Here is a 57,671-nt window from a genome sequence, read left to right on the forward strand (position 1 = left end):
GAACGACTAGAGTACTTGAAGGAAGAAATCAAACCTTCACCATTTTTACCCAGTGAATATGAATATTATGAGGATGAGAAGGGAATTCATTGCATTCGCCTCAATGAATTTAAAGCTGAGTTTGAGGAAATACTTTTAGAGGTAATGCTTAATGGTGAAGTCTTTGGTTTAATTCCCCCCAAGGATTTAGCCAAGGGAGAATTTGATACTTTTTCACCTGCGGCTATTGTAATGAGTATCAATAATTTTTGGTTACCAGATTACTGGATTAGTGAAAAAAATAGATTGTCATTTTCGTTACACTCCCAATGATATCTTCATATTTAATCTGCCTATCTCGTTAACAATGGTCTTGATAGTATTAAAATAAGTCTATGGATAGAGGAAGAGGTTGAAAGAATCATCTAGCATTTTTCAGTATCCTAGGATACTAGCTTTTAATATAGTCAACATATTAATATTAGTTTCAGCAATTTTATAAGTATAAAAAATGAGATTTAAAGATTGGGCAAGCAGAGTAATGCTAATTTTTCTAATGTTTGCTGCTTTGATTTTGGCGCTGTTTATCGGAAAAGGTACACAACTAAAAAATCAGACAGCAACATTAAACCCAGATGATACAGTCTGGAATCAATATCCTACTGTACAATTTCAATCGGCGACAGCTTCAGGAGATAAGTCTCAAAGTTTGCCTAAATCCCCAGTGAAAACCAATAAGATTGTTACCAGATATACAACTACTCAAGCTTTTGCTAGATACAGACCTAGTGTTACAGCTGCTGCGGTTGATCCTAGCAATTATGGTGAACGCTATGCTCAAGATGTTAATGGCTTATCGGTGAATAATCAAGCGATTATCGTCATTCATGAAACTAGTAATTCTGTTTCTAGTGCGATTAATTTTTTTCAAACTCCCCATAGTGATGAAAATGTCCAAGCCAGTTATCATGCTATGATTAAGCAAGATGGCACGGTGATTTATTTAGTCCCGCCTTCTAAGCGGGCTTTTGGTGCAGCTAATTCCATCTTTTACGGGGTTAATGGTGCAGAAACTGTGCAAACTAATCCTAATTTGCCACCATCTGTAAATAATTTTGCTTATCATGTTTCTTTGGAAACTCCACCCGATGCTTGGGGAAATAGCAAAATCTCAACCCATAGCGGTTATAGTGAAGCTCAATATAATTCTTTAGCTTGGTTAATTGCTCAAAGTCAAGTTCCCGATGAGCGCATTACTACGCACCGACTTGTAGACCGTTCAGGAAGGAAAGTTGACCCGGTAAGTTTTGATTTTAACAGGTTCTTTAATTCACTTCGTGCTTTTCGGCAGCTAAAACCAATTAATACGGCTAATAGGGTAAAAAAGCCCTAACGACTAGAAGTCGGGCGCCACATGCTTCAAGTCGGCGGAGCCGCCCAACGCAGTGGCTTGGCTACACGAACGAAGTCCGCCTTCGCGGACTAAATACATAAACATAATTAGCTACACGAACCAAGTCTGCGCAAGCGGACTAAATACATAGAAATAATTGTAGGTTTTAAAGCAGTGAAATAGCCTTAACATCGATACTCATTCAAAGTTTTTTTGTTTTTGTAGTTCTTTAACTAAAAGATGTACTTTTGTTGATGGGTTTGTACATCCATCTTCATTGGGATGCTTTTTTGCTAATCGTAAAGCATTAATCAGCGCTTCCTCTAGTTTTGGTTTAAGTTTCGCGTAGAGTTCTACGTCACTTTTGTCATAGCTTTCTCCTGTTTTTAGAATACCTGCCTTTCTCAGTTCCGTTTCTAGCTTTGGGGATAATTCTTTGTAATGAGTAAATGGACTAGTAGTGTAACAATAATGAAGTAAAAACCAAAATTCAAAACATGGTATAGATGTTATGGATTTAAAATTATATTCGGTTGCTGTGTTAAGTGCTTCTTTGTATTTTTCTGGTTTATTATCATCATCAAATATACAAAATACTTCATCATATTGTGGTTCACCTCCTCTTTTACTTTCCTGTAGTTTTGCTTGGAATAATTTATAAGCTGTATTTACAATAACCAGAGGATCACCACCAGCAGCGGAAACTACTTTTATTTTAATTGTTGTCAGTTTAAGTTCGCGTATTAGAGAATTAAAATAGTTGTATTCTGTTTCTTGTCCTTCAACTACAATTAAAAGGTAACTTCTTGATTCTTGATTTCCTGAATGTCGTCTTAAATTATTGGTAGATTTTCCCCGTGGCATATTTTTAGATACTTAACCCATTAATAAAAGGTATAGCACCATATCGACCGAGTAAATATCCTTTTTGTAATGATTCATCTTCGCGGGGTCGAAAACCAAGTAAAGAATATAGTTTAGTCATACTTTTATCTTTTTCAGTAAACCACACTTGATCTTTCCGAAATATTTCCTCATCTAAAAGCGTTGTATCATGTGTTGTAAATATTAATTGAGCATTATTTTTATTAATTTCTGGATCATTAAACATTTTCACTAATTCTATGGAAAGCACCGGATGTAGACTCGTATCTATTTCATCCACTAGTATTACTTCTCCATTCTGCAATGCATATAACCAATATGCTGCAATTTCAAATAAGCGTTTTGTACCAGTAGATTCATCGGCTATATCAAATTCTATTTCTTCTTCGGAATCATTCATTTTATGAATAGTTATAATGTCAAATTCTTCAAGAGTATCAATGGTTTCTTCAGCCATATATTGGAAGTCAGCTTTCTGGCTAATAAATTGGAGTGAAAAAGTATCCATTTTACTTAATTCTTCAGATGTCAATCCAGGGTCAATCTGAATCTTTATATCTGAAATGCCAATATCTGCTTCAGCAATTAACTTAGCAACTTTCTCTTTAAAAGAACTATTTTTATTCAAAAGGCTAAGGGGAAAACCTATGTCGGTATACCTATGTCCAAGAATATTCATTTTATCTCTAAAATATTCAAATATTTCTCGTAGTTGAGGATGGTTATTCTGTGCAGCATGAGACAAAAATAAAGAATTAGAACGCACAAATTTTCTAATAATTTTTTTCTCTCCCTTCAGCCCTCTGCCAAAAGTCCATTCATAACCTTCATCTGCTTGTAGTTCTGGATTGTCTGGAAGATATTTACGAGAAAGCCAGTTTTGTTGGCGTTCATTTGGATAGGCAATTAACCATTCTTCATAAATTCTTTCTTGATTTAAAGAAATTCCATACTCATAGCGCATACCTTTGTGAATAAAAATTACTTCAAATATACTAGGTTGTTTAGCAGATTCACTGTTTAGTATAAATGGTTCAATAGGTAATGGATGACCAAGTTGCATTCTAGTAGCTGAGTTGATTACAAGATATCTTAGGGTATCTATAGCCCGGAGTAAATTGCTTTTACCGGAAGCGTTAGGACCATAAATTACAGCACTTTTAACTAAGCGCAAATCATCATTATTCGGCGTAGGAAAAGTGTTACTATCTAGTATGGTTTCATCATCAGATGCCACCATACTCAATGTTTGCTTTTCTTGTATTGAACGATAATTTTCTACGCTGAATTCGATAAGCATGACTTTAATTTTAATTATTTATTTGCATATAACCCATGAATTGTTATAATAATAAAAATTATACAACTTGATGGGTTAAGTAGCTAGTTTAGCAAGTTAGCCTAATACTTAAACTGTACTTATGGGCTGATTTAAGCATACAGGTATGATCAATAAATAGCTCTAAAAACTATAGCAGTTCTTGTTTAGATGCAATACGGGTTAGGGGCACAGCATTGCTCATGTGTGTCAACTTAAGCTCAAATCCTTACAATAACTCGTTCCCATACTCTGTATGGGAATGCTATCACAGAGGCTCTGCCTCTGCTGTCATTGAAGGCAGAGCCTTCTAAAATTCATTCCCATACTCTGTATGGGAACGAGAAGGAGAAGGGTGAAACCTACTTTTTACAAGGCTTTTACGTTAAGTTGACACCAATGAGCATTGCTGTGCCCCTAGGAATAGATGGAAATTCAGGAAATGCTTTTTGGCTATTGGCTAAAGCTGTAAATTTGCTGTGTCTCTAGGCGATCGCATATTGAAGAAGGTACAGTCTTAGGGGCGAATATCTCTCGGTCTAGCTGCACTTGCAAGTTACTCAGGGGATCGCTACCGGGAGAGATGAGAAACTCTACCTTCTGGATGTATGGCAACGTTACCAGATCATCTAGAATTTGGAATATTGCTTGCAGGTAAGGGTGTCCAGTCTGCTGAAACCAATCAGAGTCAGCAACTTTGGCTTGGTCAAAACCTAGATGCACAGTTAATGATGGTTTGTCAAAAAGTGCGATCGCTAATGGACGCGCTTCTTCCTGTAACAATAAATCATTAACTTTCGCTAAATGCCGCAGCTTCTCTAAACGTTCATAGCGTTGTGTCACTAATTGCGGGTCATCTTGCCAATGAATCGCCACTGTCACCAGATAAGTTTGTAACAGCATGTGGCCGAGCTTTTGAGCTTTCGTCGCTAGGTAATAGGAATTGTAGTCAGTGGCCTCAATCAACAGCGGCACACGATCAACCACTTCCAACCCATAGCCCTTAACACCGGCAATTTTTCGGGGGTTATTCGTAATTAGGCGGATTTTTTTAATCCCCAAATCCATCAGCATTTGCGCCCCCATCCCATAGTCTCGCAGGTCAGCGGGAAAACCTAAACGCTCATTCGCCTCTACTGTATCTAGCCCCATATCCTGTAATGAGTAGGCTTTTAGCTTATTAATCAAGCCAATTCCTCGCCCTTCTTGCCGCAGATAAACCACGACACCTTGACCAGCAGATTCAATCATTTTCAATGCTGCTTGTAGCTGCATCCGACAGTCACAGCGCAAAGAACCCAAAGCATCACCAGTTAAGCATTCTGAGTGCATCCGCACCATTACCGCCTCATCTTGGAAGGTTGCAGGGTCGCCCTTAACAACGGCTACGTGTTCGTGATTATCCAAGGTGTGGCGATAACCGTAAATGCGGAAATGACCAAATTGGGTGGGTAGTTCGGTAACAGTTTCGCGAATCACTAGGCGATCATGTTGTAGACGGTAACTAATTAAATCCGCAATGCTAATAATTTTCAGTTTATGAGTTTTGGCATATTCGATTAACTGGTTTAACCGCGCCATTGAACCATCGGCGTTTTGAATTTCACAAATTACCCCAGCTGGGTATAGCCCAGCGAGTCGGGATAAGTCAACAGCCGCTTCCGTATGCCCTGCCCGTTTAAGTACACCACCCTCTTTCGCTCGAATGGGAAAAATGTGACCAGGACGACGTAAATCTTCAGGTTTTGCCCCTGGGTTGAGAGCTATTTGGATAGTGCGGGCGCGGTCTTCTGCGGAAATGCCAGTACTTACACCCAAATGCGGACCAGCGTCAATACTGACAGTAAAAGCTGTTTGATTAGTATCAGTTATATTACTCACCATCAATGGTAAGTTCAAGTCATCCAGGCGATCGCCAGTCATCGCCAGACAAATTAGTCCTCTAGCTTCCACCGCCATGAAATTGATCATGTCAGGGGTAGCAAATTGGGCGGCGCAAATCAAGTCGCCTTCATTTTCTCTATTTTCGTCATCTACCACTACGATGACGCGACCAGATTTCAGATCTGCCAAGGCGGCATCAATCGAATCAAATTTAAAGTTTAGGGTAGTCTTAGGCTCTGACACAGACGATTTCCAGCTACCTAGGTAAATTTTTTTAACAAATTCTTATTCTAAATTGTAGCTCGTTTATTCAGCAGAGAAGTAGATTCCTTAACATGGATGCAAAGTGACTGAGGATTTAGGATTGACAATTGAGGAATGGATGATTTTTTGGCTCATCTAAAAACCCCAATCTAAAATTAGACTGGGGAGGAGCTTTCCCCATACTCAATACCCAGTACCCAATCCCCTTTTATGTGCGCTTGGCGTCTAGTCGCTGATATGTTGATATCTGAGAACCAAATTAACCATTTATCGGATAAGGATTTCATATTATGGGCAATTTTAGACGTATACCCGTTGGAATTGTCGGCGCGTCAGGCTATGGCGGAGTGCAACTAGTCCGACTCCTAATGGATCATCCAGAACTTGAACTGGTTTATTTAGGTGGTGAGAGTAGTGCGGGAAAGTCCTTTGGGGATCTTTACCCCCATTTGGGGCATATAGTTAACCTACCAATTGAGGCAGTAGAACCAGAAATAATTGCTCATCGGTGTGAAGTAGTGTTTCTCTCTCTACCAAATGGTTTGGCTTGCCAAATCGCCCCCCAACTGCTGGAAAAAGGATGTCTAGTACTGGATCTGAGTGCTGACTATCGGTTCAGTGATTTGGCAACTTATACAACTTGGTATGGTAAAGACAGAGGCGATCGCACAACTGCGGCCACAGCAGTTTATGGATTACCAGAACTTTATCGCGATCGCATCGCTGACGCCCAACTCATTGGCTGTCCTGGTTGCTATCCCACCGCCAGTCTGCTAGCACTTTCGCCACTTTTGAAGCAAGGCTTAATTGTGCCAGAAACAGCCATAATCGATGCCAAGTCTGGCACATCTGGCGGTGGACGACAAGCTAAAGTTAACTTATTGCTAGCCGAAGCAGATAACTCACTAGGGGCTTATGGTGTAGCCCGTCACCGCCATACCCCAGAAATCGAGCAGATTTGCAGTGAATTAGCCGGACACGAAGTCACCATCCAATTTACACCCCACCTCATCCCCATGGTGCGCGGGATTTTAGCAACCGTATACGCCACACTGCGAGATCCTGGTCTAGTGCGAGATGACTTAATCACCATTTTCTCCGCCTTTTACCGCAACTGTCCTTGGGTGAGAATCTGTAATAGCGGTGTTTACCCCCAAACCAAATGGGCAAACGGCAGCAATATGACCTATATCGGTGTAGAAGTTGACCCGCGCACTGGCCGCGTAATTGTCATGTCAGCCATTGACAACTTAATTAAAGGCCAGGCGGGTCAAGCAATTCAGTGTCTAAACATCATGATGGGCTGGGATGAAACCCTTGGATTACCCAAGTTAGGTTTTTATCCCTAATTGGGGTAATAGGTAATAGGTAATGGGTAATGGGTAATAGGTGATGGGTAATAGCTTTTTCATACCAATTACCAATTACCAATTACCAATTACCCATTACCCATTACCAATTACCTACTTCGGCCCCAAACCGACAGTACCAGCATAAACGGCGCGATCGCCTAATTCATCCTCAATCCGCAGCAAGCGATTGTATTTTGCTACCCGTTCACTGCGACACAGAGAACCAGTTTTGATTTGACCGGCACGGGTAGCCACAGCTAAATCAGCAATAGTCGTATCTTCAGTTTCCCCAGAACGATGGCTAATCACCGACCGGAAACCATTGCGATTCGCCAAGTCAATCGTTTCTAAAGTTTCCGTCAGGGAACCAATTTGATTCAGCTTAATCAAAATAGAGTTACCCGCTTTTTGCTCAATCCCTTTTTGTAAACGGGTGGCGTTGGTGACAAACAAATCATCCCCAACCAACTGCACCCGTGAACCTAACTTTTGGGTCAGCAATTGCCAACTTTGCCAATCTTCCTCATGCAAACCATCCTCAATGGACACAATTGGATATTCGTCAACCAATTGACCTAAATAATCAACAAATTCACCAGGAGTATGGGGTTTACCATCATAGACATACTGCCCATTCTTGTAAAACTCACTAGCAGCCACATCCAAGGCCAAAGCCACTTGTTCACCTGGCTTATATCCAGCCTTCTTAATCGCAGCCACCAACAATTCCAACGCCACCTGATTAGATTCTAGGTTAGGAGCAAAACCGCCTTCATCCCCTACACCAGTTAGTAAACCCTTCTCATCCAAAACTTGGCTGAGGGTAGCAAATACTTCCGCACCCCAGCGCAAAGCTTCCTTGAAGGAAGGAGCACCAATAGGCACAATCATAAACTCTTGAAAATCAACGTTGTTGGACGCGTGGGCCCCACCGTTAATTACATTCATCAAGGGTACCGGCAACAAATTTGCCAAAGGCCCGCCCAAATAGCGATATAGGGGAATATCTAAAGATTGGGCGCCGGCTTTGGCTGCTGCTAGGGAAACTGCCAAAATCGCATTCGCGCCCAAATTGGATTTGTTAGCCGAACCATCCACAGCAATCATTGTCCGGTCTAGCAGTTCTTGGTTGAGAACATCCAAATTTAACAATTTTGGTGCAAGTGCTTCTTTGATATTTTGCACCGCCTTGAGTACCCCTTTACCCCCATAACGGCTTTTGTCGCCATCCCGCAATTCGTGGGCTTCAAAAGTGCCAGTAGATGCACCGCTAGGAACCTGGGCTAGTCCCACAACCCCATTTACCAAATGCACTTCGGCTTCAACAGTTGGTCTACCCCGCGAGTCCAAGATTTCGCGGGCGACAATTGCCTCAATGGCGGTATCTAGAAATTTAGTCATCGGTGCTCTATCCTTTATTTGAGTGTGTTTTTGCAGTAGAACGCATACAGTTCAGTAGTCTAACCCAATGGCTAGCTTATGCTGTTAAGTGACTTTATCGCCTGAGATTAAAGAAGATTTCCAGAGATTGAGTTAACTGATGGGAGATCGTCGATTTTGGCTTCACCTTGCTGCCACTTCTTGACTATTCCCACTATCTACACTCTCATCAGCTAGAATGATTGCCAATACTGAGTTTTCTTATTTTTAACTGGGAAAATCGATCATCTAAATAAATTGAATATCTAAATTAACGTCAAATTTAATGTAGGACTAAAGCTGCGTGTCACACTCAATATAAGATTGTAGGGTGGGTCAGATGCCGAAAATCTGTTGATTGTTACTGAGTTATCGAATCTGAGGCACCCTACAAAGCCATGCCAGTTGCGTAAGTCCTGTAATAATGAGTAATTCAGCAATTGTGGATTTTAAAGTAAAAAAATTCACAAAAAATACTTATATTTTTGCGTAAGATTCGTAATAAGCTGTGTATGTATTTGGGCATGACATGACGAATGTCGTCCGTATTATCCTGGATACTTGCTGCCATGAGCGCGAGATCGAGGGTTTGAGTTGTGAATTTTATATTGCTAATTACCCATGAAACCTACACTTACAGCGATGATCGCATTTTTTAGCGTCATTGCTATGCTGGCAGGTAAAGTTAATGCTATGCCCCCTGCTAGCTCCCTACAGATAACAGCAAGCAAGACGACAAACATCAGTCAGGCTACGGAAAAACTGGATTTAGAACTGCTAGCTAAAACGATTAGCGGCTTTTTGCAGAGCGATCGCTATCTGACTCAATCTGAATCCTTGATGATCGCCAGTACAAAGGGCATTTATTTCGAGGTTAAGATCCAAACTAAAACTCTCGCCCAATCAGGTAAAAAGTTTCGCTCCGAGATTACCTTTACCCAACCAGGCGAAAAAGCAAAACTTTACATGGCCATTGGCGATGGTAAACAAGTTTGGATTTACAGACCCGAATTGCAACAGTACGCCATAACTTCCTATGCAGCTTTCGATGAATTATTTTTCATTGGTCTCTCCTCCTTAGCTTTTCTAGAAGTTCCTGAAAATACTAGAAAATTAATTGCTCAAAGCGATTCATCAAGGGAAATTGTTCAAGAATTTGGTTTGACTAACGATTCAGGACTAAAAGAAGAAAAACGCACAGTTGATGGCGAGGAGTTCTCTGTCTACAATTACACTGATGCCAGAGATGGATTTAGCTTCAGTGGCTTTGTCCAACCAGCAACTGCAACTCTTAAGCAGTTACAAATGGGCGGTAATAGCGATGGGTTGGATATTAAAATTACCGAAAAAATTCTTCAGAGAACTGCAAATCCAACTATCGACGCCCAGACTTTCACATTTTCTCCCCCACCAGGTGCAAAAAAAGTAAGGTCTCTTTCGATTAGCCCCTTTTGAAACTAATAGTGAGACCCAACAAATGCTTGAATATGTTGGGTTTTGTTCCTCAAACGCCACTTGCTTTAAGTCGGGAAACCCGCCCTATGGTTGATTTCACTCGGCACTTGTACAGGTTTATGGTTATATGGGCAAGATAAATAACGCAAGGCTAGAAATCCACTCAAAGGCATTTTAGAGATTTCTAATTAAAAAACTTTTCAATTGTAGGGTGTGTTGTTGCGTAGCGCAACGCACCGTCATTCTCTGGAGAGGAAGAGTGATTTTCAAGTAAATTAATTTATGAAGCGTTAATAACTAAAGAGTGGAAGTACAACCAAGGGAAATACAAAACTACATTTTAACAGCTAAAGAATATTGGAGAGATTTTGAAAGAACTGAAAAGACCAACAAGTAGAAGTTACCATGATTATCTAATTTCATCGCTTAAAGATCCGGAACACGCTACTGCTTATCTAGAAAGTTTTTTAGAATTGGATGAAGAAGGACGTGAACCTGAACTACTGCGTTCAGCGTTGAAAGATATTATTGACGCACGTTTGTTGTTAAATAATCTCTCAGAAGCAGCGAAACAACACTATGAATGGCTGGATAAATTGTTATCACAAAATGCTGTAAATGAAATTTACACTCTAATTGAGTTTTTGGATGCGCTGGGATATCGCATTGCTTTAGTACCAAAAGATTAACAGTATGTGCATTAACACATTAGAAAATTAACTAATAAAAATTCCGGTGCTATTTTTCCCAAAACTTATTAGTTAACAAAGCATCTACATCGATAGGAAATGGGAAAATATCAGAAAAATAGACATCTGGATAACTATCTCTGACATTTTCTAATGCCATTTCATAGCTTTTAGAGAGAATTTCTAAAACGAAGCTTTTCAAACTTGGTGAATCTTCTAACTCAATTTGTAACCGCTGCCGAAAATTTCTAATTTCAATTTCCCAACCTCGATAACAGTCGGACATTGGTACATAACATCGCTTTAACAAATGTTCCAATAAACGCACCAAAAAACTCCGCACTGCCTTACGCTGACTTTTGCCCAAAGATTCTACCTCTTCAATCAAATTCTCCCAATCTAAATTCTCATTGTCTCGTGCTTTTAACTTACTGACGGTATCCGCAACCCACAGAGAAAAATCTTCTTCGTAGAGAGTTGTTACTGATGTTTGACTCATGAGGTTTATCTCCTAATTTATTTTAATTCTATCTAAACCACCCCAAAACCCGCCCCCTGGGAAACTTTACACCTGACAAAATCCTTGTCTGAAGCGGTTTCTGTAGAAATTGCCGATAAAATAGAAGTAAGAATTAAACACTGGGTGATTATGCGATTACTACACACCATGCTGCGGGTAGGCAACCTGCAAGAGTCCTTGAAATTTTACTGTGAACTCCTGGGGATGAAATTGCTCCGACAAAAAGATTATCCAGGGGGAGAATTTACCCTGGCTTTTGTCGGCTATGGAGAAGAAAGCGAGCAGGCAGTGATCGAACTAACCTACAATTGGGGGGTGTCCAAGTACGAATTGGGTAATGCTTACGGTCATATTGCCCTTGGGGTCGATGATATTTACGCCACCTGTGAGGAAATTAAAAATCGTGGCGGTAAAGTTGTCCGAGAACCAGGGCCAATGAAACACGGTTCGACGGTAATTGCTTTTGTCGAAGATCCAGATGGGTATAAAATTGAACTGATTCAACTGGGGAGTCACAGTTCTGCTGTCAAACAGGAATCTCCAGAGCAGCTGGTAAGTCAGTAATTTTCAGGAAAAATCTCAGCGAGTAGATGAAGTGTAAAGCCCTAATGACATCATTGGGCAAAACACCCTCAAAACCGAGTTTTCATTTTTAATATAGCTAAGGACTGGAAATACCACCAATTACCAATCCAAAATTGCCACCGGAGATATCAGCAGAAGTATGAAGTATGAAGGATGAAGGATGAAATTTTTTCGCCTACCCTATTGATAGGGGTTTTATACCCTGGGGAAGCTACTAGCATTCATGATTTCTTCTTCTGCCTTCAGCTTTCCTCCTTGCTGAATCTCAAATTTCTAAACTAAAATCTAAAATCCTGAAGATGCAGCCTACAGATCCCAATAAATTTACTGATACAGCCTGGGAAGCGATTGTCAAATCCCAGGATATAGTCCGTGCTTATAAACAACAGCAACTAGATGTTGAACATTTAATCATTGCCCTGTTAGAAGAACCCAGCAGTTCAGCAACAGGTATTCTCAGCCGGGCTGAAGTTGATCCGCTGCGCTTCCAACAGCAACTAGAGGCTTATACCCAACGTCAGCCAAAAGTCGCCAAAAGCGATCAGCTCTACCTCGGTACTAGTTTAGATACATTGCTCGACCGGGCCGAGGCAATTCGAGCCAGAATGAAAGATTCTGACATTTCCGAGGGACATATACTCCTAGCTTTTGCCGAAGATGAACGCATTGGTAGGCGAATTCTCAAAGGTTTTAACGTGGACATGGCCAAGCTAGAGGCGGCTATCAAAACTGTTCGCACTAGCCCAAAGGTGATGGAGCAAAATCCAGAGTCGCGCTTTGCAGCTTTAGAAAAGTTTGGCAGGGACTTGACAGAACAGGCAAAATCTGGAAAATTAGACCCTGTGATTGGGCGAGATGATGAAATTCGCCGGGTAATTCAGGTATTGTCTCGCCGCAGCAAGAATAACCCAGTGTTGATTGGTGAGCCGGGGGTGGGGAAAACTGCGATCGCTGAAGCTTTAGCACAGAGAATGGTCAATGGTGATGTTCCCGAATCTCTGAAAAACCGCCAATTAATCTCTTTAGATATCAGTAGCTTAATTGCTGGGGCTAAATACCGCGGTGAATTTGAAGACCGTCTAAAAAATGTCCTCCGGGAAGTTACGGAATCAAACGGGCAAATTGTCCTGTTTATTGACGAACTGCACACCGTTGTCGGCACTGGTTCCAATCAACAAGGGGCAATGGATGCCGGGAATTTGCTCAAACCGATGTTGGCCAGGGGCGAACTGCGTTGTATTGGCGCAACTACCTTAGATGAATACCGCAAATACATTGAGAAAGACGCCGCCCTCGAACGCCGCTTTCAACAAGTATATGTAGATCAGCCCAGCGTAGAAAACACGATTTCCATTCTTCGGGGCTTGAAAGAACGCTATGAAGTACATCACAACGTTAAAATTTCTGATTTGGCTCTGGTAGCCGCCGCCACTCTATCAGCCCGGTACATTTCTGACCGCTTTTTGCCAGATAAAGCCATTGATTTGGTGGATGAGGCAGCGGCAAAGTTGAAAATGGAGATTACCTCCAAACCAGCAGAATTGGAAACTATAGACCGTCGGCTGATGCAGCTGGAAATGGAAAAGCTGTCTTTATCTGGTGAAGAAAAGGCGATCGCTCAAACTAGAGAGCGTTTGGAGCGCATTGAGGAAGAAATCGCCACTTTGACTGTCAAACAGCATAAATTTAACGACCAATGGCAAGGGGAAAAGCAGCTATTGGAAGCTATCAGTGTTTTGAAAAAAGAAGAAGATGCCCTGCGGGTGCAAATTGAGCAGGCAGAGCGGGACTATGATTTAAATAAAGCTGCTCAACTTAAGTATGGCAAATTGGAAGGAGTGCAGCGCGATCGCGAAATTAAAGAAACGCAACTCTTAGAAATTCAAAGCCAAGGTTCTACCCTACTGCGAGAACAAGTCACCGAAGCCGATATTGCCGAAATTGTCGCTAAATGGACAGGCATCCCCGTCAATCGCCTGTTGGAATCGGAACGGAAAAAGTTACTGCAACTAGAGAGCCATTTGCATCAACGAGTTATTGGGCAAGAAGAAGCTGTAGCCGCAGTCTCAGCTGCCATTCGTCGCGCCCGTGCGGGGATGAAAGATCCCGGTCGTCCCATTGGTTCATTTTTGTTCATGGGCCCCACAGGTGTGGGTAAAACTGAACTCGCCCGCGCTTTAGCTCAGTTTCTGTTTGATTCTGATGATGCTTTGGTGCGGTTGGATATGTCTGAGTATATGGAAAAACACTCGGTTTCTCGCCTCGTGGGAGCGCCTCCGGGATACATTGGTTACGAAGAAGGGGGACAACTTTCTGAGGCAGTCCGCCGTCATCCCTATTCAGTGGTGCTGTTTGATGAGGTAGAAAAGGCCCACCCCGATGTGTTTAATATTTTGTTGCAGGTATTGGATGATGGGAGAATTACTGATTCTCAAGGGCGAGCCGTCGATTTTCGCAATACTGTAATTGTCATGACCAGCAATATCGGCAGCGAATACATTCTCGATGTGGCTGGGGATGATTCTAAGTATGAAATGATGCAAAAACGGGTTACAGATGCTTTGCGATCGCATTTTCGCCCCGAATTTCTTAACCGCGTTGATGACATTATCATCTTCCACGCCCTCAACCGTTCGGAAATGCGCCATATCATCCGGATTCAACTCAAGCGGGTAGAAAATCTGCTCAAAGAGCAAAAAATCTCCTTTGATATCTCCCCAGCAGCTTGTGATCACCTTGTAGAAGCAGGCTATGACCCAGTTTACGGCGCACGTCCCCTCAAACGAGCCATTCAGCGAGAAATAGAAAATGCGATCGCCACCAAGTTATTAGAAAATACTTTTATCTCTGGCGACACGATTTTTATTGACAAAGGCGAAATCGGTCTGACTTTCAGCAAAAAACCGCCTGTGAAGATATTAACCCCGAAAACCGCTGTCCAGTTGTTGGAGTCCTCATCTGAACTATAAAACTTCATCCCCCTATAATTTTCCTACTTAATTGACAATACAGCGCCTAAAATATCAAGAGCGGATTAACTGCCCCAGAGGCATTAATTTAGGACTTACGGATTGGCAAAAAATGGTAAATATGAACATCAGTTTTATTCATTGAAAGTCCTATAAATTGTGCGTTCCCTAACGCACACTACGGCGAAAGTGGCGTAAAGAGACGCATCCAAAAAGCCAGAAAAGAGGGTAAACTTTTATGATGCATAAGTCCTCTTATTATGAAAATAATCCAAGCTCTTGCTCGTTATTTCCCAGATAAATGTGGTGGCATTCAAGTAAACTTAAATGAATTACTGCCACAAATGCAATCCCTTGACATGGAAATCCAGATTGCAGCAGCTAGTAACGGTTCCCCAAAAGAAGACAGCTATGAGTACAACGGCGTAAAAGTTTATCGCTATCCTGTCTTTCCTGAACCCAAAACTCAACCCAACCACGGGCAATTTCCTCATGGTAAATTTGATGTTTTTGCTAATTGGCTATCCAACCAAAAAGCAGACATATATCATCAACACCACTGGGAAGTTTATTGTGGGTTGCCCCATTTGCGTTTAGCTAAAAAACTAGGTATGGCAACGGTGGTGACAGTACATTATGCTATACCTATTTGCCAGCGAATTACTTTGATGTTCAATGGAAAACAGGTTTGTGATGGCAAAATTGATGTAGTGCGTTGTTCCCAGTGTGCCGATACTTTGCTCAAAAAGCTACCTGCTGCAATGGTCAAAACCCTGAACCATCTGCCCATGCCTATCCTCAGCCGCCTACCTTTGCCCACAAGTGCCTATCTTCCAGCCTCAGTAGATGATGGTAACCTAGGACGATTTGTGCGTCCTTTCGTTGTACCTGGATATGTTACTGCCCGTCAACAAAGTCTGTTAGAAATGGCAAAATTTGCTGACCGCATTGTGACAGTGTGTGATTGGCTTTATCAAGCTCTACTCATCAACGGCATCCCTGAAGAAAAACTCATTCTCTCCCGACATGGAATTGCTTACGCTACGCAAGAGAAATCACCACAGATAAAGCAGCAATCTGGCCCTTTAAAAGTGGTTTTTTTAGGACGTTGGGATATATATAAAGGTATTGATATCTTAGTACAGGCAGTTAAAGATTTACCTCCAGAAATCCCCATTGAGTTGACCATTCATGCCATAGCCCAAGACGAACGATATCGCCAACAAATCTTAAAATTGATTGGTAACGATTCTCGGATTCGTGTAGACAAACAACTCACCAGAGAAGAACTGCCCAAGGCAATGGCCGACTATGATATCCTGGCTATACCTTCCCAATGCCTGGAAACCGGTCCTTTAGTTGTACTGGAAGCCCATGCCCTATCGGTACCCGTCATCGGTTCCAATTTGGGGGGTATTGCTGAACTCGTCAGACATGGCATTGATGGTTGGCTAGTAACCGCTAATGATACCAAGGCTTGGACTGAAGCCCTTCGGCGCTTGGCAACAGATGCAAATTTACTCAATCAACTGCGCCAAGGTATTAAACCCGTTCGCACTGTGAGTAGGCAAGCTAGAGAGTTAGCAGCCATATATTATAACAACCTCCACTAGTCTCAACCCCAATTATTCCTAATATGTAGTGAAATCCGCATAAAATTAAGAGGCATTCCTGACCTAATAACAACTGAGAATCGCGGAAAATTGATCTTCAGAATTAATTATCTCTGCAAATAAAACAGACAGATAACCATGCTAGAACAGGGCACTATCAGTATTCATACTGAAAATATTTTCCCAATTATCAAGAAGTCCCTTTACTCCGACCATCAAATCTTCTTGCGGGAACTGGTATCCAACGCTGTAGATGCCATCCAAAAGCTGAAAATGGTATCCCGCGCTGGGGAATATAATGGAGACATCGGCGACCCAGAAATTCAAATTGCTATCGACAAAAACAGCAAGACTCTCTCCATCACCGATAACGGTATCGGAATGACAGCAGAGGAAGTCAAAAAATACATTAATCAGGTTGCTTTCTCTAGTGCCGAAGAATTTATTCACAAATACGAAGGCAAATCAGACCAACCGATAATCGGTCACTTTGGTCTTGGCTTCTACTCTTCCTTCATGGTGGCCCAAAAGGTAGAAGTTGATACCCTCTCCTACCAAGAAGGGGCCCAGGCAGTTCACTGGTCTTGTGATGGTTCCCCAGCCTTCACCCTAGAAGCGTCATCCCGGACGACTCGCGGCACAACCATTACTCTCACTCTCCAAGGAGAAGAAGAGGAATTTTTAGAATCAGCACGAATTAAGAATCTTGTCAAGACCTACTGTGACTTCATGCCAGTGCCCATCAAACTGGATGGTGAAGTATTAAATAGGCAAAAAGCACCTTGGCGCGAATCTCCTAGTAATCTAAGTGAAGAAGAGTATTTAGAGTTTTACCGCTACCTGTACCCTTTTCAAGAAGAACCGCTGTTATGGGTGCATTTGAATACTGACTATCCCTTTATCATCAACGGGATTTTGTATTTTCCCAAAATGCGCCCAGATGTCGATGTGACGAAAGGGCAGATTAAGCTATTTTGCAATCAAGTCTTTGTCAGCGACAACTGCGAAGAAATTATCCCGCAATTTCTTATGCCCATGCGGGGCGTGATTGATAGCACCGATATTCCCTTGAACGTGTCCCGTAGTGCCTTGCAAGGCGATCGCACAGTACGGAGAATCGGCGACTACATAGCCAAGAAAGTAGGCGATCGCCTCAAAGAACTATACCGCGACAACCGCCAACAATACATCAGCGCTTGGAAAGACCTCAGCACCTTTGTAAAATTTGGCGTTCTCAACGACGAGAAATTCAAAAAACAAATCGAAGACATCATCATCTTCCGCACCACAGCTAAAGTTGTCGAAAAAGCCCCTGCTGAAACACCAGTAGTTGAGGTACAGACCGCAGAAGGTGACCTTTGGCAAGATATCACCCCACCCACAGAAAACCCAGCACTCAGCACACCCTATACCACCCTCAAAGAATATCTAGAACGCAACAAAGAACGCCACGAAAACCGGGTTTTTTACAGCACCGACGAAGCAACCCAAGCCACCTACGTAGAACTTCATAAAAACCAAGGCTTAGAAGTCCTCTTTCTAGACTCCTTCATCGACACCCACTTTATTAACTTCCTCGAACGGGAATATCAGGATGTCAAATTCACGCGGGTAGATTCCGACTTAGATAATACCTTGCTAGAACAAGACAAAGCCGGAGAAATTGTTGACCCCAAAACCAACAAAACCCGCAGCGAGTCCATCAAAGAGTTATTTGAGAAAGCCCTCAACAAACCCAAGTTAAACATCCGCACCGAAGCGCTGAAATCCGACAGCCCCCAAGGGACACCACCGGCGATGGTACTTCTGCCAGAAATTCTTCGCCGTCTGCGAGAAATGAACGCCATGATGCAGCAGCAGCAGTCCTTAGATTTCCCAGAAGACCACATTTTGCTAGTGAATACCGCTCACCCACTAATTCAAAATCTCGCCCACATCAGCCAAGGCAGTATCATTCAAGGTGATGGTCAATCGCCTACAGATCAGTTAGTGAAAATGATCTGCCAACACGTCTACGATTTGGCGCTGATGTCTCAAAAAGGGTTTGACGCTGAAGGGATGAAATCCTTTGTTGAGCGCTCAAATGAGGTACTCACCAAGCTAACAGAACAAGCCAGCAAGTAAGAATCATCAGTTTGTAGTGGGCACTTCAGTGCCCAAAAAGCACTAAAGTGCTGACTACAAGCCTAGAATAGAAAGACTGTGTTGAAATAGAAGTTTGGAGATATTTACTATGTCCCGTCGCTGTGAACTAACTGGTAAAAAGGCAAATAACGCCTTTGCAATTTCTCACTCCCATCGCCGCACCAAGCGCCTTCAGCAAGTAAATCTGCAAAGCAAGCGCGTTTGGTGGGCTGAGGGTAACCGCTGGGTAAGACTTAAGCTGTCTACTAAAGCAATCAAAACCCTAGAAGTCAAAGGGTTGCAAGCAATGGCAAAAGAAGCTGGCATTAACCTGAACCATTACTAAACTTCCTTAACAAGGCATCGGCTCTCTATCCTAATTCCTAGGTATAGCGGTTTGCAGTTGGGTGAAGTACAGTTTTGACCTCTCTCCTGCAAATTTAGAGACGTTGCATGCAACGTCTCTACACTCATTTTTTCCTTTTTCCTCTCCTCTAGAACTTACGCATTGACAAAAACCGATAAATATGTTCATCGTTTTTATTCATTAAAAGTCCTATAGATTGTGCCTTAGGGAACGCACACTACGGGGAAAGTTGCGTAGGGAGGAGGGACAGGCAAAGGGAAAGCAGAACCAGGGTGAGGTTTTGGTATAGTCCAAAATCATTTTCATATAAAATCAGCAACGCCGCTATATTGACCTAGGTTTAAGAATATTGCCCCAGCGACCTCCCCCAATGGGGGAGGTTTTAACATACTTGTATATTATTTTGTGCCCAAATGATATGTTTCCTTTTGTATCTGGGTACTATAAGTGTACTCTGTCAACAACGTCTTCATGAAGTTGCCTTCAGATACAGCCCGTTTACGTAAAGTTACTGTAAAATTATGCTATCATCCTTTGTTATCCTAAATTCAGCCATTCTGAAAAGTTCAGTATTTTCCAGATGAACTTGCACAATTGGTAAATGATATAACTTGAATAAATTGCCCTTTTTTGTAGCAACTTTATCTTTAAAGTTGGTAAATCAGCATGCAGTAGTTACATCATTATTAATAACCTCAATTTTTGCCTGGTAAATCAATTGGCAGGCACAATTATTGATATCAAAACAATCCAAAATCCGCACCAAATCACTTGACAGGGAAGCAGCTATGTCTAGAATACGTCAGCTAGTCAAGGCATTCACAAAATTATTCAAACAAATTAGTAAGCAGTCTTTATCTGCAATTAAAAAGCAAATTATTTGGCTACTGCGGACTTTATTTGCCCCTAACAGAAGACGCGGTTCAGGGAATGCTGGTTTTGTGTTGCCAACAGTGGCAATGGTATCACTTGTAGTCGTCTTGCTCACCGCTGCCATTTTATTTCGGTCTTTTGAACGCTCCAAAAATGCCACTAATGTCCGGGTAAATGAGACTGCACTCAACGCTGCAACCCCGGCGATTGATCGGGCTAGAGCTAAATTAAATAAGCTATTTCAAGACGGACGGCTACCGCGAGCCACGCCAACGGATATCGCTTTAACAAACACTCTGGTAAACAACATCGACGAATATACATTTGGCGATGAAACTAAACTAACGGTGATTCAAGGTGCAAATTCATTGCAGACAGCGTGGCGATACCCAGTAGATACCGACAACAACGGCAAATTTGATAGCTACACTCTTTATGGAATTTACTATAAAAATCCCCCTACAAGTAATAATCAATACGAGCGGGCTAGAAATCCCCTAGAGGCACGGACTCCACCGATGACTTATGGTGATGTGAGCGGAGATTGTGGAGATACTTTAGGCACCAGCGCTACCTTGGTAGGTAGCAATGACTGGTTCAAGATAGGCAATAAATTGAAGAAAGCCTTCTTTGTTTATACAGCAACCGTTCCTATTACCGATATTAGTACAAAGACAGTTGATTATGAACTTTACAAAGGTAGTAAAAGCTTCTCTGCTTTAGAGTACCAACAAGACCGCGTACAACTTCCCCTGGTTAATAATGCTGTTATTTATGAAGATGACATAGACCTTACCCCAGGTACCCCCTTCAGATTGAATGGGCGGATTTTTACCAATAGTAATTTCCTGACCGGTACCGGGTCAGGCAATACAATTAGGCTATATCAGGTTAGCAGTAAAGAATCCTGTTTCTACGAAGCTGATAACGCCAAAATTGTAGTTGGTGGAAATTTAGCTGCTGGTGGTGTTGTAGATAAAAATGATTCAAACACTGCCACCCAAGTGGATTTATTTAACAAAGGACAAGCCACAGATCCTGGTACGTCTTCTTTGGCAAAATCGACTATTCCATCTTCAAACCAAGCGAATTTAATAGCCTACAACAGCCTCGCCTACGTACAGCGCCTCAATCGCTTAGTTGAAGCCCAGATGGCTTTTGCCGTTAGTGCCGATCCGTCGGAGGTTAAAACCGGTATTCAACAGCAAAAGGATAAAGTTGGTTTAGCAAGCTACACCCCAGAGGAAGAAGCAGAATTCCGCCGACAACAGCTAGAGCTTTACTTTAAAAAGCGCACCCGTCGCGTGCCTTACAAAGAAGTTGCTTTTGGCGGCGATGCTCTAGGTTCCTACACTTCAACTAGTCCACTTCAAGGCAGTGGCGATACCCTACGTCCAATAGATTCTTGGGTCTATCCCACCAACCCCACAGATGGTGAAACAGGTACTGGTTACACTACGTTAGCACTAAATATAAGTGGTGACAAACTTATACCTAGTGCAACTGAACCAATTAAACTGCAAAAAACCTATAGCGGACGCGAGCAATTATTGGGTGATAGGGTTTTGGTTGGTAACAACTTGCCTCAACTCTGGTGGGACACTAACAAAAACAAGTTTGTTGGCCCAAATACACAAGATACACAAGATATTACTGCTATTAAATGGGATAGCGGAGAGGCACCTCGCACTCGCCGCTCTCGTGTGGAGATACTGGCTGATTTAGGATCTACGGATAGAGATAAAGACTGGGAACTGGCAGCTGCTAAAGTCCCAACAAGCCTACAAGACCCTGTCGGTGGCTTACGGGTGGTGACTGGTGCAGGAATTTATTTGCCTCGAGATTACACCACTACAGGTTCTGGTACTGACCCTACCTTTGCCACAGTTACTGATCCTCCTGTTCTTACTAATCCAGGATTAAGAATTTGGTCTGATATGATGCCTGTGGCTTCTAACGAAGCGGCAACTAATGCAATTAACGTTGCTACAGCTATTACACTACCAAACAACAATACGCCTTATCTGCGGATGCGGGCGACAGCAGTTTATCACTACAAGTCTGCCAGCTACAGCGCCACGACTCCGAGACCAATTGCTTGTGTCAGTAGCTACTATGACCCGACTAATCAAGCTAAAGCTAGGAACAGAACTGGTCTAGTTGATGTCTCCGCTGTTTCCCCATTTTCTCTTCCAGGGGATGGTACAAATGCTGGGAATTCCAACAACGGCATAGTCTATGCACCGCCTGATAAGACTGAGAGTAATTACCAGGATTTACTAAATTATCAAGCCGAATTAAGATATCCAAATGGACGTTTGGTAAATAAACCACTCCAAGACGCTTTAGCAAAACTAGCCGCAAATCGCACTATCTCAGAGCAGTCTGCCATTGATGCTGAAATTTGCGCCCTACAAATTTTAGATGCCAGTATTGCAGTCGCTGGTACTCCTCCCATTCCCCACGGTGCAATTAGGGAAACTGCCTTTTTGGATGGAAGGCAGGTTAAGGCAATTCACAAAGATGTATCAACATCAACACCGGGTGTAGAAACTTTCACTAATGCTAGTGGTATAAACGGGAACCTTACTGGAACGGTCGCCAATGTGCCAGCGCCTCCAGATTACGATCTCTTAAAACAAGATAGACAACCTTTAGAAATTCGTGCCACCGAAATAAATATTGGCCTACTCCGCACAACGACTATTGGTGGAGGAACTCCAGCGCAAGAATATTTATTGCCAAATAGCGGCATTATCTATGCCACTCGCAATGATGCGCTGCTAGATTTGAGTGCGAGTGGAACTCAAAGTCAAATTTTGACAGAAAGTCCTGTGGACTTAAAGCTTGACCCAACTCGCCGTCCTAACGCCATTATGCTCGTCAACGGTGAAAAAATCGGGCGTGGCACAACTAATAATTATCGAGACGTAGAGAAAGGGCTGATTTTAGCTACCAATTTGCCTGTGTATGTTAAAGGTGACTTTAATAAACACACCCAAGAAGAGTTCACAGGAGCAGGAGGCACGCTGGATGATAATTGGGTCAATTTCTATACTCGCACAAAAGCACAGCGCAATGTTAATTTTGCCTGCCGTCCCGGAGACACAAGGCTGCAAAATTGCACAATCGGCGACGACTGGCGACCTGCCTCTGTGTTGGCAGATTCTATCACTTTGCTCTCTAATAACTTTAGGTTGGGCTTCCGCAATGAAGGAGACTATGACCTAAACAATAACCTGGGGGATGGTACTTCCATTGACGGGTTTAAAAATAATGGCTTTTTTGCTAATGCCTACGTCACCAATGCTGGTTGGTATGACACCAGTACTAATTTTCCTAAGGATCTAGAGCCTACTATTACAATTCAATTACAGACTTTTCAAGGTAGTTCCTACCTCAACAACTTTGTTACACCAATTCAGCGACGGATAAATGCCCCAGAGTATTTAATGGAAGTTTGTCTGAAAATACCTGTATCTGCGTGTAATCAAACAACAGATTGGCAAGTTAAGCCATCCGCATCTGCAAACTCATGGAATATTACTGGTGGCATTGTAGATAAAGTCCCATCAACAGACTTAGAGTCGGGTACAACGGCTACTCCTGCGGCTACAGCATATCAAATCTATCCCCGTCGGGTTGCTTTTGAGCGCAACAACGGCGCATTGGTTTTGTCTGGTGGTCAACCTGTTTTCTTGGGCATCAAGGCTGGAAAAGTAGCTAAATTCCCCTTTAGTACTTTTAACAGTAGTAGTAAACCTGACTCAAAAGTCAACGCCCTATGGTTCAAAACAACTACCGCAAATGATGCTAATACCCCTCCAAAGCTTGCCGAACCCTTAACTGGCACCACAAATAATCCGCGTTTAGTGCCAGTTTGGCAAAATCAAATCCCAATTGGTACTAATGAAAGTACGGTTACTAATATAGGTCCTGGCGCCTCAAATGTACACAACAACTGGCTGCAAATAGCGACCGAAACTACTTTCAACTTAGCAGCCGCAGCTGGAGATAACCCCGCTGTTGCAGATGTGGGACCCTCTCGTAGCGAATCTAATGGTGGTCTACAAAACTTTGTGGGCTTTATGGAGAACTGGAACCCAACTGGAGCAACAACCGCTGCTATTAAAGCCAGGATTAGCGGTTCCTTCATTCAGGTTAAACGAAGTGCCTATGCCACTGCACCATTTAACTCATCATTGTCAGCCAGTTTTTACCCGATTGTAGGTAACGCTAACAAAACTCCTTTCTATCTAGCTCCAACACGTCAGTGGGGTTATGATGTGGCGCTGCTGTCTCAGTCGCCTGATTTGTTTGCTCAGAAGTTGGTGACCATACCAGATGATCTGCCAGATGAGTACTTGCGAGAAGTTGGTCGAGATGACAAATGGGTAACAACTTTGTTGTGTGCTAGGACAACTGAAGCTGGTACTCCTTATGCGATTGACCAAGATCAACGTCCTGGCTGCTCATAAACTATCAGAATTTGGTGATAAGCAATGATTCAGCGCAAACAACAACAAAGCCCCTCTAGTGATGATTCTGGTTTTACGATTATTGAGTCTCTGGTAGCAATACTTGTGGTTGGGATTCTACTAACAGCGATCGCACCAGTAATTTTCTTGTCAACAGCAACCCGTGTTCAGTCTCGACGGGTGGAACTAGCAACTCAAGCCGCAAAAACATACATTGAGGGCATTCGGACTGGATTAATTACGACACCAAGCACAGTTACTGTATTAGATGTAGCAACCCAGGATTCTCCCAGAAGTGTTGCAAATAACCCAGGCGACTATTTAATTAACCTGACAAATATGCCTGTCCCTACATCAGCAACTGGTTTGTACTGCTTTAAGAAGGATGGCACTATTAGTGATTCAAATTGTACAGACAATCTGTTTTACATTCAGGCTCGTCGAATTAGCGTCACGACTGCTGCTGAGACAGATACAAATAAGTTGTTACTGGCAGGTTACCGTCTGGGAATTCGGGTTTACAGGTCAGATGTAAATTTTGCTCAAGCAACTGCTAGTACGAGTAGTAATAAAAAAACACAAACAGCAGTCACTGGTGGATTAGGCGATCGCCAAGCGCCACTTATAGAAATGACAACAGACATTACCAGTACTAATCGTTTCACTCCCACTACATTTACGGCTTTATGTCAACGTCTTGGTGTGGCAACCAATAAAAACTGTGATTAAAAGATGGGGAAAATTCAAGTTATTCACTAGCTGTGTATCTATAAAAGGAAGACCACCGTATGATGAGGACGTTAAAATTTCTACTTAGGAGCCATCTGATACGCTCTGGGGTCGTTCAGCAAGTTGGTGGTTTTACCCTAATTGAATTGTTGGTAGGCATGGTTATGGCAGTCCTTGTAATCACGCCGTTGCTGGGATTCATGATCGACATTATGAAAACAGACCAACAGGAGCAAGCCAAGGCAAATTCTGAACAAGAAATCCAAGCTGCACTAGATTACATTTCTCGTGATTTACAGCAAGCAATTTATATTTATGATAGTGCCGGAATCGATGCTATCAAAACTGAACTGCCTAACCCGACAGCTACAGATAGGGTTCCTGTACTTGTGTTTTGGAAACGAGAATTAGTTAACCAGGCAATTACAAATGCAGACAACACCTTAGATGATAGTTTTGTCTACTCATTGGTTGCTTACTATTTAATTCAAGATACCAACCCCAACCCCACTTGGTCTAAAGCTGCTCGGATTGCCAGATGGCAAATTAAAGACGGTGTGCTAGCTACTACTGGGGGTGTACCTTGTACTGGATATCCTGACAAGAAGTATGTTAATTCGGCTAATTGTCCTAGCTCAGGTTTTGCCCTATTTAACCTCGATGGAGTAGGGGCAATAGATGAGAAAATGAAAGCTTGGAAAAAAGCCTCGGAAATCTATACTACCGATGCCGCAGTACTTGTTGACTTTATTGATCAAACCAAAAATGACGCTACCCCAGCTGCACCCGCGGCAACATGCCCCTCTAGCCCTGCTACATGGTCACAAATATCACCGCCAGCCAGTTTTGCTGCTCTTAATCCTAATACTAGTAAAATGACCAGCTTTTATGGCTGTATCAATAAAACAGCTGATGTTACTGATGTTACTGCTATCAGGGTATTTTTACGAGGTAATGCACTTGCTCGTATTGAAAACGACGAATCTAAAATAAATTACGTTGATAGTAAAAAAACCTATTTTCCAAATGCAAGTATACAAGTCCAAAGTCGTGGATATTTGTATACCAAGTAATTGACGATAACCACCGGATTCATCAATAGCAGCTAGTTATGGAAAATTTAAGTTTGAAAATATTGTGCCTAATCGGCAGGAATAAAAAAAGTAACCAGCGATATCTAGGGACTGGATACACTGAACAGGATGCTGGCTTTAGCCTAATAGAAATGCTGGTGGTGATAGTGATGATCGGCATTCTCGGTGCGATCGCCGTTCCTAGCTGGCTGGGCTTTGTGAACCGACAGCGGATGAATAAGGCTAATGATGCCGTTTTAGCTGCTATACAGGATGCACGGCAAACAGCTAAGAACAAAAAAATTAGCTACAGTGTTAGTTTCCGGAAAAGTAGCGTTACCCAACCTATTGAGTTTGCTATTTATCGTACTAAGAAAGATGATGGTACTAATTTGACAGATGCTGAAATCAGCATCTGGAAACCATTAGGGGCAGATTTGGGAGTTGATTCAACCCAATTACTTGTGGGTACAAATCTGACTGGTGAAAACATTGCTACCAATGCTTCTGTATCCTCTTTAAGTACACCCCCAGCAAAAATTACCTTCGACTACATGGGCACTCTGCCGAGTGCTAACTTTGGTACAGCAGTAGCACCATCCACAGAACCACCAGGTTTAAAAATTGTGTTAGCTCCCCCTGGAGGTTCTCTATCTTCGTCTACCAGCCTAAAGCGATGCGTCATTGTGAAAACTCTCTTAGGCTCAACACTCACAGCAAAAGACGAAAAGTGCAATTAAATAATTTAACAGCAATTCAATAAAAATCCGTAAATGTACGCTGTATCAAACTGCATATAGATAGCAAAATTAAAATATCCAGTGCAATTTCAAACTTTTATATATTCGTTTATGGGACTTACGCATTGACAAAAAATGGTAAATATGATCATAGATTTTATTCATTGAAAGTCCTATAAATTGTGCGTTCCCTAACGCACACTACGTGTAAAATGCGTAAAGAGACCCATCGAAAAAGCCTGAAAAGAGGGCACACTTGTACAGTGCGTAAGTCCTAGTTTAGTTGCTAGTAAAAATTAGCAACAGACTACGGTGTTATGGATTTTGCCTATTGTTTGAGTATGTGAAAAAACTGCCCTGATATAAATCTTACTTTAAAGCAATGAACTATTTGCTTGAATTTACTGTAGCCATACCAACTTACAACGGTGAGCATCGTTTACCTGAACTACTAGAACAACTGCGAAATCAACTTTACACAGAAAATTTTTCTTGGGAAATTATTGTTGTTGATAATAACAGCACAGATAACACAGCCGAAGTTGTTCAAAGCTATCAAAAAGATTGGCAATGTGCTTATCCCTTAAAGTACTACTTTGAAGGAAAACAGGGAGCAGGTTATGCCCGAAAAAGGGCAGTTGCAGAAGCTAAAGGCAGATTGATAGGTTTTTTAGATGATGACAATTACCCAGTATCAAACTGGGTAGCCGCAGCTTATAGTTTTGCTCAAAAGCATCCACAGGCAGGAGCTTATGGTAGCCAAATTCACCCAGACTGGGAAGTAAAACCACCAGAAAATTTTCAGAATATTGCTCCTTTTTTGGCAATTACAGAGCGAGGCAATTTACCGCTGCTGTATGAAGCCAAGAAAAAATTATTACCCCCTTCTGCTGGACTGGTTGTTCGCCGACAAGCCTGGTTAGAAAGTGTGCCAAATCAGTCTATTTTAACTGGTAGAGTCACTGGCAATATGCTTACTAGCGAAGACTTAGAAATGTTGTCTTATATCCAAAAAACAGGGTGGGAGATTTGGTATAACCCGGATATGGAAATTTATCACAAAATCCCAAGTATCCGGTTGCAAAAAAAATATTTAATCCCATTTTTTCGAGGTATTGGACTTAGCCGCCATGTCACTAGAATGGTGAATATAAAACCTTGCTATAGACCAGTTGCTTTTTTAGCCTATATGTTCAATGATTTGCGTAAAATTATCTTTCACTTACTCAAATATAGAACCAATTTACAAAGTAATTTAGTTGCAGCTTGCGAGATGCAACTGTACGTTAGTAGTCTTGTTAGCCCGTTTTACCTTTGGAAAAAAGGATATTTAAAAGTAAATAATCAAGATATTACATGAGTGAATTAGTAATTGAAACTTTAGATATCACCGTAGCTATTCCTACGTATAATGGGGAAAATCGTCTACCTCTACTTCTAGATAAGCTTTTCATACAGACGGGAGTAGAACATCTTAACTGGGAAATTGTCATTATAGATAATAATAGTTCTGACAATACATCGGAGGTTATTGGGAATTACCAAAAAACGAGGGAGCTTAATTGTCCATTGAGATACTTTTTGGAAACTGAACAGGGAGCAGCTTTTGCAAGATTGCGGGCAGTACGGGAAGCTAGAGGTCAGCTGATCGCATTTTTGGATGATGATAACTTACCTGATTCTGATTGGTTAGCAGCAGCCTATACCTTTGGGACTGAGCATCCACAAGCAGGTGCGTGGAGTGGTCAAATTCATGGTGAATTTGAAGTAAAACCACCAGATAAATTTGAAAGAATACAAGCTTTTTTAGCCATCAGAGAACATGGATCTGCTCCATATTTATTTGATCCGGATAATTTAAATCTTCCTCCAGGTGCAGCGCTAGTTGTCCGTAAACAAGCATGGTCTGAGAATGTTCCACAACGACCTGCCCTAAGTGGAAAATTACCCGGAATTCTGGTGCAGGGTGATGACTACGAACCATTGCTTTATATCCATCATGCAGGCTGGCAAATTTGGTATAATCCTGCTATGCATACTTATCATCAAATACCACATTGGCGATTAGAAAAAGATTACTTACTAAGTCTGGCTCGTGGTTGTGGTCTGTGTATTTGCCAGCTACGTTTTATCAATGCTAAAAACTGGCAAAAACCAATAATATTTGTGAGGACTATTTTGGGCAACTTACGCCGATTGTTACAGCATCTAATTAGGTATAGAGGTAATTTGAAAAATAATTTAATTGCACTTTTTGAAATGGAATTTTACTTAGGTAGTATGATGAGTCCTTTTTATTTATTAAAATCTTACTACCGCAGGGCTTTAATAAAGAGTAAATCCGTGTAAATCTTGATTAAAATGATTGAAATATCCCCAAATATAACTGTAATTATACCTGCGTATAATAGTGAAAAAACCATTAAGAGAACAATTGAATCTGTTTTAAATCAAACTGTTTCTAATTTTGAATTAATTGTAATTAATGATGGTTCACAAGACTCAACATTAGATATTATTTCACAACTTAACGATACCAGAATCAAGGTATTCTCTTTCGATAATGCTGGTGGTAATGTTAGTCGTAACCGTGGGCTAAACCTTGCAGTTGGAGAATTTGTGAGTTTTTTAGATGCAGATGACATCTGGAAGGCTGATAAGCTTGCAAGCCAGTTGATAGCTTTGCAGGAAAATCCCCAAGCGGCAGTTGCTTATAGCTGGACTGATTATATTGATGAAAACGATGAAATCGTCCTTTCAGGAACACACATTGCTGTAAATGGAGATGTTTATGAAAACTTGCTAGTGACTAATTTTTTAGAAAATGGCTCTAACCCCTTGATTCGGAGAGAAGCTTTAATTGCATTAGGTGGCTTTGATGAATCGCTGAGTGCTGCTCAGGATTGGGATATGTGGCTGCGATTAGCCTGTAAGTTTGAGTTTGTTTGTGTACCATCTGTCCAAATCTTATACCGAATAAGTTCTAATTCAGTTTCTTCTAATCTTGTCAGGCAGGAAAAAGCCTGCTTAAAAGTGCTTGAAAGAGCCTATCAGCAAAAACCATTAGCAGTTAAGAATAATTGGCATCTCAGCCTGGCAAATTTATATAAATATCTGACATGTAAAGCTCTGCAAAAACCATTTAATCGAAGAAAAGGTCTAACAGCCGCTAGATTTTTGGCAAATTATGTCATGAACGACTCTTCAAGGCTCCAGCGAACAAGTTTCAACTTAAAGCTATTATTAAAAATTCTCATAATCCTGGTTATACCTAGCTTGCTATACAGCATTAATAACCAGTATAAAGACAGAAGCCAAGAAAATGGAACATTCCTAAATATCTGGGTAGCTGATAACCAATTAGAAAATAAAAATGGATACCCAGGTGCATTTACTGTCTCTAGCTAACGGGAAAAATATTTTAAATCGTAACTCTAGCGGTGGCTTTACTCTGCTAGAGATGTTAGTAGTTATTTTAGCAATTGGTGTATTAGCCGCTTTGGCGATACCTAGCTGGTTGGCTTTTGTGGATACTCGCCGCCTCAACGCTGCCCAAAGCGAAGTTTACCTGGCGATGCGTCAAGCCCAAAGCCAAGCCGCTAAGGACAAATTGACTTGGCAGGCCAGTTTTCGCGAACAAAATAGCATCCTTCAATGGGCGGTTCATCCTGCTACAATCAACCCATCAGATGCTAAATGGAATAACTTAGATTCCAATGTGCGCTTTGATGATGAAACAACTTTACAAGTGTCTAATAGCGTTAAACGCATCCAATTTGATTACAAAGGTAATGTTAGACAACTGCCCTTAGGAAGAATCACACTATCCAGCAAATATGGTGGAAAAAGTAAGCGCTGCGTTTATGTTTCTACGATTTTAGGCGCAATGCGAACAGCAAAAGAGCGTGGTCAAGCCAACCAAAAGGGTGATTATTGTTATTAAGCTATTTTTCAGCTAAACAAGGCATTGTGTGCAGAAATCACTGACCAGCCCAAAACAACACCTGATTATTTTTACCCGCTACCCAGAACCAGGGAAGACAAAAACCAGACTAATACCTGCTTTGGGTTCTGTTGGTGCGGCCAATCTTCAACGGCAGATGAGTGAACATACAATATTTCAGGTTAAAGAGTTGCAAAAAGCAACTGCTTTATCTGTAGAAGTGAGGTTTGTGGGTGGTGATTCCCAACTGATGCAAGATTGGCTGGGGCTTGGTTTAATTTACCAGTCCCAAGGTGGAGGTGATTTAGGACAGCGCATGGTGCGATCGCTCTTAGATGCCTTTCAAAGTAGTGCAGAACAAGTAGTGATCATTGGTAGCGATTGTCCTGGGTTGAGTTGGCAAATCTTAGCAACAGCCTTTGAGCAATTACACGTTTTTGACCTTGTGCTTGGCCCAGCCATTGATGGTGGTTATTACTTGATTGGTTTACGAAAACCCATTTCGGAGTTATTCGCTAACATCGAGTGGGGAACCGCTCAAGTATTCCAAACAACTGTGGACATTGCCCTGAAGCTGAATTTATCACTGATGTACTTGCCTCCTCTAGCCGATGTTGACCGACCGGAGGATCTACCAATTTGGGATCAAATGCTGGAGAGGGAGATGGAAAAATGAAACAGCCCCAGTCTGGGCGCCTATCTTTAAAATACAACGATTTTATGGAAAATTCCCTAGCATAGCAGTATAATTACAGTATAATTTTATGTCAGTGAATTGTGATAGTGACTAATAAAGCTACCATTCAAAATAGACGAAAAGCTCATGTCATCAGCTTTTTGAATTTTGCGCCTCTTGTAGAGGAGCTACGCTAACGCGTAGCCTGCCGTAGGCTCTATGAGAGAATTTTTAATTCCGCAAAGCGGTACTAGTCTTAAATGTGCTTTGGGTTTCTACATAACAGTTACGGTTATGGGAACAATATTCAAGTAACTTTAAATATGGCAATCACTCCGATTCACGAGAAGTTAAAAAACTATGGTTAACCGTTCTGCTTCTTTGAACACTGCCCTCATACTCAAGGTAATTGGGATAGTTTGCGTTTTGTCTTTTTTCATTGATTTTTTGATTCTGTTGTTAGACTTTAGCCCAAGCAATAAGCAATCACTAATCGTCTTGGCTACATCCCTAGTTGACCGGGGAATTGTGCCCTTAGTAGGGTTAGGGTTGCTGTTTGCTGCATATTGGATGGATAGTGCTGATAGTGCCGGCATAGGCGATCGCTCACGAGGTGGTATCGATTTAAGATTACCAGCGCTGATCATATCAATTCTCTTAGGATTGATGTTCTTGCTGATTTTTCCCATACACCTCAATAATGTGAATCAATTTAAGAATCAAACAGTCAATCAAATCGCCCAAGATGCGGATCTAGCAGAAAACCAACTTAATAACCAGGTATCCAAATTAGAAGCACAACTGAACAATGATCAAGCCAAAGCTCAGTTAGAAAAGCTGCGAACCCAAGCCAAAGGTCAGTTTACTGAATTGCTCAAAGATGAGCAGAAATATAAGCAAGCACTTGAGAACCCCCAAGTGCCGGCAGAGCAGAAAGAATTACTCAAAAGGTTTAAAGCCAATCCCCAAGACCTTGACAAATTTATCGCCCAGCAAACAGATCCTCAGGGAGTGGCAAATCAAAGACGTAACCAAGTTCGCCAGCGCAAAGAAGAGGCTCAAAAACAAGCTCAAGACAGCGCGTGGAAGTCTGGACTGCGGATTGGAGTTAGTACTTTGCTGTTGTCTATCGGTTACAGCATTATTGGCTGGACAGGATTAAGAGGTATGGGTGCTTTACAAGGTGGTAAACGGAAGGCCCCAGCACGCTAATCGACCATTCGTCAGGCAGTAGGAAAAATTCGACAATTGTTGAAGGATTATAGTGCCCCTGCCTGATGGTTAATCACCATAAAAAGCCAAATAAGTAGAGCAACGTAAATAATTAAAGGTTTGTAAGCGGCTCTTAGCCCTCAGTACGAGCTAATTTCAACATTTGTTACTTTACTTAATATAGTTTGATTTCTTTTTGCATACTTACTTAATACCCGGCAATGTTTTCAATTTACATACTGACGTATAACGAAGAGCTAGATATTGCTGCTTGTATCGAGTCGGCGATGCTATCGGATGACATTATTGTTGTGGACTCGTGCAGTAGCGATCGCACCGTGGAAATTGCCAGTCGCTATCCCATCCGCACCATCCAACACCCTTTTGAAAGCCACGGACGCCAACGCACCTGGATGCTAGAGTCTATCCCCCCCAAACACGAATGGGTTTATATTCTAGAAGCAGATGAGCGGCTCACATCAGAACTCTTTGCTGAATGCCTCACAGCCATTGATCATCCAGACTACATCGGCTATTACGTCGCTGAACGGGTGATGTTCATGAATCATTGGATTCGCCATAGCACCCAGTATCCCCGTTACCAAATGCGCCTCTTCCGCCACGGTAAAGTTTGGTTTACAGACTACGGTCATACAGAACGGGAAGTTTGTGACGGTGCAACCAGCTTTTTAAAAGAAACCTACCCCCATTACACTTGTAGCAAAGGCTTGAACCGCTGGATTGAGAAGCACAACCGCTATTCTACAGATGAAGCTCAAGAAACATTGCAACAATTAGAACATGGAAACGTTGAATGGCGAGATTTGTTTTTTGGCAAGTCGGAAGTTGAAAGACGCCGAGCCTTAAAAGATTTGTCTTTGCGTTTACCCGCCAGACCCCTGCTACGTTTTATCTATATGTATTTTCTCTTGGGTGGATGCCTAGACGGACGCGCCGGTATGGCTTGGTGTACATTGCAGGCTTTTTATGAATACCTAATTTTGCTCAAGGTCTGGGAACTAAAGCATTTAGGGGAGGAGCCTAAACAGCGGTCTGATGGGGCTTGAGTCAAGGAGCGAATCTGAAGCAGCGTCTCTTCACGTAGATGATTATTCCTACTTACAGTTTAACTCTATCATTTTTGGCGGTGGTTAAAACCACGCGGGGCGTGTTTCCTCCATCCATCTATTGCCAAGTGGCTTCCACAGTACCCGGTATGATTTTGTGATCTGGCGCGATAGGATTTAGTCATACCGAAGAGACTGGCAATAATCCTTTACAACTCAGACAAGAAAAAAGTAACACCCTTTAAGACTAACCATCTGCCATCATGGTTGGTAGTTGGTATAAGTCTATATGTACGCTGATAGGATCTTTCTCTGGATTTCCGGCAACAAGTACTTGTTTTCACAGCAGTAAGTAAGTAGGCGAAAAGAAATCAAACTATGTTAAGCAAAGTAAAAACTATTGAAATTTGCTCGTAGTGAGGGCTGAAGCCCTCACTACCAACCTTGAATTATTTACGCCAACCTACTTATTTTGACAGTTATTGGCGGCATCTGGTCTGGTGAAAGTAATGTCTTCTGAACTTGACTTTCTCTGGGGCTATGAATACCAATAACAAAAGTTCTACTAGCCTAAAAAAGGAGAATCGGGACTTGGCAATCGATCGCCTCAAACAGGACTTTAAAAACGACCTGATTGCTGGTTTGTTGGTCGTGATACCGCTAGCAACCACCATCTGGCTAACGATCACCATTGCGACTTGGGTAATCAACTTTCTCACCCAAATACCCAAACAACTGAATCCCTTTCATGGGCTGCACCCTATATTAGTAAATATACTGAATCTTGTAGTTGGGCTAGCTGTACCACTACTGAGTATTCTCTTGATTGGCTTGATGGCTAGGAATATAGCAGGGCGGTGGTTACTAGATTTTGGTGAACGGGTATTGCAGGCGATTCCCTTAGCTGGTCAGGTATACAAAACCCTCAAGCAGCTTTTAGAAACAATACTCAAAGATTCCAATGGCAAGTTCCGCCGTGTAATTTTAGTAGAGTATCCCCGTTCGGGAATTTGGGCGATCGCCTTTGTCACTGGTGCAATTAGCAGTGAGATCCAAGCCGCCCTGCCACGTCCGATGCTGAGTGTTTTTATCCCCACCACCCCGAACCCTACCACCGGATGGTACGCAGTCGTGCCTGAAGAAGAAGTAGTCAACCTCTCAATTTCCATTGAAGATGCCTTTAAAATAGTTGTGTCTGGTGGGATAGTCGCCCCCAATACTGCCCTCCCCGCCTTGGGTTTCCCCAAAGAAATAACACCCCTAGAAGCAAAGCAGCCGGTGATCCCGGTCGAAGAACCTTAATATCAACCAGGCATTGTCACAAGCCAATAAGTAATGTTGTTGTTTGACTGTGCCAAAATTGATAGGCTTATAAGTTTTTCCCGCCCGCTTAATCATTAATCGCACAATCACCCCCATTGTTATGCAACGTCGTAAACCCCAGCAAATAGCTCGTGAATTGGCGCTTTTAAGCCTTAGCCAGCTGCCAGTCAGCGTCAAGAAATTGGAAAAATTGCAAGATGAGCAACTAGTATCCAAGTTGGTGTTAGGAGCAGTCAGGACTCTCACCACAGAAGTGCAAGATACCCTCAACAATGCTGCCGGCGAACTGCAACGCAGTAACGATCGCCTTTTAAGCAGCCAAACTAGAGCCTCAGACCTCAATACCGCCAGAACAATGCTCCAAGAGGCGATCGCCCATACCCAAATAGCAATCAATCAACTGGGTACGGCCGTTGACTTCCCAGAATTGATTCAGCTAGCTAATCAAGACAAAGAAGTCCGCAATTATGCCAAAGAAATTGTGATCACCGTTAGCGAAAATCGCCATATTATCGATCAACTCATCTCGGATGCCTTAATAGATTGGCAAGTAACTCGCCTCGCCCAAATCGACCGGGATATTCTGCAAATTTCTGTGGCAGAAATGAAGTTTATGGGAGTTCCAGACAGCATCGCCATCAACGAAGCTGTGGAATTAGCCAAACGCTACAGTGGAGATGAAGGTCATCGGTTTATTAATGGTGTTCTGCGCCGAGTCACCGAACAGAGAAAAACCGCATAGCAAGTCATTCCTGACTAGGTAGGCGTTATGAGTGCTAAGTTTTGAGCAAACGCTGTACTAGCTTTCATCCCTGCTCTGTTGACGAAGCCTGCCGTTAGGCATAGAGACATGGTTTTCTCATTTTTCTGATAACAACTAACTACAGCAATGGTTTTTAATTGGTTCCGCCGTCAATATAACGATTCCTCCGACACCCCTTCGGAAAAACCACAAGGGGAAATTCCTCCAGTACCAGAACCCCAACCAGAACCAGCACCTGAAACGGCACCTGAAACGGCCGACTTGTTGGCATTTGCTAAAGCCGCTTACAAAAATATCCAGCAAAAACAACAATCCCAGACATTAGAAATTCCGCCTGTTTCCACAGATGAGCCAGGTTCAGAAATTTCATCTGTCACGGATGTTACTGCGGAGGAAACTCTAGATACGGGAGTAGCTCAAGTAACTGAATCAAATGCCATTGTTGAGAAAAATGTAGACACTGTTACAGAGGCCATTACAGAGGAGCCAGCCCACTTGGCCGCAGTTGCTGAAAATCCAGATGTCTCTAGTCCAGAGGCACAACCAGCACCAACCGTAGCCAAATCGTTCTTAGAACGAGCAGCAGCAGAAAGGCAAGCCAAGCAAGAACGACTCATAGCCAACGCCATTGAAGTTTCAGAACCAGAGACAGTACAAACTGACAGATTAACCACCGCCATACCAGAGACAGGAGAGGAAATTCCGGGACTGGTATTTGATGATGGGTTTGTCTGGTCAGCAGAGGTTTTGGCAGCCCAAGGTAGACTTCCCCAAGACGTGTCTATTGAAGAAATTACCTGGCTGAAAAAGCTCAGGCAAGGCTTAGATAAAACCCGTCGTAGTATCCTTAACCAACTAAAAGCAATTGTTGGTCAAGGCCCCTTGAACCAAGCCGCCGTGACGGAAATTGAGTCCGTACTCCTACAAGCTGATGTGGGTGTAGAGGCAACAGATTTTATTATCAATGCACTACAGAAAAAACTACTCCAAGAAGTTACCCCACCAGAGGAAGCGATCGCCTACCTGAAACAAATCCTCCGGGATATGTTAGATGCGCCAAGCATTACAGCCGACAAATCCACCTTTACCCCAGAAAAAGGAACCCTGAATATTTGGTTAATCACTGGGGTGAATGGTGCTGGTAAAACTACCACCATCGGGAAAATCGCCCACCTGGCTCAAAAATCTGGGTATAAATGCTTGATTGGTGCTGCCGACACCTTCCGCGCCGCTGCCGTGGAACAGGTGAAAGTTTGGGGCAATAGAAGCGGTGTGGAAGTAATCGCTAATCCAGGTAAAAATACTGATCCGGCAGCAGTGGTGTTTGATGCGATCGCCGCCGCCCAGGCGCGGGAAACAGAATTACTACTGGTAGATACCGCTGGACGCCTGCAAAATAAGAAAAATTTAATGGACGAACTCAGTAAAATCCGGAAAATTATTGACAAAAAAGCTCCAAATGCTCATGTAGAATCACTCCTAGTTCTAGATTCTACCTTAGGGCAAAATGGACTACGGCAAGCTGAGGTCTTTTCCCAAGCAGCCCAACTTAGTGGAGTTGTACTAACCAAGCTAGATGGTACCGCCAAAGGAGGCGTTGCCCTTGCCGTTGTGCAGCAACTGGGTTTACCCATCCGCTTTATTGGTGCTGGTGAAGGAATTGAAGACCTGCGCCCCTTTTCTAGCTATGAGTTTGTCGAGGCGCTATTGAGTGGCTAGGTTAAAAATTTTGCGTTAAGATTTCTTCTTTGCAAACTAATAAATTTAGGACTTACAACCTAGAATAATCACTTAGAATCCGCAAAAAATAAATACTGGAAAAAGCGTAAGTGCTGAAGTCAGGAAGCCAGGTCTAAAGACACCCTTGCTTGTATGAGCAATCAATCAAGCCGTCCTGACCAGACCACCCTGAGCTCAGTCGAACGCGAACAGCGTCCCGTAGAGAAGGGTAACCGTTATTTGAGTCACGACACCCTAGAATGGGTAGCCCCTTCGGGGTATCTCCTGGGTCGACGCTACGCGAACAGTAGTCGCTCATGGGGAGCCACTGCGTTGGACGGGTTCCCCGGCTTAAAGCACGTGGCGTGGAAACCCTTGGAAAAAACCTCTCCAAAATTGGCGGTTCCAACGCTAGTTGACGGCTTATATAATCTCGTTTTCACACAAAATCTTAGGTGATGCCGCCAAAAAGCACCGATTTGACCCATCTAACGAGTAGATTTTGGATAATTTTATATAACTTTTAAGTTAAATATTTTGGGTTATACTTTTGCTAACTTGTATTTACCTAATTTAAAGAGTGATTTTTTCAGCCAGCTAAATGGCATCTTTAGCAATTCAAAAATTTGTCAAAAGAGAAATCCTCAATAGAAAACTCTATTTTTGGTAAATATTCAGGGAATTTATGGTATACAACTTAAAGGTTTGCCAACTTATTTGCATATTTTAGTTCCTAGGCATCAGAATGAGTATTTTTATCCTCTAACCCCAAAAACTTCCCACGCACCCCTAAAAATCCTGGGAATCTAATTCCAAATAGGTATCATAAAACCATGAAAAATTATTGTGCTACCGCAGAAATGTTCTGTCTCAAGATATATGAATTGCTAATTAAGTTATGAAAAAATAAAAGGCTTTGTGGCGTCTCATCGAAATTACTGGCTTTTGTAGGCGGATTTTTAACTAAGAAATACATTACTTAAAATTCCTAATATTTGACAAGAAATGTAATCAGCAAATGCAATACTGCTAAAAGTTAAGCCTTACGTCTTTATACTCTTGCTAAAATCACAAATTTTGTCCCAATATGGTTTAGCAATCCCAGAGATAAAGGGGTTATAAACAATCTCAAATCTGCTGTTCTTAAAGTGTAATAATATCTCTACCTGTGTCCCAATTGCCCTCTCAACCCACTGAAAGTAATACTAGTGCCGCGACAGATGTCACACCAGTCGTGGCGCTAAAAGAACTCGTAGCAAGGTTGCACCGGGAACAAAATAAAATTCAAGATTTACTCAGTTCTTTAGGGTTTGCTCTCAGAAGCTTCAATAATTTGAATCAATTTTTGGAGCTGATTCCCCTGATGGCAACAAGAGTCACAGATGCCGATGGTAGTGCTTTATTTCTCTACAAACCTAATGGTCAAGTTAGGTTAGAGCAACTACACTGGCAAGATAGTCGCCAGCGAAAGAATATCCGCAAAGCTCTAGAAACAGCTAGCAGTCAAATCACACTTGTGCCAAACTCTGTCCCTCTAGCAACTTCTACAGGAATTTTGGATGATCAGATGCATCGCTGTTTGGGGCCAGATGTGCAAGTATTTGGTACGGCAATTTTAGTGAAACATACAGAACGTGGTTGGCTGTATGTATTGAGCCGCGATCCGGAATATAGTTGGACAGAAACCAGACAAAAGTTAGTCAGGTTAGTGGCAGATCAAACGGCAGTAGCGATTGAAAACGATGAACTGGCTGTAGAACTGAGGAAAAAAGAACGCCTAGACCAAGAACTAGAAATTGGCGCAGAAATTCAACGCCGGCTTTTACCACGTCAATGTCCGATGATTCCTGGTGTAGTTCTTGCCGCACGTTGTAAACCTGCCAATCGTGTTGGTGGTGATTACTACGACTTTATTCCCACCAATCACAATCAAACTCAGCCGAACATTAATGGCAGCAAAGAAAGTATCCCCTGGGGTTTGGTAATAGGGGATGTAATGGGTAAAGGTGTCCCCGCAGGGTTGATTATGACCATGATGCGCGGAATGCTAAGAGGAGAAGTACTACATGGTAATTCCCCAGCCAAGATTCTGCAAAATTTGAATCGAGTGATGTATGCGGATTTGGAAAATTCCCACCGCTTTATCACGCTGTTTTATTCAGAATATGATCCCCAAAATCGAGTTTTGTCTTATAGCAATGCGGCACATAATCCCCCCTTGTGGTGGCACGCAGCTACAAAAAACGTCACCCGTTTGGATACTTTGGGAATGCTGATTGGTTTGGATGCCAATAGCCAATATGAAGATGCCCAAGCACAGTTAGAGCCTGGGGATACAATTATTTACTATACAGATGGTTTGACTGATGCTGCCGCGGCAAGTGGCGATCGCTTCGATGAAGAAAATTTTATCACTTCTTTTAACGCTGCCTGCCGCTATTGCAACGGGCCACAGGAGATTGTCGATTACCTCTTTGACCAAGTTCAGCAATTTATCGGCCCCGATAGGCAAAATACCGATGATATGACCTTGGTTGTCTTGCAAATTCTCTAGCAATTATCAGTTGTCAGTTCTCAGTAGAAAAAACCAACAACTGCGTACCTGTTGATGGGAGAATGAAAATGTAACATGAAGCTTGCCCTGTGTTGCTTCCAGCCCAAAGGAATTTTGATAAATGTGGAAAAGAATTGCGTTAATCTTGCTATTGGTGTTTAGCTTCAGCCTGAGTAATTCTGATGTAGCAGCTGCGGCAGGACTCAAAAGCTTTGTAGATAGTACTGATGGCTATCAGTTTTTATATCCTAATGGCTGGTTGCAAGTTAAAGTTGCCAACGGCCCCGATGTGGTGTTCCACGATTTGATTGAGGTATCGGAAAATGTCTCAGTGGTGATTAGTCCTGCTCCCGAAGGCAAAACTTTGGCAGAACTGGGGACACCCACAGAAGTAGGATACAGGTTGGGAAAAGCGGCTCTTGCTCCTCCTGACTCTGGTCGTACAGCCGAATTAGTCAATGCTGGACAGAAAGAAGTTGACGGTAAAATATACTACCTATTAGAGTATGCGGTGAAACTCCCTAATCAGCAACAAAGACACAACATCGCCAGTGTTGCTGTTAGCCGTGGTAAAGTTTTTACCTTTAACGCCTCCGTTCCTGAAAAACGTTGGCAAAAACTTCAACGAATGATTGATGAGGTTGTTACTTCTTTCACGGTGTATTAATTAGAAATGGGGCATGGGGATAATTATTAATGTCCAATGCCCAACTTTAATTTATGAAAATTCCGCAATTTGTACTTGCCTCTGCTTCTGTTGCGCGACGCCGTTTGCTGCAAACCGTTGGTATTGAACCAATAGTTTGCCCTAGCGATTTTGATGAGTCGCAAATCCAACTGAGTGATCCTGCACTATTGGTGCAAACTTTGGCCCAATGCAAAGCGGAAACTGTAGTCTCGCAGTTTACATCAGCTTTGATTATGGGTTGTGATTCGGTTTTGGCAATCAATGGTGAGATTTATGGCAAACCAGCGGATGCAGTTGAGGCGATCGCACGTTGGCAATTGATGCAAGGTAACTTTGGCGACCTTTATACAGGTCATATCTTAATTGACACTACACAAAGTAAGGCAGTTGTCAAGTATCAAGTGACAAGGGTTTATTTTGGGAAGATGAGCGATCGCGCCATTTCTGCCTATGTCGCTACAGGTGAACCACTCAACTGCGCTGGAGCCTTTGCTATTGAAGGTTTTGGCAGTTTTTTCGTGGAAAGAATCGAGGGTTGTCACACCAATGTGATTGGACTGAGTTTACCTTTATTGCGGCAGATGTTGGCAGAATTAGGATATGAAGCCACAGATTTTTGGCAACATTAGTTATCCGAATACTGCGAGCGCTCTCCCTATTTTGAATTTTGAAGTGTTTATTATTGCTTCCCCATGATCGGGAATCCAGACTAGCCACTCGTTTTCAGAAACCTGACACAATAACAATGCTTCATCAAAACTAAAGGGATTGGGAAGTTCCCACAGGTGTATCCAAGCCGAGGTTGGGAATTTTTGGGAATCAGACTTGCTTAAACAGTTCAGATTTTGCCTTCTTGATTGCACAGCAAAATCAGGTTTATGAGAATCTAGTTTCATACCTGGGTGTTAGCCTTAGCTAATTGGCTAATCTAAAATTATTTCTGTAACCTAGGATACAAAATAAATAATATACTTGAAAAGTCAACGTTTCATAACGTTACATTGGCGTCAGTGTTTGCTTAATATTGCGGGACAGAGCAGAAGTGGCGCGGCTAGTTGTAGACTGACAACTAGATTTTATTGGCCCACGAGAATATGTCTTCTACTTCTACCCCTTCCCTGCGTGAGCAACAACATCCCCTAATTCGTCAACTAGCTGATTGTATTGAGGCAGTTTGGCACAAGCACTTAGATTTATCACCCTACCATTTGCCTGCTGAGTTGGGATATGTAGAAGGTAGACTAGAGGGGGAAAAATTGACAATTGAAAACCGCTGCTATCAAACACCACAGTTCCGGAAAATGCACTTGGAACTAGCAAAAGTGGGAAATATGCTGGATATTTTGCACTGCGTCATGTTTCCCCATCCAGAATATGACATCCCCATGTTTGGTTGCGATTTAGTTGGGGGTAGGGGTCAAATTAGTGCAGCGATCGCCGATCTTTCTCCTGTAAACTTAAACCGTAGCCTACCATCCGCTTACACTACAGCACTTACTGAGCTACCAGCACCGAACTTTTCCCAACCCCGTGAATTACCTGAATGGGGAAATATCTTCTCTGATTTTTGCATCTTCGTGCGCCCCAGTTCCCCAGAAGAAGAAACTCAGTTTCTGTTGCGCGTACAGGAATTTTTAGATATTCATTGCCAAAATGCGATCGCATCTACACCCGTTGCACCAGATAAAATGGCGCAAATCCTCGCTGGACAAAAAAACTACTGCACCAAACAGCAGCAAAACGACAAAACCCGTCGCGTACTAGAAAAAGCCTTTGGCCCAGCTTGGGCAGAAAATTACATGACCACAGTTTTGTTTGATTTGCCGGATTAATCATCTCCCCCTCTCCTCATTGTCCCATCTGTAGGCTCTGTTACGTTTTCCCCCAACTGATGAATGTAGAATTCATTTAACCAGAGTTTGATGGAGTCAGAAAACAGCAGCAGGGAGAACAGCGAATCAGTTCTTTAGAGCAGATATCTAAAGATACTTTGTTGTAGTGATTTCCACATATTCAATGGGATGGGGAATGAATAAAGTGTCCTGCTTCTCCCCCCCATAATTAGAAATCAGGTGCTTCCGCAATTCGATATTTTGGTGATGTTAGGAATGCTCTATTTGACAGATATTTTTCAGTTGGTCGAAAACTTGACTTAAGGAAACTTCACTTTTGTTGCCAGATTGAATCCATCAACGGCAGCAGTTTGTTTTTCATGTTGTTTTGTAGATTTTATTCGTCTTGACTCTTCTTCATTCAAGATGGACGCCAGTAGCGGGAGCAACTCTCATCATCTCACCTAGCGAAAAGTGATCATTGCCTAATCTTACTTCCATAACTCAGAGGGAGAAGAGGCTGTTGGCATCATCTTTCCAAAACCTAGCAGCAGTCATCTATGGTTGCAGAACATCTTGGCGATTGTCTGTTAACTAAAATCTACCTAAATTTATACCAGGTTGCCTTGCCAAGCGCACCCTAGGCCAACAGAAATAGTATCTGGGTGATGGAGTTGGTGAATTCAAAATTTTGAATTCTCTTAATTTCTGTTGCACGCCAATTTCACTCATACTCAAAAGCTATTTAAGAGCCAGCTAGTTTCCTCGCGCGATTGTTGTAGAAATTTGTCGCGTTCAGCGTTCATTGGGTAGTTGATTTTCAGCGATACCAGCTTTTAGCCACTGTTGTTTTTCCTCAGCAACTAACTGTTTACTTAAGAACCTTTTTGACTAATTCAACTGGGGCTAATTAGCATTTTTACGTCCATTAGCACAATTTAGATAAACGAGCAATATACCATGTCAAGGGTGACTGAGAAGCCAAAGTCAACGGAACAGCCACTTGAGCAACCTAAGGTTTGGTGGGGCATTGCTGTAGCTTTGCCAGTTGCGATCGCCGCCGGATTTCTAGCTACAGCCAAAATTGAGCAGCTGAAAAAACTAACTTCCTCTCTACCAATGGCACCAGTTGCCAACAGCGTTAGTGCTGTGGGGCGTTTGGAACCGCGAGGAGAAGTTGTTAAACTTTCTGCTCCAACTGCCGGATCAGCCGCAGGCTCACGCATTCAACAACTCCTAGTCAGAGAAGGGCAGCGAGTCAGAGAAGGTCAAGTGGTGGCGATTTTAGACAACCGCGATACCCAAATAGCCGCAGTAGAAGAAGCAAAAGCCAAACTGCAAGAATCTCGTGCTAATTTAGCCCAAGTCAGAGCTGGTTCACCAAGAGACATTCAAGCTCAAAGAGCAGTTGTTGATCGCCTAGGAGCCGAGTTAGCTGGAGAAAGTAGGGTTCAGCAAGCAACAATCGCTAGAATCGCCGCCGAGTTAAGTGGGGAAAAAATTGCCCTACAAGCAACAGTTAATCGCCTAGAAGCCGAACTCAGAGGGCAAAGAGATAGTTTAAGAGCAACGGTTGCACGAATACGAGCTGAACGGCGCAACGCCCAAGTCGATGCCGGACGCTATGATTATCTATACAAAGAAGGTGCTATTTCCCAGCAAGAACGAGATAGAAGGCGTTTGAGTGCGGATACTTCTAATCAGCAAGTAGCCGAAAGCCAAGCTAACCTGAGACAGGCATTGGCAACTCTGCAACAGCAAATTGGTGAAGCCAGAGCTAACCAAGTAAAAACTTTAGCAACTTTGCAACAGCAGCTAATTGAAGCCAAAGTTAACCGCGATAAAACCATCGCAACTTTGGGCAGGCAAATCGACCAAGAACAAGCCAAATTGAAAAGACTCCTAGAAGTTAGTCCCACTGATGTGCTGGTAGCCCAAGCTCAAGTTACCAATGCGATCGCACTTGTGAGAAGAGCGCAAGCAGAACTCAATTTGAGCTACATCAAAGCACCAATTGCTGGGGAGATATTAAAAATTCACACCAAGTCAGGAGAAATAATGAGTTCAAACGGCATTGCCGAGATTGGACAAACCGATCAGATGTTTGTCGTTGCCGAAGTTGCCGAAGACAGTATTGGTAAAGTGCGTATCGGTCAAAACGCTACTATCACCAGCGATAACGGGGCATTTAGCGGAGAATTAAAAGGAACAATCACAGAAATTGGCAGAAAAATCGGCAAAAAAGATGTGCTGAATACAGATCCAGCAGCAGATGTAGACGCCAGAGTAGTAGAAGTGAAAATTGCTCTACCTCCAGAATATAGCCAGCGAGTTTCCGGTTTAACCAACGCTAAAGTTATTGTCGAAATTAAATTCAATCAAGTTAAGAATGAGCAGTAATTATCTTATCTCCCCTGCCATATTATTACTCAGGGTAATACACCCATTCATCAACCAAGTAATTATCCCGAAAATATATTAGGGATAATTTATGAACTAACTGCTGGGAACACTGGAAAATGAATCAAAAAATACCTCTGTCATGGCTGCAACTGACTAGGGAAAAAACTCGCCTAGCTGTAGCTTTAGCAGGCATTAGCTTCGCTGATATTTTGATGTTTATGCAACTTGGCTTCCGGGATGCTTTATATTATAGTAACGTGCGAATGCATAGCAGCTTACAGGGTGATATTGTTTTAATTAACAGTCAATCTAACGCTGTACTTTCGATGAAAACTTTTTCTGAAAAGCGGCTATATAAAGCTTTAGATTTACAGACAGTGCAATCAGTACATCCTATATATTTGGACTATACAAGCTGGAAAAATCCCGTTACAGGTCGCCCTCGAAGCATCCTCATTTTTGGCATGAACCCACAAGTTAACGTGTTTAACCTGCCTGGTATTCAGGAAAATTTAGATAAACTTAAACTACCTGATGTGGTCTTGTTTGACCGTTCTTCCCGGTTAGAATACGGGCCAATCGCTGCTGATTTTCAGCAAGGTAAAACTGTAACAGCAGAAGTAAGAAGGAGGCAAATTAAAGTTGGAGGACTATTTACTTTAGGTGCATCTTTTGGGGCAGATGGCAATTTAATTGTCAGCGATATTAACTTTTTACGCATATTTAATAACCGTCAGCGTGGTTTAATTGATATTGGGCTAATTAGATTAAAGCCAGGACTAGATTCAACAATAGCTGCTCAACAATTACGAGATTATCTGCCCAAAGATATCAATGTTTTAACCAAGCAAGAATTTATCGATTTTGAACGGAATTATTGGGCAAGTAGTACAGCTATTGGGTTTATTTTCACATTAGGAACAATTATGGGTTTCATAGTAGGAACTGTGATTGTTTATCAAATATTGTATACTGAGGTAACAGATCACTTATCTGAATATGCCACTCTCAAAGCAATAGGCTATACACAAAACTATTTATTAACCGTTATTCTTCAAGAAGCTTTAATGTTAGCAGTTTTAGGGTATATGCCAGGATTTGCTTTTACTTTATTTATGTACAAAGCCGCTAGAGATGCTACACTTTTACCCGTTTTTATGAGCCTTAACCGTGCTGTAATGGTGTTAATAATGACTATGCTAATGTGCTTTATTTCTGGTGTGATTGCCGTCAGGAAATTGCGTTCTGCTGATCCAGCAGATATTTTTTAATTTAAAGTTTATCAATAAAGTTTTGGCAAGGCAAATAATTATCAATCAAATATGAATTAGCTAAAACTTTTATAATTCATATTTAAGAAATTTTAATTCCTAACTCTTTGCTTGTGTCCACTAGATTTTTGTCTAGGAACTGCTTACTTCTAGCTATGTAATTTATGATGAAAAAAGAACCTGTAATCGCTATTCAAAATCTCAACCACTACTATGGTAGAGGTGCCCTAAGAAAACAGATATTATTTGACATCACCCTAGAAATTTATGCCGGAGAAATTGTAATTATGACTGGGCCATCAGGGTCAGGTAAAACTACATTACTCAGCTTAATTGGTGGTTTGCGGTCTGTACAAGAGGGAAGTCTGAAATTTTTAGGTCAAGAACTATCAGGCGCTAGTCAAAGCAAATTAGTGGAGAGTCGGCGCAATATTGGTTATATTTTCCAAGCTCACAATTTGCTGGGGTTCTTAACTGCTAGGCAAAATGTGCAAATGGCCGTGGAATTAAATAAGCAGATTTCTCAAACTGAAGCTGTTACTAAGTCAGAAGCGATGCTTGGGGCAGTTGGTTTAGAGGCACGAATGAACTACTACCCAGACAATCTTTCTGGTGGACAAAAACAAAGAATCGCGATCGCACGTGCTTTGGTGAATTGTCCCCCACTGGTGCTAGCAGACGAACCAACAGCGGCTTTAGACAAGCAATCAGGACGCGATGTTGTAGAAATCATGCAGCGTCTTGCCAAAGAACAGGGAACTGCTATCTTGTTGGTAACTCACGACAACCGGATCTTAGATATAGCCGATCGCATCGTAGAAATGGAAGATGGACTTTTAACTCGTAATGCCCAAAATACTCGGCAATAATCTCATAACTCATAATGCATAACTCATAACTATGATCTAAGAGCACCCTGAAATTGAGATTATTTTTTAGTAACTCCTGGTTGTTTCATTGGAGGCTGTAACGGATTAGTAGATTGGCGGCTAGTGCGAAAAGTTACATTCACGCCCTCATTCGATTGTTCTAGCACCAGCAATGGCGTAGGTTTAGCCTTTTGATCCCAATGCATATAGGCAATCCGACCTTGAATTGTCGGTTGCCAGTTATCTTCATCTTCCATTGGGCTAAGGTAAGTTTCTATACAGTCAATAATTTGGCTAATAGTGGCAGAAGTTGCCTGGGTCGGTAACTTCATTAACCGGATTTGAATCCGAAACAACACTCGCTTGACAATGTTCGGCGTAGTACCAGCTTCATACTCTACATCAAACATTTCATCTATATGCCTGCCAGTATTACTGGCAATCCCCACCGATCCTTGTTGGGCTTGATTGGGACGCAGGGCTTGAGTAATTTTATCTTTGACCTTGATTTTAACTTGATTAACGATCGCAAAATGAAACACCTCCTCTGACATCCGCATCCGCAAATAATCCAAGTTAAAATCCCGCGAGTTAACTAAATCGGGATTAGTTTCCATTGTGCGAATAGTTCCTAGAGCTAGCTTAAACTTTTTCTCTAGTTCTCGCGTGCGGAATTCTTCAAACTTGAGTTTTTTCTCCAGCCGATTGATCACGATTTTGCCATACACAAGTAGAGCAATTAGCCCGAAAATTATTCCTCCAGAGGTGATCAGCAACAATGGTGGTGTTTGCAGATCGCTGGCTAGTACTTCCTGGGAGACTTTTTTAGTCTTGAATCCTGAAGATTGAGCAAGATATACCGAACTAAGCATGGTTGGCAAACTGAAAAATTTGATTCCTAATTCTTAGCTTGCCCAAATATTGGATATCATCTTGCTGTATTGTTAGTATTTTTTACAGCTTTTTCTAAATTTCATATATGAACAGACACCAACAACTGTCTGAGGTGGCATCTACTTACTTCAGTAATATTCGCCTCGTAGCTACAGATATGGATGGCACTTTGACTAGCGGAGGAAAATTTACTCAAGCACTACTGCAAGCTTTAGAAGATTTGGCAGCAGACGGTATTCAGGTACTAATTGTTACCGGACGTTCAGCAGGGTGGGTGAGTGGATTAAGTAGCTTGATGCCGGTTGCAGGTGCAGTTGCCGAAAACGGCGGTTTATTCTATCCATCTGCAAACCTGAAACCCTTAGCCTTAACTCCCATTCCCGACTTAGCTCACCATCGCCACCATTTAGCTACAACTTTTAAGCAATTACAAAGTAAATTTCCCCAAATCCAAGAATCTGCTGACAATCGCTTTCGGATCACTGACTGGACTTTTGATGTAGACTCTTTAACGCCAAATGAACTAAAAACCCTAGGTAATCTCTGTCAGCAAATGGGTTGGGGATTTACCTACAGCAATGTCCAATGTCATATAAAACCCCAAGGACAAGATAAAGCCGTGGGATTGTTGCAAGTATTGCGCGAATACTTCCCCGAATACTCATCATCACAAGTTGTCACCGTTGGCGATAGTCCCAATGATGAAAGTTTATTTGATCGGCGTTATTTTCCTATATCTGTAGGTGTGGCCAATGTGGTCGAATATGCAAATCAGTTGCAACATCAGCCTGCTTATGTAACTACGGCTGCTGAAGGAGAAGGATTTTGTGAACTATCTAGTTATATTTTGCAAAGCCGCTCAAAACAAAGTAGTTAGCCGGAGCCAAACTATTGGTCTAAAGTGACGTACTCCACACACTCTCCTTAGAAAGCGAGACGCTGTTCGCGTTCGGGTGAGTGTAAGCTCTCTCAGCGACTCTTCTTTGAAGACATTTACTGAGCTTTAAGACCGTGCGCCACACGGTTCTTTGGTTGATCCAAACAATTAGCTTTTATTTTAATAGGCTGCTTTTCAGCATTTAATTCGATTACACCTATCAATCAAATTGTATCACAAGGAGAGAAGAATAAGATTTGTTCGTTTGGGACCTGCAAAACCTCCCTCGCCTGCGGCATTGGTCGGAGAACTGTCGTCAACTCACTCGTATTCATCTCATCACCTCCCTATCGGGTAGGTGAGAGGCTTCTACTTTTTAAGCTAAAACAGTTGAATAGGTGAAGAGAATAAGGCGATGGCGCAAAGCGTCCAAAATTCGTGGCAATCAATATTTAGACATGGAGAAAGGGATTGCTTAGACTAAATAAGTATAAAAAATATTTTTCTTGTTTAAGTAATCTCCATTTTTATCCGTGACTAGAACAAATATATTAGTTTATCCTTATCAAAGGCTTTTTGTACTTTTTAAGTAATATTCAGGTTATCTTATGTAAAATATATAGTTTTTACTGGATATTATTTATCCTAATATCGGCGGGAAATATAGTTAAACTCATAGCTAAACTGCACTTTCGTTCACTAAGGCTTCCCTTAAAGTACTGAATAGTTTTCCAACCAGACTTTTTTATTCAATATATGGGAATGCTATCTTCAATATCAGGAATCAATAAGTTTAAAGAATACCAATTTTATATTTTCTTTGTTATTTTGTATTTAACGGGACAGTTCTTCAACGTCTGGTGAGTTTAAATAACAATTAGTTAAACCATTTCTTCACCAAATTCCATGTAGATTTCTCTCTTTGTGCTTGTGGTACTTCTATTGACAAGCACAGCACAACTTGCTGAGATAGATTGCATTGTAATACGCCAACTTGGCAAATAGTTCATCAATCTAAGGACAACCTGATTTACAACTATGCTCAAAACCAATCATCAGCCGATCATTCTCCCTACTTTTATTAACCCGATGGGAGAAAATAATCTATCGCACAGTCACAACCGAATTAGTCAACCTAAATTTGATTTACTACAACCATTACGTCAATGGCTAGATGAAATCGAGATTCAAAACCGTAAATTAGCGCACTTCATCGCCAAAATGATACCCGCCCAATGTCCCTTCGAGCGTGATATCATGGTATTTGGTCGCACAATAGCGCACATTCCTCCCATGTGCAAACTAAATCCGCTTTACGATCAATTTATCGGCTTGCGTTTTCGTGCTTTGTGCTATTTAGTAGATGAGTGTGGAGAAGATATCCAGTCCTACTGCTAAACACCACCAGAGAAAGCACCAAATGGAAATTAAAATTGAGCATCAACCCAGTCAAATATATCTCAACCAGTTGGGTGTACCAAAATGGGAAATTTGGCAAAAGCAAGTTTCAAAATTCCCCTGGACTTATGAATCTCAAGAAACTTGCTACTTTCTGACCGGTGATGTAACTGTTACGCCTGATGGTGGACAGCCAGTGCAAATGGGTGAAGGAGATTTAGTCACTTTTCCTGCTGGTATGTCTTGTACATGGGAAATTACCCGCGATGTAAAAAAGCATTATTACTTTGATTAATCAAGAGTTATTCCCTTTGTCGTCTTAGACTCCTTTATAATCCAGAAAAGTAACATCTCAAAACTCAATTTAGATTTCTATTGTCGGGAGATTCGCAACGAGTATTATAGGCAAAAGTGGCAGAATCAGTAAATTGCTTATATCCATATCTTTCAAAACTCGTTGCGACTCCATCACCTAAACAATATTCATAAAAATAAATAGTCTCATTTCCGCTAAATTTGGCAGTAAGTTCTTGCCAAATTGGGGGGTGATATCCAAAAATATATTTATAGAATTTGGCAGCCGATTGTTGATCATAATTATAATTTCCTGAATATTTATCAAAATCACTATTGAAATTTAGGTTAATAGATTTCGCCTGATTATTCACAAAAGTGATAGAAAAATTACTTTTAGGAAACAGGGGAAATAATCGCCGGAAGCTTTTCGGCGCATAGGTATAGATAACTTTTCCCTCACTGGTTTGTTTTTTAAGATAACGCCCAAAATAGCGCTCGATTGTTTGCGGTGTTTGATTTAAAACATACCTTCCCGCCAAAGCCGGAGGAGCGAAAGTACTGTTGATGAATAAAAATCCTAAACTTAACCCGGTAAACGCTTGGTAGAGATGAGGGGATTTCATAGTGCTAGCCTCCACTTGAAAGTAAGGGAGTTGATAATCAGATTAATGGGAGTTAATTAGAAAAGATGCTGTCAAGCAGAAAAATGTTTCCTCCTACCGCAATTTTGACGAGGATTTTGAGACAAAATGTTACTACATTTAAGTACATGGCAGGAAGTCGAAACTTATCTACAGCAATCTAAGGGGATTATTTTCCCGATTGGTTCCACAGAGCAACATGGCCCAACAGGATTAATTGGCACTGATGCCATTTGTGCAGAAGCCATATCACGTGGAGTAGGTGAAGCAACTCAAGCAATGGTTGCGCCAACCATCAACATCGGCATGGCATTACATCATACCGCGTTTCCCGGCACAATCAGCCTGCGTCCCAGCACCTTAATTCAGGTAGTGCGAGACTATATAACTTGTTTAGCCAAAGCTGGTTTTACCAAATTCTACTTTATCAACGGACACGGTGGTAACATCGCCACCCTCAAAGCCGCTTTCTCCGAAACTTACGCCCACTTAGAAGACTTGCAGATTGTCAACGCCCAAAAGGTGCAATGTCAAGTAGCTAACTGGTATATGTGCGGTTCCGTATACCAGCTAGCTAAAGAATTATATGGCAACCAAGAAGGCTCTCATGCTACCCCTAGTGAAGTAGCTCTCACCCAGTATGTTTATCCAGAAGCAATTAAGCAAGCACCCCTCTCACCAGAGGTTGCATCAGGACACAAAATTTATAGTGCAGCTGATTTTCGCTCACGCTATCCAGATGGACGCATGGGTTCAAATCCTGCCCTAGCAACCCCAGAACACGGTAAGCAGCTTTATGACTTAGCAGTCAAAGAACTGAGCAACAGCTATTTAGAATTTTTGAGCGCAGAATAAAACCTCACCCAAAAGCGGAAAATACCAGATTTCCCAAAAAAACTTTGCGTACCTCCGCGCTTCCCTCAGCGTCCCTCTGCGGTAAAAAAAATCTCATCAAAAACTAGGAGCGCACATAAGTACGCTCCTCCAAACTGATTAATTCCGAGCAATACCTTCTTCACGGGCTGCGCGTTGCACAGCAGCAGCAACAGCGGTGACGACACGCTGATCAAAAACTGAAGGAATAATATGTTCCCGATTCAAATCTGAGGGATTAACTAAAGAAGCGATCGCACTTGCTGCTTCCAGATACATTGTGGTGGTAATAGTCTGTGCCCGACAATCTAAAGCACCGCGAAATATCCCCGGAAAAGCGAGGACGTTATTAATTTGATTCGGGTAGTCACTGCGACCAGTAGCCATAACAGCTACTATTGGGCTGACTAATTCAGGCTGAATTTCCGGAATTGGATTAGCCATTGCAAACACAATGGAATCTTTCGCCATTGATTTCACCATTTCTGTTGTTAAAACTCCCGGTGCGCTGACGCCGATAAACACATCCGCCCCTTGTATTGCACCCGCTAAAGTACCTTGGGCTTTGACTGCAAATTCCTGCTTTTCTGCTGTCAAATCAGTGCGACTGGTAGAGATAATCCCTTTTGAGTCGCAGAGCAAGATGGTTTCTGCCCCAGCTTTGCGGAGTAAACGAGCGATCGCTACCCCAGCCGCCCCAGCACCGTTAATCACAATGCGGATGCTTGCCATTGACTTATTGACCAGCTTCAGGGCATTAAACAAAGCGGCTAAGGTGACTATTGCTGTACCGTGTTGGTCATCGTGAAAAACGGGGATATCTAATTCTTGTCGCAGTCTTTGTTCAATCTCAAAGCAGCGAGGTGCAGCGATATCTTCTAAGTTTACACCACCAAAAACCGGGGCGAGATTTTTGACTGTCTGGACAATCTCATCCGTGTTTTGGGTAGCAAGGCAGATGGGAAAAGCGTCAAGCCCTGCAAATTCCTTGAACAGCATCGCTTTACCTTCCATGACTGGTAGGGCAGCAGCTGGGCCAAGATTTCCCAATCCTAAAACAGCACTACCATCAGTCACAATGGCAACTGTGTTTTGTTTGATGGTTAAGTTGTAAACTTCCTCAGGGTTTTGGGCGATCGCATTACAAATCCGACCGACTCCTGGGGTATAAGCCATTGCTAAATCAGATACACTCTTCAAGGGAATTCGGCTGACAATGCTGATTTTGCCACCACGATGCAAATTAAAAGTGCGATCGTAAACATTCAGCACCTTAATGTCTGGTAATTCTTTCACTGCTTGCACAATAGTCTCAGCGTGTTCCGTGCTAGCAGCATCGACGGTAATATCGCGGATGGAATCTTGACGGGTTTGCTCGATTAAATCAATTTGACCAAGATTCCCACCAGTGATGGCGATCGCCTGAGTGACTGAAGCCAACATTCCCACACGATTGGGTATGTGCAAACGGAGGGTTAAACTAAAACTAGAATTAGGAGTTAAGGTTGCCATTTTGATTTTCGATTTTAAGTTTTAGATTTTATATTGAATTGCTTGTGAAAATTCTATTTCCACAATTAAATCTGACATTTAATGTATATACTTAGGCTTTTAGCATAAAACCTCAGTGTCTATTGTATTTAAATACACTATTGACGCTTCTGGATTTTCTGGATTTCATTGTCATAATCAGGATTTTGTGGATTTAAGGATTTTCAGGATGTTATTGATGGAAAATTGGAGATATAACAGAATGAATATTGTCAGAATATTCATAAAAAATCCAGTTCATCCTGAAATCCTGAGCATCCTGATTCAGACATTAGTTATTGTCGATGATTTGAGCAGGCTGTCCAGCCCACCCCAAAAACAAAAAACGCTCCCCATCAGGAGAGCGTTTCTTATTTAACTAAAGCTTAGTTATTAACCGTTGATTGCAGGAGCAGTCAGAGCAACAGGAGCAACTTCACCAGCAGCCAAGTCTAGGGGGAAGTTGTGAGCGTTACGCTCGTGCATTACTTCCATACCCAGGTTAGCGCGGTTGATCACGTCTGCCCAAGTACCGATGACGCGACCTTGAGTGTCAAGGATTGATTGGTTGAAGTTGAAACCGTTGAGGTTGAAAGCCATTGTGCTGACACCCAAAGCGGTGAACCAGATGCCGATCACTGGCCAAGCTGCCAACAAGAAGTGTAGTTGACGGCTGTTGTTGAAGGAAGCGTATTGGAAGATTAAGCGACCGAAGTAACCGTGAGCAGCAACGATGTTGTAGGTTTCTTCTTCTTGTCCGAATTTGTAACCGTAGTTTTGTGACTCGGTTTCGGTTGTTTCACGAACCAAGGAAGAAGTTACTAGTGAACCGTGCATTGCACTGAACAAGGAACCGCCGAATACACCAGCTACACCGAGCATGTGGAAGGGGTGCATCAAGATGTTGTGCTCTGCTTGGAACACAATCATGAAGTTGAAGGTTCCAGAGATACCCAAGGGCATACCGTCGGAGAATGAACCTTGACCAATTGGGTAGATCAAGAATACTGCGGTAGCTGATGCCAAAGGTGCAGAGTAAGCTACACAGATCCAAGGACGCATTCCCAAGCGGTAAGAAAGTTCCCACTGACGACCTAGGTAGCAAGCGCAACCGATCAAGAAGTGGAAAATTACCAATTGGTAAGGGCCGCCGTTGTACAACCACTCATCTAAGGAAGCTGCTTCCCAAATGGGGTAGAAGTGCAAACCGATAGCGTTAGAAGAAGGAACAACTGCACCAGAGATGATGTTGTTTCCGTAGATCAAGGAACCTGCAACTGGCTCACGGATACCGTCGATGTCAACGGGAGGCGCAGCGATGAAAGCAATGATGAAGCAGGTTGTAGCAGCTAATAGGGTAGGAATCATCAACACGCCGAACCAACCGATGTAAATCCGGTTTTCGGTGCTGGTGATCCACTCGCAGAAGCGATCCCATACGTTGGCGCTAGAGCGCTGTTGTAAGGTTGTGGTCATTTTTTTATGAGTGCGGTAATTTGTTAAAAATGAATCAGGTGGATTTGTTTCTTCCCTGTGCCTATAAATGTAACATGAATTTACATTTCGTCTAGTATCTATTTTTTGATTGTTTTCCGTAAAGTAATTAACTTTACTTATACTAACCGGTGCCAGGGTAGCCATGACCCGCGCTAAAAGTCAAAGTAGATATAGGGTAAGCTACCCTCAGGAGCTAATAACCAAACGGCGTAAAGGCTTATGGGTACGAACACGAGCTTGATAGGCCAGTTTAACTCTAACTTTAGCTTTCGGTTAAAGGCATAGACTATACCCATCAGGCCAGCTATGGCTAGCAGTAGCCAAGCTATTTGGTATTGGTTCATATTTAGGGCTTCCACATAGATCTTTTGAACAAATTGTTCATCGGCAGAATGACCCCAAAGGTGTCCAATTACCAGAGAAGAGTCTTGGAGGTTGGGGAGACGGAACCAGATCCAAGAGGTAAACACCATCAGTTGAGTCAATAGCCAAGCGAGAATTATACCCAGAGGGTTTTGCCAGAAATATTCCATATTCTCAAAGCGATCGCTGATTGCATCTGTAAGTCGATGAACCCCCAAGGCTAAACCGTGAAATACGCCCCAAACTACATACCCCCAGGCAGAACCATGCCAGATGCCAGCAATCAGCATCACGATAAATAAATTCCAGCAGGTGCGAATCAAACCCTGACGAGAACCACCCAAAGGAAAGTAGATGTAATTACGCAGCCAATCTCCCAGAGTTATGTGCCAGCGCCGCCAAAATTCCGCAATACTAGTGCTGAAGTAGGGAAAGTCAAAATTCTCAGGTAGAACCAAACCAAACAGCAAAGCCGTACCACGGGCAATGTCTACGTAGCCGTTGAAATCCAAATATAACTGTAAGCCGTAGGCCCATGTAGCTAACCAAAGATCGGCACTACCTGCCCGTTGTAGGTTACCAAAACATAAATCGACAAAAATCCCTAGGTAATCTGCAAAAATCCCTTTTTTGACAGCACCTCTAGCAATTAACCACAGTGCCTCAGCCACTTTATCAACCGTGGGTAAGTGCGGTGTATTGAATTGAATCGCTAAATTATGGTAGCGAGTAATCGGTCCGGAAATCAGTTTGGCAAAGAATAATTTGTATGTGGCAAATTTGAGAAACTGTTCAGTAGCGGGGGCACCACGATAGACATCAATTAAATAGGCAATGCATTCAAAGGTGAAAAATGAAATTCCTAACGGAGCAATAAATTTAAAAGTAGCATCTGGTGCTTCTGTTGATAGGTTAAAAACAACTCTGAATACAGGGGGTAGATATTTAAAACCTAGTAGAAGTGACACATTTAAGATCACGCCCAACCACAAAATTTTTAACCTGCGAAGATTCCAGTCAGCTTGGGCAAATTGCCACTCTTCGTTAGAAATTCGCCAGTCCTGAGAATGTGGCCCTGGTGATGTGTTTTTGCCTATCTCCAGTCCCAAACGAAAGTTAATAAAAGTAAGTACTAAAAGTAATGGTATGTATTGAATGTGCAAGGATGCGTAGAATACAAGACTGGCTAACAGTAAAATCCATAAACGTAACCTTTGTTCTGCTAAAGTCCAGTAAATTATTAGGACTATCAGCAAGAAAATTCCGTAAAAAATTGATATAAATTTCATTTGTCAGTTGTCAGTTGTTCCCTTTTTTATGCCCATTTTTTACTTTGCTGGCCAAGGAATCATCGGGTCATTAGCTAGCTTTTTCGAGACTTCATAAGCCCCAAAGCGATTAAGGTGGCTGGGATCAGAAAAATAATCATTTCTTGTTAGCCACAGTGGGCTTAAATCTCGGTAGACAAAGTTGGAATTAGCAGCAAAGCTTAACATATACTGCTGAAATTCTTGCTCATGTTTTTTCCGGACTGCGTCTAAGTAGTCTGAGGTGAGGGGCATATTGACAAATATTAGGGAAATCTTATGAGACTGGGTAAAATCCAGCACCGATTGGAAAGCTGCATCCTGCTCACCTCCTACTTGAAAATATCTATAGTCGTTGTCATAATTTCCTGGAACTCTGGGATGTTTTTGATAGTATCTAGCAGGATTAAAGCGGATAGATAAGGGCAAGAAGCCATCAAAGTCAACGGATTGTTGGGAATTATCTTCTTCTGGATTATTAGTTGTGGACTGGATTTGTGATGTGACTTTCTGAGTGCCATGGGCTACGCCGCGCCAAAGGCGATCGCTAAACGGCAAATATTTCAGTTGTTTTTGCAATAGAGTTTGAATTTGGTCACGGTGTTGATAGCTAGCAGAAAAACCAGCCAAAGATTGATCTAACCACTGATTGACAACTTGATAGCTGTTAATCTCTTGTGCTTTGTCGTTGTGTTTTGGCTCTGATGTAGGATTTGCCGAATTTTTGGGCAGGCGATCGCCTCCGGCGGGGCGTAGCCCATCGCTACTTGCCGTTGTTAGCGCTTTTTGCAACGCCTGTTTGTAGCCATTTGATGCGGAGATGGCGTTAAAGGTGATATCCTCGCGACCGCTGTTAAAAGCACGAGAACCATCAGCCCAAAGAATTACTTTTGGCAGTTCAGATGGTTCCAGTAGTTGGCGGATGATAAAGTCTACAACCTTTGCAGTAGCGCCGTTAATGCCAA

General features: G+C 42.2%; 46 protein-coding genes (2 of these 46 cut by a window edge). 35 read left to right on the forward strand and 11 right to left on the reverse strand.

The features are described from left to right. Positions 1 to 312, forward strand: the 3' portion of a protein-coding gene (locus H6G32_RS09775; RefSeq protein WP_190457565.1) for a type II toxin-antitoxin system Phd/YefM family antitoxin. Its footprint begins 153 nt before the window's first position; the window shows 312 of its 465 coding nt (coding positions 154–465); its start codon lies off the left edge, out of view; the stop codon is at positions 310 to 312. Positions 313 to 490: 178 nt separating this feature from the next. After that, a complete protein-coding gene (locus H6G32_RS09780) occupies positions 491 to 1,372 on the forward strand; it encodes an N-acetylmuramoyl-L-alanine amidase (protein ID WP_190457567.1) in 882 nt (293 codons plus the stop codon). Between the two features lie 198 nt (positions 1,373 to 1,570). Here the strand turns inward: H6G32_RS09780 and H6G32_RS09785 are convergent, their stop codons facing one another. The 3 genes from H6G32_RS09785 to ribBA form a co-directional block, all read right to left on the reverse strand. Next, on the reverse strand, positions 1,571 to 2,236 hold the full coding sequence (locus H6G32_RS09785) for an RloB family protein (protein WP_190457569.1): 666 nt from the start codon (positions 2,234 to 2,236) through the stop codon (positions 1,571 to 1,573). A gap of 4 nt (positions 2,237 to 2,240) precedes the next feature. Then, complete coding sequence (locus H6G32_RS09790) at positions 2,241 to 3,557, reverse strand: AAA family ATPase (RefSeq protein ID WP_190457571.1); 1,317 nt, start codon at positions 3,555 to 3,557, stop codon at positions 2,241 to 2,243. Between the two features lie 471 nt (positions 3,558 to 4,028). After that, complete coding sequence (ribBA, locus tag H6G32_RS09795; RefSeq protein ID WP_190457573.1) at positions 4,029 to 5,702, reverse strand: bifunctional 3,4-dihydroxy-2-butanone-4-phosphate synthase/GTP cyclohydrolase II; 1,674 nt, start codon at positions 5,700 to 5,702, stop codon at positions 4,029 to 4,031. Between the two features lie 311 nt (positions 5,703 to 6,013). On the opposite strand from ribBA, the gene argC reads away from it, so the two are divergent. Continuing rightward, on the forward strand, positions 6,014 to 7,072 hold the full coding sequence (argC, locus tag H6G32_RS09800) for an N-acetyl-gamma-glutamyl-phosphate reductase (RefSeq protein ID WP_190457575.1): 1,059 nt from the start codon (positions 6,014 to 6,016) through the stop codon (positions 7,070 to 7,072). A 114-nt stretch (positions 7,073 to 7,186) separates the two neighbouring features. Here argC and eno read toward each other — a convergent pair whose 3' ends face one another. Continuing rightward, positions 7,187 to 8,476, reverse strand: coding sequence for a phosphopyruvate hydratase (gene eno / locus H6G32_RS09805; protein WP_190457577.1), 1,290 nt, complete (start codon positions 8,474 to 8,476; stop codon positions 7,187 to 7,189). Positions 8,477 to 9,115: 639 nt separating this feature from the next. Here eno and H6G32_RS09810 point away from each other — a divergent pair. Both H6G32_RS09810 and H6G32_RS09815 read left to right on the forward strand, forming a co-directional pair. Then, the gene (locus tag H6G32_RS09810) at positions 9,116 to 9,949 is read left to right on the forward strand and encodes a LolA family protein (protein ID WP_190457579.1); all 834 of its coding nucleotides are present in this window, start codon (positions 9,116 to 9,118) and stop codon (positions 9,947 to 9,949) included. A gap of 368 nt (positions 9,950 to 10,317) precedes the next feature. Then, positions 10,318 to 10,638, forward strand: coding sequence for a helix-turn-helix domain-containing transcriptional regulator (locus tag H6G32_RS09815; RefSeq protein WP_190457581.1), 321 nt, complete (start codon positions 10,318 to 10,320; stop codon positions 10,636 to 10,638). Positions 10,639 to 10,687: 49 nt separating this feature from the next. On the opposite strand, the gene H6G32_RS09820 is transcribed toward H6G32_RS09815, so the two are convergent. Further along, entirely contained in the window at positions 10,688 to 11,137 is a 450-nt protein-coding gene (locus H6G32_RS09820; protein WP_190457583.1) for a DUF29 domain-containing protein, read from the reverse strand. A gap of 150 nt (positions 11,138 to 11,287) precedes the next feature. On the opposite strand from H6G32_RS09820, the gene gloA reads away from it, so the two are divergent. The 26 genes from gloA to H6G32_RS09950 all read left to right on the forward strand — a co-directional run bounded on the left by gloA (position 11,288) and on the right by H6G32_RS09950 (position 47,029). Continuing rightward, positions 11,288 to 11,722, forward strand: a complete 435-nt coding sequence (gene gloA / locus H6G32_RS09825) for a lactoylglutathione lyase (RefSeq protein WP_190457670.1) — start codon at positions 11,288 to 11,290, stop codon at positions 11,720 to 11,722. Between the two features lie 320 nt (positions 11,723 to 12,042). Continuing rightward, entirely contained in the window at positions 12,043 to 14,712 is a 2,670-nt protein-coding gene (clpB, locus tag H6G32_RS09830) for an ATP-dependent chaperone ClpB (protein ID WP_190457585.1), read from the forward strand. Positions 14,713 to 14,972: 260 nt separating this feature from the next. After that, positions 14,973 to 16,325 (forward strand): glycosyltransferase, encoded by a 1,353-nt coding sequence (locus tag H6G32_RS09835; RefSeq protein ID WP_190457587.1) that lies wholly within the window; start codon positions 14,973 to 14,975, stop codon positions 16,323 to 16,325. Positions 16,326 to 16,463: 138 nt separating this feature from the next. Beyond that, positions 16,464 to 18,449, forward strand: coding sequence for a molecular chaperone HtpG (gene htpG, locus H6G32_RS09840; protein WP_190457589.1), 1,986 nt, complete (start codon positions 16,464 to 16,466; stop codon positions 18,447 to 18,449). Between the two features lie 109 nt (positions 18,450 to 18,558). Then, positions 18,559 to 18,795 (forward strand): 50S ribosomal protein L28, encoded by a 237-nt coding sequence (gene rpmB, locus H6G32_RS09845; RefSeq protein ID WP_190457591.1) that lies wholly within the window; start codon positions 18,559 to 18,561, stop codon positions 18,793 to 18,795. 809 nt (positions 18,796 to 19,604) lie between these two features. Further along, on the forward strand, positions 19,605 to 24,167 hold the full coding sequence (gene hpsA / locus H6G32_RS09850; RefSeq protein ID WP_190457593.1) for a hormogonium polysaccharide biosynthesis protein HpsA: 4,563 nt from the start codon (positions 19,605 to 19,607) through the stop codon (positions 24,165 to 24,167). A 24-nt stretch (positions 24,168 to 24,191) separates the two neighbouring features. Then, positions 24,192 to 24,896 carry a hormogonium polysaccharide secretion pseudopilin HpsB gene (gene hpsB, locus H6G32_RS09855; RefSeq protein ID WP_190457595.1) on the forward strand — a complete coding sequence of 235 codons (705 nt, stop codon included), beginning with the start codon at positions 24,192 to 24,194 and terminating at the stop codon, positions 24,894 to 24,896. Positions 24,897 to 24,955: 59 nt separating this feature from the next. Further along, on the forward strand, positions 24,956 to 25,969 hold the full coding sequence (gene hpsC / locus H6G32_RS09860) for a hormogonium polysaccharide secretion pseudopilin HpsC (protein ID WP_309232578.1): 1,014 nt from the start codon (positions 24,956 to 24,958) through the stop codon (positions 25,967 to 25,969). A gap of 38 nt (positions 25,970 to 26,007) precedes the next feature. Next, positions 26,008 to 26,709 carry a prepilin-type N-terminal cleavage/methylation domain-containing protein gene (locus tag H6G32_RS09865; protein ID WP_190457597.1) on the forward strand — a complete coding sequence of 234 codons (702 nt, stop codon included), beginning with the start codon at positions 26,008 to 26,010 and terminating at the stop codon, positions 26,707 to 26,709. Positions 26,710 to 27,091: 382 nt separating this feature from the next. Then, positions 27,092 to 28,069 (forward strand): hormogonium polysaccharide biosynthesis glycosyltransferase HpsE, encoded by a 978-nt coding sequence (hpsE, locus tag H6G32_RS09870; protein ID WP_190457600.1) that lies wholly within the window; start codon positions 27,092 to 27,094, stop codon positions 28,067 to 28,069. Further along, complete coding sequence (hpsE, locus tag H6G32_RS09875) at positions 28,066 to 29,058, forward strand: hormogonium polysaccharide biosynthesis glycosyltransferase HpsE (RefSeq protein WP_190457602.1); 993 nt, start codon at positions 28,066 to 28,068, stop codon at positions 29,056 to 29,058. Before hpsE (H6G32_RS09870) ends, hpsE (H6G32_RS09875) begins: the two co-directional genes overlap by 4 nt. A 12-nt stretch (positions 29,059 to 29,070) precedes the next feature. After that, entirely contained in the window at positions 29,071 to 30,117 is a 1,047-nt protein-coding gene (locus H6G32_RS09880) for a glycosyltransferase (RefSeq protein ID WP_190457604.1), read from the forward strand. Further along, positions 30,083 to 30,652 (forward strand): type II secretion system protein, encoded by a 570-nt coding sequence (locus H6G32_RS09885; protein WP_190457606.1) that lies wholly within the window; start codon positions 30,083 to 30,085, stop codon positions 30,650 to 30,652. Before H6G32_RS09880 ends, H6G32_RS09885 begins: the two co-directional genes overlap by 35 nt. 28 nt (positions 30,653 to 30,680) lie before the next feature. After that, positions 30,681 to 31,328 carry a TIGR04282 family arsenosugar biosynthesis glycosyltransferase gene (locus tag H6G32_RS09890; RefSeq protein ID WP_190457608.1) on the forward strand — a complete coding sequence of 216 codons (648 nt, stop codon included), beginning with the start codon at positions 30,681 to 30,683 and terminating at the stop codon, positions 31,326 to 31,328. 360 nt (positions 31,329 to 31,688) lie between these two features. Then, complete coding sequence (hpsJ-B, locus tag H6G32_RS09895; protein WP_190457610.1) at positions 31,689 to 32,540, forward strand: hormogonium polysaccharide biosynthesis protein HpsJ; 852 nt, start codon at positions 31,689 to 31,691, stop codon at positions 32,538 to 32,540. A 221-nt stretch (positions 32,541 to 32,761) separates the two neighbouring features. Then, the gene (locus tag H6G32_RS09900) at positions 32,762 to 33,607 is read left to right on the forward strand and encodes a glycosyltransferase family 2 protein (RefSeq protein WP_190457612.1); all 846 of its coding nucleotides are present in this window, start codon (positions 32,762 to 32,764) and stop codon (positions 33,605 to 33,607) included. A 540-nt stretch (positions 33,608 to 34,147) separates the two neighbouring features. Further along, positions 34,148 to 34,909 carry a DUF502 domain-containing protein gene (locus H6G32_RS09905; RefSeq protein ID WP_190457614.1) on the forward strand — a complete coding sequence of 254 codons (762 nt, stop codon included), beginning with the start codon at positions 34,148 to 34,150 and terminating at the stop codon, positions 34,907 to 34,909. A gap of 121 nt (positions 34,910 to 35,030) precedes the next feature. Further along, on the forward strand, positions 35,031 to 35,672 hold the full coding sequence (gene nusB / locus H6G32_RS09910) for a transcription antitermination factor NusB (RefSeq protein WP_190457616.1): 642 nt from the start codon (positions 35,031 to 35,033) through the stop codon (positions 35,670 to 35,672). 147 nt (positions 35,673 to 35,819) lie between these two features. Further along, the gene (gene ftsY / locus H6G32_RS09915) at positions 35,820 to 37,412 is read left to right on the forward strand and encodes a signal recognition particle-docking protein FtsY (protein ID WP_190457618.1); all 1,593 of its coding nucleotides are present in this window, start codon (positions 35,820 to 35,822) and stop codon (positions 37,410 to 37,412) included. Positions 37,413 to 38,580: 1,168 nt separating this feature from the next. Further along, a complete protein-coding gene (locus H6G32_RS09920; RefSeq protein WP_190457620.1) occupies positions 38,581 to 39,966 on the forward strand; it encodes a PP2C family protein-serine/threonine phosphatase in 1,386 nt (461 codons plus the stop codon). Positions 39,967 to 40,087: 121 nt separating this feature from the next. Continuing rightward, the gene (gene psbP, locus H6G32_RS09925; protein WP_190457621.1) at positions 40,088 to 40,633 is read left to right on the forward strand and encodes a photosystem II reaction center PsbP; all 546 of its coding nucleotides are present in this window, start codon (positions 40,088 to 40,090) and stop codon (positions 40,631 to 40,633) included. Positions 40,634 to 40,686: 53 nt separating this feature from the next. After that, positions 40,687 to 41,283: a Maf family protein gene (locus tag H6G32_RS09930; protein WP_190457623.1), complete on the forward strand. Its 597-nt coding sequence runs from the start codon at positions 40,687 to 40,689 to the stop codon at positions 41,281 to 41,283. Between the two features lie 465 nt (positions 41,284 to 41,748). After that, entirely contained in the window at positions 41,749 to 42,486 is a 738-nt protein-coding gene (locus H6G32_RS09935) for a phycocyanobilin:ferredoxin oxidoreductase (protein ID WP_190457625.1), read from the forward strand. A gap of 960 nt (positions 42,487 to 43,446) precedes the next feature. Then, entirely contained in the window at positions 43,447 to 44,886 is a 1,440-nt protein-coding gene (locus H6G32_RS09940; RefSeq protein ID WP_190457627.1) for an HlyD family efflux transporter periplasmic adaptor subunit, read from the forward strand. Positions 44,887 to 45,005: 119 nt separating this feature from the next. Beyond that, positions 45,006 to 46,160 carry an ABC transporter permease DevC gene (devC, locus tag H6G32_RS09945; protein WP_190457629.1) on the forward strand — a complete coding sequence of 385 codons (1,155 nt, stop codon included), beginning with the start codon at positions 45,006 to 45,008 and terminating at the stop codon, positions 46,158 to 46,160. A 164-nt stretch (positions 46,161 to 46,324) separates the two neighbouring features. Further along, a complete protein-coding gene (locus H6G32_RS09950; RefSeq protein ID WP_190457631.1) occupies positions 46,325 to 47,029 on the forward strand; it encodes a DevA family ABC transporter ATP-binding protein in 705 nt (234 codons plus the stop codon). Positions 47,030 to 47,088: 59 nt separating this feature from the next. Here H6G32_RS09950 and H6G32_RS09955 read toward each other — a convergent pair whose 3' ends face one another. Continuing rightward, positions 47,089 to 47,901 (reverse strand): hypothetical protein, encoded by an 813-nt coding sequence (locus H6G32_RS09955; RefSeq protein WP_190457673.1) that lies wholly within the window; start codon positions 47,899 to 47,901, stop codon positions 47,089 to 47,091. A 107-nt stretch (positions 47,902 to 48,008) separates the two neighbouring features. On the opposite strand from H6G32_RS09955, the gene H6G32_RS09960 reads away from it, so the two are divergent. From H6G32_RS09960 to H6G32_RS09970, 3 genes are all read left to right on the forward strand, one after another. Then, positions 48,009 to 48,800 (forward strand): HAD family hydrolase, encoded by a 792-nt coding sequence (locus tag H6G32_RS09960; RefSeq protein ID WP_190457633.1) that lies wholly within the window; start codon positions 48,009 to 48,011, stop codon positions 48,798 to 48,800. 1,038 nt (positions 48,801 to 49,838) lie between these two features. Next, on the forward strand, positions 49,839 to 50,198 hold the full coding sequence (locus tag H6G32_RS09965) for a Mo-dependent nitrogenase C-terminal domain-containing protein (RefSeq protein ID WP_190457635.1): 360 nt from the start codon (positions 49,839 to 49,841) through the stop codon (positions 50,196 to 50,198). Positions 50,199 to 50,220: 22 nt separating this feature from the next. Next, positions 50,221 to 50,493, forward strand: a complete 273-nt coding sequence (locus H6G32_RS09970) for a cupin domain-containing protein (RefSeq protein ID WP_190457637.1) — start codon at positions 50,221 to 50,223, stop codon at positions 50,491 to 50,493. Positions 50,494 to 50,557: 64 nt separating this feature from the next. Here the strand turns inward: H6G32_RS09970 and H6G32_RS09975 are convergent, their stop codons facing one another. Beyond that, positions 50,558 to 51,118, reverse strand: a complete 561-nt coding sequence (locus H6G32_RS09975) for a hypothetical protein (protein ID WP_190457639.1) — start codon at positions 51,116 to 51,118, stop codon at positions 50,558 to 50,560. A 126-nt stretch (positions 51,119 to 51,244) separates the two neighbouring features. Here H6G32_RS09975 and H6G32_RS09980 point away from each other — a divergent pair, with 126 nt between their 5' ends. Further along, on the forward strand, positions 51,245 to 51,991 hold the full coding sequence (locus H6G32_RS09980; protein ID WP_190457642.1) for a creatininase family protein: 747 nt from the start codon (positions 51,245 to 51,247) through the stop codon (positions 51,989 to 51,991). A 138-nt stretch (positions 51,992 to 52,129) separates the two neighbouring features. Here H6G32_RS09980 and H6G32_RS09985 read toward each other — a convergent pair whose 3' ends face one another. The 4 genes from H6G32_RS09985 to H6G32_RS10000 form a co-directional block, all read right to left on the reverse strand. After that, positions 52,130 to 53,521, reverse strand: a complete 1,392-nt coding sequence (locus tag H6G32_RS09985; RefSeq protein ID WP_190457644.1) for a malic enzyme-like NAD(P)-binding protein — start codon at positions 53,519 to 53,521, stop codon at positions 52,130 to 52,132. Between the two features lie 411 nt (positions 53,522 to 53,932). Next, positions 53,933 to 55,015: a photosystem II q(b) protein gene (gene psbA / locus H6G32_RS09990; RefSeq protein ID WP_190457646.1), complete on the reverse strand. Its 1,083-nt coding sequence runs from the start codon at positions 55,013 to 55,015 to the stop codon at positions 53,933 to 53,935. Between the two features lie 173 nt (positions 55,016 to 55,188). Beyond that, entirely contained in the window at positions 55,189 to 56,688 is a 1,500-nt protein-coding gene (locus tag H6G32_RS09995; RefSeq protein WP_190457648.1) for an MBOAT family O-acyltransferase, read from the reverse strand. A gap of 39 nt (positions 56,689 to 56,727) precedes the next feature. Then, positions 56,728 to 57,671 carry the 3' end of a DUF1574 domain-containing protein gene (locus H6G32_RS10000; protein ID WP_190457650.1) on the reverse strand. The gene runs 2,149 nt beyond the window's last position, so 944 of the gene's 3,093 nt are visible here — the last part of the coding sequence; the start codon falls outside the window, past its right edge; its stop codon occupies positions 56,728 to 56,730.

The organism is Cylindrospermum sp. FACHB-282, assembly GCF_014697195.1.
Taxonomy (GTDB): domain Bacteria; phylum Cyanobacteriota; class Cyanobacteriia; order Cyanobacteriales; family Nostocaceae; genus Cylindrospermum.

Excerpts from the sequence above, each read along its gene's own strand:
- H6G32_RS09970 (WP_190457637.1), top strand. The coding sequence starts at position 50,221 with ATGGAAATTAAAATTGAGCATCAACCCAGTCAAATATATCTCAACCAG.
- H6G32_RS09975 (WP_190457639.1), bottom strand. The coding sequence starts at position 51,118 with ATGAAATCCCCTCATCTCTACCAAGCGTTTACCGGGTTAAGTTTAGGA.
- hpsJ-B (WP_190457610.1), top strand. The coding sequence starts at position 31,689 with ATGGTTAACCGTTCTGCTTCTTTGAACACTGCCCTCATACTCAAGGTA.
- H6G32_RS09995 (WP_190457648.1), bottom strand. The coding sequence starts at position 56,688 with ATGAAATTTATATCAATTTTTTACGGAATTTTCTTGCTGATAGTCCTA.
- H6G32_RS09865 (WP_190457597.1), top strand. The coding sequence starts at position 26,008 with ATGGAAAATTTAAGTTTGAAAATATTGTGCCTAATCGGCAGGAATAAA.
- H6G32_RS09785 (WP_190457569.1), bottom strand. The coding sequence starts at position 2,236 with ATGCCACGGGGAAAATCTACCAATAATTTAAGACGACATTCAGGAAAT.
- H6G32_RS09780 (WP_190457567.1), top strand. The coding sequence starts at position 491 with ATGAGATTTAAAGATTGGGCAAGCAGAGTAATGCTAATTTTTCTAATG.
- rpmB (WP_190457591.1), top strand. The coding sequence starts at position 18,559 with ATGTCCCGTCGCTGTGAACTAACTGGTAAAAAGGCAAATAACGCCTTT.
- H6G32_RS09790 (WP_190457571.1), bottom strand. The coding sequence starts at position 3,557 with ATGCTTATCGAATTCAGCGTAGAAAATTATCGTTCAATACAAGAAAAG.
- hpsE (WP_190457600.1), top strand. The coding sequence starts at position 27,092 with ATGAACTATTTGCTTGAATTTACTGTAGCCATACCAACTTACAACGGT.
- H6G32_RS09940 (WP_190457627.1), top strand. The coding sequence starts at position 43,447 with ATGTCAAGGGTGACTGAGAAGCCAAAGTCAACGGAACAGCCACTTGAG.
- H6G32_RS09960 (WP_190457633.1), top strand. The coding sequence starts at position 48,009 with ATGAACAGACACCAACAACTGTCTGAGGTGGCATCTACTTACTTCAGT.
- H6G32_RS09955 (WP_190457673.1), bottom strand. The coding sequence starts at position 47,901 with ATGCTTAGTTCGGTATATCTTGCTCAATCTTCAGGATTCAAGACTAAA.
- eno (WP_190457577.1), bottom strand. The coding sequence starts at position 8,476 with ATGACTAAATTTCTAGATACCGCCATTGAGGCAATTGTCGCCCGCGAA.
- psbA (WP_190457646.1), bottom strand. The coding sequence starts at position 55,015 with ATGACCACAACCTTACAACAGCGCTCTAGCGCCAACGTATGGGATCGC.
- gloA (WP_190457670.1), top strand. The coding sequence starts at position 11,288 with ATGCGATTACTACACACCATGCTGCGGGTAGGCAACCTGCAAGAGTCC.
- H6G32_RS09985 (WP_190457644.1), bottom strand. The coding sequence starts at position 53,521 with ATGGCAACCTTAACTCCTAATTCTAGTTTTAGTTTAACCCTCCGTTTG.
- devC (WP_190457629.1), top strand. The coding sequence starts at position 45,006 with ATGAATCAAAAAATACCTCTGTCATGGCTGCAACTGACTAGGGAAAAA.
- argC (WP_190457575.1), top strand. The coding sequence starts at position 6,014 with ATGGGCAATTTTAGACGTATACCCGTTGGAATTGTCGGCGCGTCAGGC.
- htpG (WP_190457589.1), top strand. The coding sequence starts at position 16,464 with ATGCTAGAACAGGGCACTATCAGTATTCATACTGAAAATATTTTCCCA.
- H6G32_RS09835 (WP_190457587.1), top strand. The coding sequence starts at position 14,973 with ATGAAAATAATCCAAGCTCTTGCTCGTTATTTCCCAGATAAATGTGGT.
- psbP (WP_190457621.1), top strand. The coding sequence starts at position 40,088 with ATGTGGAAAAGAATTGCGTTAATCTTGCTATTGGTGTTTAGCTTCAGC.
- H6G32_RS09880 (WP_190457604.1), top strand. The coding sequence starts at position 29,071 with ATGATTGAAATATCCCCAAATATAACTGTAATTATACCTGCGTATAAT.
- H6G32_RS09965 (WP_190457635.1), top strand. The coding sequence starts at position 49,839 with ATGCTCAAAACCAATCATCAGCCGATCATTCTCCCTACTTTTATTAAC.
- ftsY (WP_190457618.1), top strand. The coding sequence starts at position 35,820 with ATGGTTTTTAATTGGTTCCGCCGTCAATATAACGATTCCTCCGACACC.
- H6G32_RS09935 (WP_190457625.1), top strand. The coding sequence starts at position 41,749 with ATGTCTTCTACTTCTACCCCTTCCCTGCGTGAGCAACAACATCCCCTA.
- H6G32_RS09905 (WP_190457614.1), top strand. The coding sequence starts at position 34,148 with ATGAATACCAATAACAAAAGTTCTACTAGCCTAAAAAAGGAGAATCGG.
- H6G32_RS09810 (WP_190457579.1), top strand. The coding sequence starts at position 9,116 with ATGAAACCTACACTTACAGCGATGATCGCATTTTTTAGCGTCATTGCT.
- H6G32_RS09900 (WP_190457612.1), top strand. The coding sequence starts at position 32,762 with ATGTTTTCAATTTACATACTGACGTATAACGAAGAGCTAGATATTGCT.
- H6G32_RS09930 (WP_190457623.1), top strand. The coding sequence starts at position 40,687 with ATGAAAATTCCGCAATTTGTACTTGCCTCTGCTTCTGTTGCGCGACGC.
- hpsE (WP_190457602.1), top strand. The coding sequence starts at position 28,066 with ATGAGTGAATTAGTAATTGAAACTTTAGATATCACCGTAGCTATTCCT.
- H6G32_RS09885 (WP_190457606.1), top strand. The coding sequence starts at position 30,083 with ATGGATACCCAGGTGCATTTACTGTCTCTAGCTAACGGGAAAAATATT.
- clpB (WP_190457585.1), top strand. The coding sequence starts at position 12,043 with ATGCAGCCTACAGATCCCAATAAATTTACTGATACAGCCTGGGAAGCG.
- H6G32_RS09980 (WP_190457642.1), top strand. The coding sequence starts at position 51,245 with ATGTTACTACATTTAAGTACATGGCAGGAAGTCGAAACTTATCTACAG.
- hpsB (WP_190457595.1), top strand. The coding sequence starts at position 24,192 with ATGATTCAGCGCAAACAACAACAAAGCCCCTCTAGTGATGATTCTGGT.
- hpsA (WP_190457593.1), top strand. The coding sequence starts at position 19,605 with ATGTCTAGAATACGTCAGCTAGTCAAGGCATTCACAAAATTATTCAAA.
- hpsC (WP_309232578.1), top strand. The coding sequence starts at position 24,956 with ATGATGAGGACGTTAAAATTTCTACTTAGGAGCCATCTGATACGCTCT.
- H6G32_RS09820 (WP_190457583.1), bottom strand. The coding sequence starts at position 11,137 with ATGAGTCAAACATCAGTAACAACTCTCTACGAAGAAGATTTTTCTCTG.
- nusB (WP_190457616.1), top strand. The coding sequence starts at position 35,031 with ATGCAACGTCGTAAACCCCAGCAAATAGCTCGTGAATTGGCGCTTTTA.
- H6G32_RS09950 (WP_190457631.1), top strand. The coding sequence starts at position 46,325 with ATGATGAAAAAAGAACCTGTAATCGCTATTCAAAATCTCAACCACTAC.